59 protein-coding genes (1 of these 59 cut by a window edge) are annotated in these 57,046 nt (G+C 52.7%); 53 read left to right on the top strand and 6 right to left on the bottom strand.

Annotated features, from left to right (window positions below):
- The 3 genes from ACF8D4_RS11045 to flgA form a co-directional block, all read right to left on the bottom strand.
- Positions 1–263 carry the 5' portion of a flagella synthesis protein FlgN gene (locus ACF8D4_RS11045; RefSeq protein WP_037473786.1) on the bottom strand. It extends 169 nt beyond the left edge of the window, so the window shows 263 of its 432 coding nt (coding positions 1–263); it begins with the start codon at positions 261–263; its stop codon lies off the left edge, out of view.
- Positions 263–583, bottom strand: a complete 321-nt coding sequence (flgM, locus tag ACF8D4_RS11040; RefSeq protein WP_025011043.1) for a flagellar biosynthesis anti-sigma factor FlgM — start codon at positions 581–583, stop codon at positions 263–265. The genes ACF8D4_RS11045 and flgM overlap by 1 nt, the downstream gene beginning before the upstream one ends.
- Before the next feature lie 70 nt (positions 584–653).
- On the bottom strand, positions 654–1,361 hold the full coding sequence (flgA, locus tag ACF8D4_RS11035; RefSeq protein ID WP_025011044.1) for a flagellar basal body P-ring formation chaperone FlgA: 708 nt from the start codon (positions 1,359–1,361) through the stop codon (positions 654–656).
- A gap of 187 nt (positions 1,362–1,548) precedes the next feature.
- Here flgA and ACF8D4_RS11030 point away from each other — a divergent pair, with 187 nt between their 5' ends.
- The 50 genes from ACF8D4_RS11030 (at position 1,549) to ACF8D4_RS10785 (ending at position 49,348) form a co-directional block, all read left to right on the top strand.
- Positions 1,549–2,469, top strand: coding sequence for a chemotaxis protein CheV (locus ACF8D4_RS11030; RefSeq protein WP_025011045.1), 921 nt, complete (start codon positions 1,549–1,551; stop codon positions 2,467–2,469).
- A 144-nt stretch (positions 2,470–2,613) separates the two neighbouring features.
- The gene (locus ACF8D4_RS11025; RefSeq protein WP_025889999.1) at positions 2,614–3,447 is read left to right on the top strand and encodes a protein-glutamate O-methyltransferase CheR; all 834 of its coding nucleotides are present in this window, start codon (positions 2,614–2,616) and stop codon (positions 3,445–3,447) included.
- A 175-nt stretch (positions 3,448–3,622) separates the two neighbouring features.
- A complete protein-coding gene (gene flgB / locus ACF8D4_RS11020) occupies positions 3,623–4,021 on the top strand; it encodes a flagellar basal body rod protein FlgB (RefSeq protein WP_025011046.1) in 399 nt (132 codons plus the stop codon).
- Positions 4,022–4,023: 2 nt separating this feature from the next.
- Positions 4,024–4,440 carry a flagellar basal body rod protein FlgC gene (gene flgC, locus ACF8D4_RS11015; RefSeq protein ID WP_025011047.1) on the top strand — a complete coding sequence of 139 codons (417 nt, stop codon included), beginning with the start codon at positions 4,024–4,026 and terminating at the stop codon, positions 4,438–4,440.
- A gap of 15 nt (positions 4,441–4,455) precedes the next feature.
- Positions 4,456–5,139 (top strand): flagellar hook assembly protein FlgD, encoded by a 684-nt coding sequence (gene flgD / locus ACF8D4_RS11010; RefSeq protein WP_025011048.1) that lies wholly within the window; start codon positions 4,456–4,458, stop codon positions 5,137–5,139.
- 54 nt (positions 5,140–5,193) lie between these two features.
- A complete protein-coding gene (gene flgE / locus ACF8D4_RS11005; RefSeq protein ID WP_025890000.1) occupies positions 5,194–6,555 on the top strand; it encodes a flagellar hook protein FlgE in 1,362 nt (453 codons plus the stop codon).
- Between the two features lie 166 nt (positions 6,556–6,721).
- Positions 6,722–7,465: a flagellar basal-body rod protein FlgF gene (gene flgF, locus ACF8D4_RS11000; RefSeq protein WP_028779120.1), complete on the top strand. Its 744-nt coding sequence runs from the start codon at positions 6,722–6,724 to the stop codon at positions 7,463–7,465.
- A gap of 11 nt (positions 7,466–7,476) precedes the next feature.
- Positions 7,477–8,265, top strand: coding sequence for a flagellar basal-body rod protein FlgG (flgG, locus tag ACF8D4_RS10995; RefSeq protein ID WP_025011050.1), 789 nt, complete (start codon positions 7,477–7,479; stop codon positions 8,263–8,265).
- Between the two features lie 12 nt (positions 8,266–8,277).
- The gene (gene flgH, locus ACF8D4_RS10990; RefSeq protein WP_025011051.1) at positions 8,278–8,952 is read left to right on the top strand and encodes a flagellar basal body L-ring protein FlgH; all 675 of its coding nucleotides are present in this window, start codon (positions 8,278–8,280) and stop codon (positions 8,950–8,952) included.
- Positions 8,953–8,962: 10 nt separating this feature from the next.
- Entirely contained in the window at positions 8,963–10,054 is a 1,092-nt protein-coding gene (locus ACF8D4_RS10985; protein ID WP_025011052.1) for a flagellar basal body P-ring protein FlgI, read from the top strand.
- A gap of 25 nt (positions 10,055–10,079) precedes the next feature.
- The gene (flgJ, locus tag ACF8D4_RS10980; RefSeq protein WP_025011053.1) at positions 10,080–11,090 is read left to right on the top strand and encodes a flagellar assembly peptidoglycan hydrolase FlgJ; all 1,011 of its coding nucleotides are present in this window, start codon (positions 10,080–10,082) and stop codon (positions 11,088–11,090) included.
- A 20-nt stretch (positions 11,091–11,110) separates the two neighbouring features.
- A complete protein-coding gene (gene flgK / locus ACF8D4_RS10975) occupies positions 11,111–13,036 on the top strand; it encodes a flagellar hook-associated protein FlgK (RefSeq protein ID WP_044734076.1) in 1,926 nt (641 codons plus the stop codon).
- A gap of 11 nt (positions 13,037–13,047) precedes the next feature.
- Positions 13,048–14,253, top strand: coding sequence for a flagellar hook-associated protein FlgL (flgL, locus tag ACF8D4_RS10970; protein WP_392465066.1), 1,206 nt, complete (start codon positions 13,048–13,050; stop codon positions 14,251–14,253).
- 95 nt (positions 14,254–14,348) lie between these two features.
- Complete coding sequence (locus tag ACF8D4_RS10965; protein WP_025011054.1) at positions 14,349–15,170, top strand: flagellin; 822 nt, start codon at positions 14,349–14,351, stop codon at positions 15,168–15,170.
- 215 nt (positions 15,171–15,385) lie between these two features.
- On the top strand, positions 15,386–16,204 hold the full coding sequence (locus ACF8D4_RS10960; RefSeq protein ID WP_025011055.1) for a flagellin: 819 nt from the start codon (positions 15,386–15,388) through the stop codon (positions 16,202–16,204).
- Positions 16,205–16,366: 162 nt separating this feature from the next.
- Positions 16,367–16,699, top strand: coding sequence for a flagellar protein FlaG (locus tag ACF8D4_RS10955; protein WP_371872775.1), 333 nt, complete (start codon positions 16,367–16,369; stop codon positions 16,697–16,699).
- Between the two features lie 27 nt (positions 16,700–16,726).
- The gene (gene fliD, locus ACF8D4_RS10950; RefSeq protein WP_044734078.1) at positions 16,727–18,097 is read left to right on the top strand and encodes a flagellar filament capping protein FliD; all 1,371 of its coding nucleotides are present in this window, start codon (positions 16,727–16,729) and stop codon (positions 18,095–18,097) included.
- Positions 18,098–18,109: 12 nt separating this feature from the next.
- Positions 18,110–18,433 carry a hypothetical protein gene (locus ACF8D4_RS10945; RefSeq protein ID WP_025011057.1) on the top strand — a complete coding sequence of 108 codons (324 nt, stop codon included), beginning with the start codon at positions 18,110–18,112 and terminating at the stop codon, positions 18,431–18,433.
- Positions 18,434–18,439: 6 nt separating this feature from the next.
- Entirely contained in the window at positions 18,440–18,850 is a 411-nt protein-coding gene (fliS, locus tag ACF8D4_RS10940) for a flagellar export chaperone FliS (protein WP_025011058.1), read from the top strand.
- A gap of 278 nt (positions 18,851–19,128) precedes the next feature.
- The gene (locus ACF8D4_RS10935; RefSeq protein ID WP_028779126.1) at positions 19,129–20,559 is read left to right on the top strand and encodes a sigma-54-dependent Fis family transcriptional regulator; all 1,431 of its coding nucleotides are present in this window, start codon (positions 19,129–19,131) and stop codon (positions 20,557–20,559) included.
- A 79-nt stretch (positions 20,560–20,638) separates the two neighbouring features.
- Complete coding sequence (locus ACF8D4_RS10930; protein WP_144191345.1) at positions 20,639–21,703, top strand: PAS domain-containing sensor histidine kinase; 1,065 nt, start codon at positions 20,639–20,641, stop codon at positions 21,701–21,703.
- Positions 21,700–23,031, top strand: a complete 1,332-nt coding sequence (locus tag ACF8D4_RS10925) for a sigma-54 dependent transcriptional regulator (protein WP_054744071.1) — start codon at positions 21,700–21,702, stop codon at positions 23,029–23,031. Before ACF8D4_RS10930 ends, ACF8D4_RS10925 begins: the two co-directional genes overlap by 4 nt.
- Before the next feature lie 177 nt (positions 23,032–23,208).
- A complete protein-coding gene (fliE, locus tag ACF8D4_RS10920; protein WP_025011060.1) occupies positions 23,209–23,541 on the top strand; it encodes a flagellar hook-basal body complex protein FliE in 333 nt (110 codons plus the stop codon).
- A 41-nt stretch (positions 23,542–23,582) separates the two neighbouring features.
- Entirely contained in the window at positions 23,583–25,292 is a 1,710-nt protein-coding gene (gene fliF, locus ACF8D4_RS10915; RefSeq protein WP_025887432.1) for a flagellar basal-body MS-ring/collar protein FliF, read from the top strand.
- Positions 25,285–26,328: a flagellar motor switch protein FliG gene (gene fliG / locus ACF8D4_RS10910; RefSeq protein ID WP_025011061.1), complete on the top strand. Its 1,044-nt coding sequence runs from the start codon at positions 25,285–25,287 to the stop codon at positions 26,326–26,328. Before fliF ends, fliG begins: the two co-directional genes overlap by 8 nt.
- 13 nt (positions 26,329–26,341) lie before the next feature.
- Positions 26,342–27,316, top strand: coding sequence for a flagellar assembly protein FliH (gene fliH / locus ACF8D4_RS10905; protein WP_208124405.1), 975 nt, complete (start codon positions 26,342–26,344; stop codon positions 27,314–27,316).
- The gene (gene fliI, locus ACF8D4_RS10900; protein WP_028779131.1) at positions 27,285–28,625 is read left to right on the top strand and encodes a flagellar protein export ATPase FliI; all 1,341 of its coding nucleotides are present in this window, start codon (positions 27,285–27,287) and stop codon (positions 28,623–28,625) included. Before fliH ends, fliI begins: the two co-directional genes overlap by 32 nt.
- A 122-nt stretch (positions 28,626–28,747) precedes the next feature.
- Positions 28,748–29,197, top strand: a complete 450-nt coding sequence (gene fliJ, locus ACF8D4_RS10895; protein WP_107111786.1) for a flagellar export protein FliJ — start codon at positions 28,748–28,750, stop codon at positions 29,195–29,197.
- 147 nt (positions 29,198–29,344) lie between these two features.
- Entirely contained in the window at positions 29,345–30,868 is a 1,524-nt protein-coding gene (locus tag ACF8D4_RS10890; RefSeq protein WP_208221517.1) for a flagellar hook-length control protein FliK, read from the top strand.
- A 65-nt stretch (positions 30,869–30,933) separates the two neighbouring features.
- A complete protein-coding gene (gene fliL / locus ACF8D4_RS10885) occupies positions 30,934–31,458 on the top strand; it encodes a flagellar basal body-associated protein FliL (RefSeq protein ID WP_208221519.1) in 525 nt (174 codons plus the stop codon).
- Between the two features lie 26 nt (positions 31,459–31,484).
- Complete coding sequence (gene fliM, locus ACF8D4_RS10880) at positions 31,485–32,513, top strand: flagellar motor switch protein FliM (RefSeq protein ID WP_025011066.1); 1,029 nt, start codon at positions 31,485–31,487, stop codon at positions 32,511–32,513.
- An 11-nt stretch (positions 32,514–32,524) separates the two neighbouring features.
- Positions 32,525–32,905 (top strand): flagellar motor switch protein FliN, encoded by a 381-nt coding sequence (fliN, locus tag ACF8D4_RS10875; protein WP_025011067.1) that lies wholly within the window; start codon positions 32,525–32,527, stop codon positions 32,903–32,905.
- 10 nt (positions 32,906–32,915) lie between these two features.
- Positions 32,916–33,275 (top strand): flagellar biosynthetic protein FliO, encoded by a 360-nt coding sequence (fliO, locus tag ACF8D4_RS10870; protein WP_025011068.1) that lies wholly within the window; start codon positions 32,916–32,918, stop codon positions 33,273–33,275.
- 29 nt (positions 33,276–33,304) lie between these two features.
- Positions 33,305–34,015: a flagellar type III secretion system pore protein FliP gene (gene fliP / locus ACF8D4_RS10865; protein ID WP_243756868.1), complete on the top strand. Its 711-nt coding sequence runs from the start codon at positions 33,305–33,307 to the stop codon at positions 34,013–34,015.
- A 9-nt stretch (positions 34,016–34,024) separates the two neighbouring features.
- Complete coding sequence (fliQ, locus tag ACF8D4_RS10860) at positions 34,025–34,294, top strand: flagellar biosynthesis protein FliQ (protein ID WP_025887440.1); 270 nt, start codon at positions 34,025–34,027, stop codon at positions 34,292–34,294.
- 3 nt (positions 34,295–34,297) lie between these two features.
- The gene (gene fliR, locus ACF8D4_RS10855) at positions 34,298–35,095 is read left to right on the top strand and encodes a flagellar biosynthetic protein FliR (protein WP_025011070.1); all 798 of its coding nucleotides are present in this window, start codon (positions 34,298–34,300) and stop codon (positions 35,093–35,095) included.
- Positions 35,095–36,231: a flagellar biosynthesis protein FlhB gene (gene flhB / locus ACF8D4_RS10850; RefSeq protein WP_044734083.1), complete on the top strand. Its 1,137-nt coding sequence runs from the start codon at positions 35,095–35,097 to the stop codon at positions 36,229–36,231. Before fliR ends, flhB begins: the two co-directional genes overlap by 1 nt.
- 62 nt (positions 36,232–36,293) lie before the next feature.
- The gene (gene flhA, locus ACF8D4_RS10845) at positions 36,294–38,399 is read left to right on the top strand and encodes a flagellar biosynthesis protein FlhA (protein ID WP_028779136.1); all 2,106 of its coding nucleotides are present in this window, start codon (positions 36,294–36,296) and stop codon (positions 38,397–38,399) included.
- A gap of 6 nt (positions 38,400–38,405) precedes the next feature.
- A complete protein-coding gene (gene flhF, locus ACF8D4_RS10840; RefSeq protein WP_044734084.1) occupies positions 38,406–39,782 on the top strand; it encodes a flagellar biosynthesis protein FlhF in 1,377 nt (458 codons plus the stop codon).
- A gap of 4 nt (positions 39,783–39,786) precedes the next feature.
- Entirely contained in the window at positions 39,787–40,668 is an 882-nt protein-coding gene (locus ACF8D4_RS10835; protein WP_025011072.1) for a MinD/ParA family protein, read from the top strand.
- Positions 40,661–41,380: an RNA polymerase sigma factor FliA gene (locus tag ACF8D4_RS10830; RefSeq protein WP_025011073.1), complete on the top strand. Its 720-nt coding sequence runs from the start codon at positions 40,661–40,663 to the stop codon at positions 41,378–41,380. The genes ACF8D4_RS10835 and ACF8D4_RS10830 overlap by 8 nt, the downstream gene beginning before the upstream one ends.
- A gap of 47 nt (positions 41,381–41,427) precedes the next feature.
- Positions 41,428–41,811 carry a chemotaxis response regulator CheY gene (cheY, locus tag ACF8D4_RS10825; protein ID WP_025011074.1) on the top strand — a complete coding sequence of 128 codons (384 nt, stop codon included), beginning with the start codon at positions 41,428–41,430 and terminating at the stop codon, positions 41,809–41,811.
- Between the two features lie 13 nt (positions 41,812–41,824).
- The gene (locus tag ACF8D4_RS10820; RefSeq protein ID WP_025011075.1) at positions 41,825–42,562 is read left to right on the top strand and encodes a protein phosphatase CheZ; all 738 of its coding nucleotides are present in this window, start codon (positions 41,825–41,827) and stop codon (positions 42,560–42,562) included.
- 14 nt (positions 42,563–42,576) lie between these two features.
- Positions 42,577–44,904 carry a chemotaxis protein CheA gene (locus tag ACF8D4_RS10815; protein ID WP_219013036.1) on the top strand — a complete coding sequence of 776 codons (2,328 nt, stop codon included), beginning with the start codon at positions 42,577–42,579 and terminating at the stop codon, positions 44,902–44,904.
- A 20-nt stretch (positions 44,905–44,924) separates the two neighbouring features.
- The gene (locus tag ACF8D4_RS10810) at positions 44,925–46,073 is read left to right on the top strand and encodes a chemotaxis response regulator protein-glutamate methylesterase (RefSeq protein ID WP_028779141.1); all 1,149 of its coding nucleotides are present in this window, start codon (positions 44,925–44,927) and stop codon (positions 46,071–46,073) included.
- Positions 46,066–46,539: a membrane anchored protein in chemotaxis locus gene (locus ACF8D4_RS10805; RefSeq protein ID WP_392465057.1), complete on the top strand. Its 474-nt coding sequence runs from the start codon at positions 46,066–46,068 to the stop codon at positions 46,537–46,539. Before ACF8D4_RS10810 ends, ACF8D4_RS10805 begins: the two co-directional genes overlap by 8 nt.
- A gap of 76 nt (positions 46,540–46,615) precedes the next feature.
- Complete coding sequence (locus tag ACF8D4_RS10800; protein ID WP_044734086.1) at positions 46,616–47,407, top strand: ParA family protein; 792 nt, start codon at positions 46,616–46,618, stop codon at positions 47,405–47,407.
- Entirely contained in the window at positions 47,391–48,401 is a 1,011-nt protein-coding gene (locus ACF8D4_RS10795) for a chemotaxis protein CheW (RefSeq protein ID WP_144438664.1), read from the top strand. The genes ACF8D4_RS10800 and ACF8D4_RS10795 overlap by 17 nt, the downstream gene beginning before the upstream one ends.
- Positions 48,402–48,408: 7 nt before the next feature.
- On the top strand, positions 48,409–48,903 hold the full coding sequence (locus ACF8D4_RS10790) for a chemotaxis protein CheW (protein WP_025011081.1): 495 nt from the start codon (positions 48,409–48,411) through the stop codon (positions 48,901–48,903).
- Between the two features lie 34 nt (positions 48,904–48,937).
- A complete protein-coding gene (locus tag ACF8D4_RS10785) occupies positions 48,938–49,348 on the top strand; it encodes a DUF2802 domain-containing protein (RefSeq protein WP_392465073.1) in 411 nt (136 codons plus the stop codon).
- A gap of 517 nt (positions 49,349–49,865) precedes the next feature.
- Here ACF8D4_RS10785 and ACF8D4_RS10780 read toward each other — a convergent pair.
- Both ACF8D4_RS10780 and ACF8D4_RS10775 read right to left on the bottom strand, forming a co-directional pair.
- Entirely contained in the window at positions 49,866–50,183 is a 318-nt protein-coding gene (locus ACF8D4_RS10780) for an EscU/YscU/HrcU family type III secretion system export apparatus switch protein (RefSeq protein ID WP_096141626.1), read from the bottom strand.
- A gap of 15 nt (positions 50,184–50,198) precedes the next feature.
- Positions 50,199–52,001 carry a hypothetical protein gene (locus ACF8D4_RS10775; protein ID WP_144135151.1) on the bottom strand — a complete coding sequence of 601 codons (1,803 nt, stop codon included), beginning with the start codon at positions 51,999–52,001 and terminating at the stop codon, positions 50,199–50,201.
- 216 nt (positions 52,002–52,217) lie between these two features.
- On the opposite strand from ACF8D4_RS10775, the gene ACF8D4_RS10770 reads away from it, so the two are divergent.
- Positions 52,218–52,988: a VacJ family lipoprotein gene (locus tag ACF8D4_RS10770; protein ID WP_025011086.1), complete on the top strand. Its 771-nt coding sequence runs from the start codon at positions 52,218–52,220 to the stop codon at positions 52,986–52,988.
- Between the two features lie 79 nt (positions 52,989–53,067).
- The gene (locus ACF8D4_RS10765; protein WP_025887451.1) at positions 53,068–54,174 is read left to right on the top strand and encodes a response regulator; all 1,107 of its coding nucleotides are present in this window, start codon (positions 53,068–53,070) and stop codon (positions 54,172–54,174) included.
- 97 nt (positions 54,175–54,271) lie between these two features.
- Here the strand turns inward: ACF8D4_RS10765 and ACF8D4_RS10760 are convergent, their stop codons facing one another.
- Positions 54,272–55,780: a peptide MFS transporter gene (locus ACF8D4_RS10760; protein WP_025011088.1), complete on the bottom strand. Its 1,509-nt coding sequence runs from the start codon at positions 55,778–55,780 to the stop codon at positions 54,272–54,274.
- A gap of 432 nt (positions 55,781–56,212) precedes the next feature.
- Here ACF8D4_RS10760 and rfaH point away from each other — a divergent pair, with 432 nt between their 5' ends.
- Positions 56,213–56,710: a transcription/translation regulatory transformer protein RfaH gene (rfaH, locus tag ACF8D4_RS10755; protein ID WP_392465054.1), complete on the top strand. Its 498-nt coding sequence runs from the start codon at positions 56,213–56,215 to the stop codon at positions 56,708–56,710.
- The last annotated feature ends 336 nt before the right edge of the window (positions 56,711–57,046 follow it).

Raw genomic sequence — 57,046 nt, 5'->3', positions numbered from 1 at the left:
GCAGCCAATAGTTCGCGGGCTTCACTGACCTGTTCGGCCAATGGTGGCTGACTGAGTTTGGCTTGTTCAGGATGAGAAGAGAGCGCCTCATCTACCGCTTTGACCTCATTGAGCAGGTCGCCCTTGTCTTTGGCCAGTTGCAGCAGATTATCGGCATTGCGATCCAGCAGGGCGTTTTTTTCCTGCTCAATCAAGTTCAGCAGACGCTCGAGTTGAGTCGTCTGCTGTGCTATCAGGCTGGTGATATCCGGGGTATCAGGCATCAGGACCCTTTATTGAGTTCGTTCAGTTCTGATTCGAATTGAGATATGTTGGCTGCCAGTTTTTCCGGGTCAACCTTATATCTGCCTTCGGCGATCGCCAATTTAATTTCGGTGATCTTCTTTTGATCTATTTCCGGCAGGGAGGCCATTTTACTCTGTACTCCTTGCAGTTGCTGCGCCTGTTGTGACACCACAACAGAGTCAGCTTTCTGCGGAGCAGCACCTTGCTGAGCTGTTTGGCTGCTCTGAGCTGTGTTCTTGGGGACTGAACCTGTGTTCACCCTGGGTTGATTTTGCAGTTGTTTAATATCCATAGCCATCTCGGCTCCAGCCTTTTCTCTGATTACCTTGCTGTCTTATCGGCACCGCCAAGGGGAACTTTAGCATTTTTTACATTCGAACTTCCACTTCGCCCACATTGGTGACAGTAGCCTCCAACACTTTGTCTGAGCGAGTGTTTTTTACCCGAATCTGTTCCCCAAGGTTACCATCATGCAGGGCTTCACCAACAGTTTTTATTTGAAACTTCTCGTTACGGGCATAGATGGAGACTCTGTCACCTTTGCAGACAAAGCAGAGGTTGGCGGCAAATACCGGATAGTCTTTGGCTATGCGTCGCTTGAGGCGGGTACCTGTGACTGTGGCTATATCGTCAAATTGCGCGCCGCGCAAACTGGTTTCATCTATGTAACGCAGCGCCAGATTTTCCGGCCCAAGCACAGTGCCCGGGGCCAGTGTCTGGGTAGCCACTACCACTGGGTAACTGATATCCACCCGCACCGAGACATAGATTTGCCACGGGTAGCTGAGCTCCGGGCTGTTACAACCTATGCGTACCGTATTGTTGCGGCTTATCTCTCTGTCGCTGGCAAGTTCGGCCGTCAAAGGCGAATTGCATCTGGGGGGCGTGAGCCTGGAATCCAGCCGCTGCGGCGTGATGGTAATTTGAGCGTTCTCGGCCGCCAGCACTTTTTTGGCAACTGCCTCTTTAGCCAGGCTTTCTACGGCCGATATACTGGGAACAAAGCTATTCTCTGCCGCCACCGCTGGGATGGGCATTAAAATTGTAGCCAAAATGTACGCAAAATTTACTTTCATAATGAACGGGCTAGCTTGTCTCGCCAGATTACACCTATACTTTCAATGATTCGCGGATCCCAGTGCTGGCTTCACCACAGGTTTAGTCAGAAATTTGACTGAGACCCAGTGTCTTGGACAAAGCAAATAGTATGCCTGTCTGCGTGACAGCAGGTATTTATCAATACAAAGACAACAAGGCAGCCTTATGTCGAGCATTCTTGAATCAGTCAACAAGCGCACTCAACTGGTCGGACAAAACCGTCTCGAACTTCTGTTGTTCAAACTCAACGGCAGGCAAAGGTTCGGGATCAACGTGTTCAAGGTTAAAGAGGTTCTGCAGTGTCCACCGCTGACGGCACTGCCCAAGTTGAACTCCTTCGTTAAGGGCGTGGCCCATATTCGCGGCACCACAGTGTCGGTTATCGACCTCAGTGCGGCGACCGGCGGCAAACCCATAGATGATGTCAAGGATTGCTTCATCATTATTTCCGAGTACAACCGCAGCGTGCAGGGCTTCCTGGTGAAGTCTGTCGAGCGGATCATCAATATGAACTGGGAGTCCATCATGCCGCCACCGGAAGGGGCAGGGCGATACTCCTACCTGACCGCGGTGACCGAAATCGAAGGTGAGTTGGTTGAAATTCTCGATGTTGAGAAAATTCTCGATGAAATTTCGCCGGTTAAGACAGACATCAGTCAGGAAATCGATGAATCTCTCACAATCGACAGAGAGCAGCACTATCATATTATGGTGATTGACGACTCTTCAGTGGCCCGTAAGCAGATCATTCGGGCGCTGTCTTCGTTGAACCTGCAGATAGATACCGCCAAAGATGGCCGGGAAGCGCTGGATAAGTTGAAAAGCATCGCGTCGGAGATGGACAATGTCGCCGATGAGATCCCGCTGATTATTTCAGATATTGAGATGCCGGAAATGGATGGCTATACCCTGACCGCCGAGATCCGTGATGATCCCAAACTGAAACATATCAAGGTGGTGTTGCATACCTCGTTGAGTGGGGTGTTCAACCAGGCCATGGTGCAAAAAGTGGGCGCCAACGATTTTATTGCCAAGTTCAACCCCGATGAATTGGCATCGGCAGTTAACAAGCATCTGAGTTTATAGTCGCTGTCTGCTGTGGATTTTTATGACTATAGTGAGTTTGATGTCTTGTGTTGCAAATGGGGCTGGGGTATAACGCTGACCCAGTTTTTAAATGGCGCTGCATTGAGTTGCAGCGACGTTTTCACGGATAGTTAGGACACTAAGGTGCCAGATAAATCTCTCGCAGAAACTGAGTACAATCAATTCAGGCTGTTTCTTGAACAGCACAGTGGCATTGTATTGGGTGAGAACAAACAGTATTTGGTTCGCAGCCGTTTGGCGCCTTTGATGGGGAAATATGGCTTGCCATCCCTGTCGGACGTAGTTAAGCAGTCGATGCGGCCCACCGAGCGTCAGTTACGCGCTGAAGTCGTCGATGCCATGACCACCAACGAAACCCTCTGGTTTCGGGACAAGTATCCTTTTGACCTGCTGGGCAATACATTGTTGCCCGGTTATGCCAAGCTGGGGCGACCGTTGAAGATTTGGTCGGCAGCCTGTTCATCCGGCCAGGAACCCTATTCACTGGCGATGACAGTGCTTGAATATCAGCAGCGTAAGCCGGGGGCTTTGCCGGGTGGCGCCATGATTCAGGCCACAGATTTGTCGCCGTCCATGCTGGAGCGTTGTAAAAACGCCGAGTACGATAAGCTGGCGTTGGCCCGCGGCCTGTCTGAAGAGCGCAAGCGTCAGTTTTTTGAAGCCCTGCCCAACGGCAATATGCGGGTTAAAGACAATGTGCGCCGTTTGGTGAGTTTTCGGGCCCACAACCTGCTTGAAAGCTACACCTTACTCGGCAAGTTCGACATCATCTTTTGCCGCAACGTGCTTATCTATTTTGCGCCGGAGGCAAAGGCAAAAATACTGCGGCAATTTGCTGCCGCCCTTAACCCCAAGGGGATACTGTTTTTGGGCGCCAGTGAATCGATTGCCGGGTTGACCGATGAATTCGACATGGTGCGCTGTAACCCAGGCATCTATTATCAAAAGAAAAATTAACCACCTAATTATTTGATTTTTAATTAAATAGTTTGAAAGGCTCGTCAACTTGGACGGGCCTTTTCTGTTTTACCTTTCACCCTAACGGCCATCATCTTCTTATCTGTTATCCTCCACTCTATATCTGGCACAAAGCTTGCTTTGTTTTTGTCGAGTCATTGGAGGAGGCGGTTTTATGGCGATCAGTTTCGATAAGGCCCTTGGCATACATCAATACACTCTGGGCATTCGCGCCCAGCGTGCCGAAGTGCTTGCCAGCAATATAGCCAATGCCGATACCCCACATTATAAGGCTCGGGATGTTGATTTTTCCTCGGCGTTGCAGGCGGCAAAAGGGCGGCAACAGGGGATGAGCATGGCGGCAACTTCTGAAAAGCATTTCGACCTCAAGGCGCTGACAGCCCAGCATGTGCAGTATCGGGTACCGGATCAGCCGGACACGGGTGATGGCAATACTGTCGATATGCAAAAAGAGCAGCAGGCCTTTATGCAAAATGCGCTTGAATATCAGATGTCGCTTGGGTTCCTCGACGGTAAGTTCGCCGGGATGAAAAAGGCATTGAAAGGAGATTAATCATGAGCTTGTACAATATCTTCAATGTTGCGGGGTCGGGAATGTCGGCGCAATCTGTGCGCTTGAACACCACCGCCAGTAACATAGCCAACGCAGATTCCGTCTCTTCCAGTATCGATAAGACCTACAAGGCGCGGCATCCCATTTTTGAGGCCGAGCTGGCCAAGGCCAATGGTCAACAGCAGCAAGGCGCTGCGGTAAAGGTTAAGGGCATAGTGGAAAGCGATAAACCCTTGTTGAAAGAGTATTCGCCGGATCATCCCATGGCCGATGCCGATGGTTTTATCTACAAACCCAATGTCAATGTAGTGGAAGAGATGGCCGATATGATTTCCGCCTCCCGCTCCTATCAGATGAACGTCCAGGTGGCCGATGCAGCCAAGTCCATGCTGCAGCAGACCCTGAGAATGGGCAAATAAAGGGAGACATAGCCCATGAGTGTAAGTTCAGTTAACCCCTTCCTCGACAGCATAAGTGTCAAAGGGGATTCGGAGACCAAGAAGAGCAACAATCAGCAGCTGACCCAGGAAGATTTCTTCTCGCTGCTGAGTAGGCAGTTGTCGATGCAGGATCCTTTCAAGCCTGTGGACAACGACCAGATGATTGCCCAGATGGCGTCGTTTTCTACCGTGGATGGTATCTCCAAGCTCAACGAGGAGATAGTTAACCTCAACACGGTAATGACCTCGAGTCAGGCTTTGCAGGCATCTGGCCTGGTGGGGCAGAAAGTGTTGATCCCGGCGGGCACCGGCTATGTTTCCGAGGAAGACCCGACCCTCAAAGGGGTGATCACATCGCCAGAGAAAATGCCTTCCATCAAGGTGACTGTTGAGGATGAAGCCGGCCAGGTAATCAAGACCTTTGATGTGGATGGCAGTGCCGGCGGCAACATAGACGTGGAATGGGACGGCTTGGATAAGGACGGTAAACCCGTTGAGGCTGGTATCTACACCATGAAGGCCAGCGGGGTTGTCGATGGCAAGTCCCAGGATCTTATTGTCAGTGCTTATGCCCACGTGACCAGTGTATCGCTCAACTCGGCCAGTGGCGCCGTGTTGAACCTAAGAGGTATTGGCGGGATCAGACTGGCCGACGTGCTGGCTGTTTCCGAAGTTTAATTCTGTTTCTGCCCCGGCTGCGCCGGACAGTATCTGAAAATCATGAGGTGAATTATGTCTTTTAACATTGCTCTGAGTGGGATTGCTGCGGCGCAGAAAGATCTCAATACCACAGCCAACAATATTGCCAACGTCAATACCGTCGGCTTTAAAGAATCCCGGGCCGAGTTTGCCGATGTTTACGCCAGCTCGATTTTCTCCAACGGCAGAACTACAGTGGGCGGCGGTGTGACCACCACTCAGGTGGCGCAGCAGTTCCACCAGGGTAACCTGAACTCCACCAACAATGCGTTGGATTTGGCGATCAACGGTGGCGGTTTCTTCGTGACCTCTCCCAATGTGGGCAGTCAGGATTACTCTTTCACCCGCGCCGGTGCCTTCAAGCGTGATGAAAACGGTTTCCTGGTCGATGCCGCAGGTAACTTCCTGCAGAGCTTCCCCGTCGATAAAGACGGCAACTCCACCTCTGTGAGTTTGACCACTACCAAGCCGGTGCAGATCCCGGATACTGCCGGTAGCCCGCAGAAGACCAATAATGTCGGCATCAGCATGAACCTGGATTCCACCCAGGCCACCAAAGATCCGGCGCTGTTTGACCCATCCAAGTCAGACACTTTCAACAACTCAACCGCAGTGACCATTTATGACTCCCTGGGTAACTCCCACACCTTGACCACCTATTTTGTGCGTCCGGACAATGGTGCCTACACGGGCGAGAGTAACTGGGTGGCTTATTATGCTATCGACGACAAGCCGGTCAATCTGGGCGGCGGCGCTGGCAGCTACCAGACAGATACTGACGGTGACGGTAACCCGGATGGTACAGGCACAGCGCAAACTGCTGGTGGCTGGACTGGCGCCGTGCTCAAGTTCAACGATGTCGGCGGTTACATAGGTTCAGATCCTGCGGTGATCACCACAGAGCAGTTGGGTGTTGGCGGTGCCAATGTTCTCGGCCCCGCGGCGGACGGAACCCAGACAATAACCATAGACTTCAACAACCCGACCCAGTTCTCGGAAAAGTTCAACGCCACTGAATTGACGCAGGATGGGGTGACTGTGGGTCGTCTGACCAATGTGGAAGTGGGTACAGACGGTTTGATCTCAGCCAAGTACAGCAATGGCTCGACCGTGCCTTTGGCGCGGGTGGCACTGGCGCGATTCTCCAATGAACAGGGTCTGAGCCAGGTAGGTAACACCTCCTGGAAAGCGAGCCTGGACTCAGGTGCAGCGCTGGCCGGTGAGGCCAACAGTGGCGTGTTCGGCAGTATCCGTTCCTCAACGCTGGAACAGGCCAACGTCGACCTGACCACTGAACTGGTGGACCTGATTTCGGCTCAGCGTAACTTCCAGGCCAACTCCCGTACTCTGGAAGTAAACAACACACTGCAGCAGACAGTACTGCAGATCCGCTAATGCTTCCTGCGCAAGACATTGCCGCTACGGCAATGTCTTGCCGCTTCTCCCCGTACATACTCCCAAGTTACTGAAGTTCTTCTGTTGTCACTGCGCTCGATTGCTCATTTTATTGGCACGATGTTTGCTTTTACCTGGATAGGTAAAAAGATTGACGGAGCAGCAGGTGGACAAACTTCTCTATGTCGCCATGACTGGTGCCAAACAAAACATGAATGCGCTGGCGGTTCGGGGTAACAACCTAGCCAATGCCAACACAGATGGTTTCAAGTCAGACATGGCTCAGGCCCGTGCGATGCAAGCCTTCGGTGAAGGATTGCCGACCCGGGTGTTTGCCATGACAGAGTCGCCCTCGGCCAACTTTCAGTCCGGCCCTATCAAATCGACCGGGCGGGATCTGGACATAGCCATCAAAGATCAGGGCTGGATTGCGGTGCAGGCAGCCGATGGCAGCGAGGCCTACACCCGCTCCGGCAGTCTGAGTTTTGACACCACAGGTTTACTGCGTAACGACAGGGGCAACCCGGTAATGGGCGATAACGGCCCGATAGTGCTGCCGTTGCCGATAGACAAAATCCAGATTGCCACCGACGGCACCATCTCCATTCGTCCCCAGGGCGCAACCGCCGAGGTGATTGAAGAGGTGGGCCGCATCAAGCTGGTCAACCCGGGCAATCAGAACCTGATGCGCGGTGAAGATGGTTTGTTCCGCACTCTGGACGGCAATCCGGCCGCCGCCGATCCCTTTGTGAATGTGGAAAGCGGCGCTGTGGAAGGCAGCAATGTCAATGCCGTGGATGAAATGGTCAACCTGATTGAGCTGCAACGTCAGTTTGAGCTGCAGGTAAAAATGATGAAAACCGCAGAAGAGAACGACAAGTCGTCCGCTTCATTGATGCGCATTAGCTAGGAGTAATTGATATGCATCCCGCGTTATGGATAAGTAAGACTGGGCTAGATGCCCAGCAAACAGACATCTCGGTGATTTCAAATAACGTCGCTAATGCCAGCACCATAGGCTACAAAAAGGGCCGGGCGATATTTGAAGACTTGCTGTACCAGACGGTCAATCAGGCCGGTGGTATCAGTGCCTCCAACACCAAGCTGCCCAATGGTCTTAACTTGGGGGCAGGTACCAAGGTGGTAGCCACCCAGAAGATTTTCTCCCAGGGTAATCTGCAAACCACAGACAACGCGCTGGACATGATGATTGAAGGCCCGGGATTCTTTGAAATCCAACTGCCCGATGGCACCACAGCCTACACTCGTAACGGCCAGTTCACTCTGGATGATACCGGCCAGATAGTGACATCCGGCGCCGGCTATGTGCTGCAGCCTGCCATTACCATTCCGGACGATGCCACCAGTATTACCGTTTCCGCCGAAGGTGAAGTGTCGGTTAAAACCCCGGGCGCCGCCGAAAACCAGGTGGTGGGCCAGCTGACCATCTCTGATTTCATCAATCCGTCCGGCCTGGATCCCATAGGGCAAAACCTCTATCTGGAGACGGGCGCCAGCGGTACCCCAATTCAGGGCACGGCTTCGCTCGACGGTTTGGGCTCCATTCGTCAGGGCTCGCTGGAAACCTCCAACGTTAACGTGACCGAAGAGCTGGTTAACCTGATTGAGAGTCAGCGGATCTACGAAATGAACTCCAAAGTCATTTCGGCCGTAGACCAGATGCTGGCCTACGTGAACCAGAATCTGTGATGAGGTGATGTGATGAAACCCTTGTTCCTTATCATTCCGGCTTTGTTTCTGGGGGCCTGCACTGCTACCCAGAATAAACCCATAGCCGATGATCCCTATTATGCGCCTGTGTATCCCGAAGCACCGCCAACCCGGATAGCGCCGACCGGCTCTATTTATCAGGATAGCCAGGCGTCTTCGCTTTACTCGGATCTGCGGGCGCACAGGGTAGGGGACATCATCACTGTGGTGCTGGTGGAGTCAACCCAGGCGAAGAAAAGCGTCGGTAACAAGATCAAGAAAGGCTCGGACATGTCGGTGAACCCGCTCTATATGGGCGGCAGCAATGTCACCATCAAGGGCAATCCGCTGGATTTCCGTTACGGCGACAGCATGGATACCAATCGTGAGGCCGATGCCGATCAGAGCAACAGTCTCTCCGGGCAGATCTCGGCCAATGTGATGCAGGTGCTGGGCAATGGCAACCTGGTTATTCGCGGTGAAAAGTGGATCACCATCAACAATGGCGACGAGTTTATCCGGGTCACCGGCATTATTCGGCCGCAGGATATTACTCCCGAGAACACCATAGATTCGCCCAAAGTCGCCAATGCCCGTATTCAATACAGCGGAACCGGCACCTTTGCCGATTCGCAAAAGGTGGGCTGGCTGAGCCAGTTCTTCCTCTCTGACTGGTGGCCTTTCTGAGGATAAGCTCATGAAAATCAAATTAATCATGGCACTTGCCTGTTTGCTGGTTTCCCTGCCGGGACAGGCCGAGCGCATCAAGGATATCGCCGATATCCAAGGGGTCAGGGATAACCAGTTGATAGGCTACGGTCTGGTGGTCGGTTTGCCGGGCACCGGGGAGAAGACCCGTTACACGGAGCAGACCTTCAAGACCATGTTGAAGAATTTCGGCATCAATTTGCCGGATAACTTCAGGCCCAAGATCAAGAATATTGCCGTGGTGGCAGTGCATGCCGATATGCCACCCTTTATCAAGCCGGGACAAACCCTGGATGTGACGGTATCGAGCCTGGGTGAAGCCAAGAGCCTGCGCGGCGGCACTCTGCTGCAGACTTTCCTTAAAGGGGTGGATGGCAATGTTTACGCCATCGCCCAGGGGAGTTTGGTGGTTAGCGGTTTCAGTGCCGAGGGCCTTGATGGCTCCAAGGTTATCCAGAACACGCCAACCGTGGGCCGTATTCCCAACGGCGGCATAGTCGAGCGTGAAGTGGCCAGCCCTTTCGGTAATGGCGATCACCTGACTTTTAACCTGCACAGAGCCGATTTCTCCACCGCCAAGCGCACCGCCGATGCCATTAATGGCTTACTCGGCCCGGGTATGGCACGGGCGCTTGATGCTTCATCCATTCAGGTCAGTGCCCCCAGAGATGTGTCGCAGCGGGTATCGTTTCTGGCCACCCTGGAAAACATTCAGGTTGAGCCTGCCGATGAATCGGCCAAGGTGATAGTCAACTCTCGCACCGGCACCATAGTGGTCGGCAAGGACGTAAAACTCCTGCCGGCGGCAGTGACCCATGGCGGCCTTACCGTCACCATTGCCGAAGCGACTCAGGTTTCCCAACCCAATGCCCTGGCCGGTGGCCAGACTGCGGTGACCAGCAACAGCACCATAGATGTGGCTCAGGACAATAGACGTATGTTTATGTTCAACCCGGGCACTTCCCTCGATGAGTTGGTGCGGGCGGTGAATATGGTCGGCGCGGCACCATCGGATGTGTTGGCCATCCTCGAAGCCTTAAAGATGGCAGGGGCTTTGCATGGTGAACTCATCATCATCTGATTAATGGCACATTGGTTTATCGACTATGAACAAAATGGCTGATGCTTCGCAATTTCTGGATCTCGGTGGGCTGGACAAGCTCAGAGCCCAGGCGCAGCAGGATCAAAAGGCGGCGCTTAAAGAAGTCGCGCAGCAGTTTGAAGGCATCTTTGTGCAGATGTTGATGAAAAGCATGCGTGATGCCAATGCGATATTTGAATCAGACAGCCCGATGAACAGCCAGTACACCAAGTTCTACGAGCAGATGCACGATCAGCAGATGTCGGTGGAGCTGTCCTCCAAAGGCATGTTGGGGCTGGCGGATCTCATGGTGCAGCAGTTGTCACCTGAAAACTCCGACATTACCCCGGCCTCAGTGCTCCGCGGTGATGTCGATAACCGCAGTGTCGCGGCCTTAAACGGCGGCCAAACGGAGAAGATATCCGGTGTTGAAGCAGCAGCGGCCAAAGCATCCGCGCTGCCAAGCAATGACAGCCTGCAGCAGGTCTTGAGCGGCAAAGTATTGCCGTCATGGCGGCAGGCGAGGCCGGCAATCGGCAGCCAGGAAGAGTTTGTCAGACAGCTTTATCCCCATGCCAAGGCCGCTGCCGATGCTTTGGGGACTCAACCCGAAGTGCTGCTGGCGCAATCGGCTCTGGAAACCGGCTGGGGCCAGAAAATGGTCCGTGGCCATAAAGGCGAGTCCAGCAACAACCTGTTCAACATCAAGGCCGACAGGCGTTGGCAGGGCGAGAAAGCGGCAGTGTCGACCCTGGAATATGAGCAGGGCACAGCTGTGCGGCAAAAGGCGGACTTCCGGGTGTATGACAGTTTTGAGCAGAGCTTTAACGACTTTGTCAGCTTTATTTCCGACAACGATCGTTATAGCCAGGCGCGCAAGATGGCCGCCAATCCCGGCGAATTTATCAAGGCACTGGCCGAGGCGGGATACGCCACGGATCCTCAATATGCCAACAAGGTGATGAAAGTGCTGGATACCATCAAGGCCGATTTTGGCCAATTGTTGCAGGAGTTCGGCTCAAAGCCGGGCCAGTAAAGGTGCAGGAGCGATAACCCATGTCTATGGATCTGTTCAGTATAGCCCGCAGCGGGATCCTGGCCGCCCAATCACAATTGGGGGTGACCAGTAACAATATTGCCAACGTCAATACCGAAGGCTATCACCGTCAGGTGGCAATTCAGGGCACCTCCACCTCAATGCGTCTTGGCAATAACTTCTATGGCACAGGTACCTATGTGCAGGAAGTTAAGCGTATTTACAACGATTATGCCGCCAGAGAGCTGCGTATCGGCCAAACAGGGCTCAGTGCTGCCGAGGCCAGTTACACCAAGCTCAGCGAGCTGGATCAGCTGTTTTCCCAGATAGGTAAGGCGGTGCCTGCCTCATTGAATGACTTTTTCTCCGGCCTCAACAGCCTGGCTGACCTGCCATCGGATCTGGGGATCCGAGGCTCTGTGCTCAACTCGGCCTCGCAACTGGCGCAGAATCTCAATCAGATGCAGAGCCATCTGAGTGGTCAGGTGCAGCAAACCAATGATCAGATTGAAAGCATTACCACCAGGATCAATGAGATCAGTAAAGAGATGGCGCAGATCAATCTTGAACTGATGAAGACGCCGGGTAACGATGCGCAGCTGCTGGATAAGCAAGATGCCCTGATCCAGGAATTGAGCCAATATGCCGAAGTCAATGTGATCCCGCTGGAAAACGGTGCCCGCTCCATCATGCTAGGCAGCTCCTTTATGCTGGTGTCCGGTGAAGTTGCCATGACCATGGGCGTGACCACAGGTGACCCCTTCCCCAACGAGCCTGAGCTGACCTATAGCCTTGGTGGCAGTGAATTGAAGGCTGACCCCGCCAAGCTTGGTGGTCAACTGGGCGCCTTATTTGATTTTCGTGACAATACCCTGATGCCCGCCAGCCATGAGCTGGGGCAGTTGGCGCTGGGGATTGCCGATGCCTTTAACGAGATGCAGTCCCAGGGTTTCGATCTCAATGGCGAGCTGGGACAACCTATTTTTACCGATATCAATGACCCTGTGATTGCCGCCGGCCGTGTCGGCGCCTATTCGGGTAATCCGGGCACAGCTTCCTTGAGCGTTAATATCGATGATGTCGGCGCCCTGTCCGGCAGCAGTTATGAGTTGAACTATACCAGCGCCGGTACTTATGAACTCAAGGATATGAAGACGGGAGCCGTGACCAACTTGACGCTCAACGGCAACACTTTGGAAGGCGCCAACGGTTTCAGTATCAATATCGACGCCGGTGCCATGGCCGCCGGTGACAGGTTTGAAATACGGCCAACGGCCAATGCGGCAGCCAACATAGGTGTAGTGATGTCCGATCCCAAGGGGATTGCCGCTGCGGCGCCGAAAATCACCGCCGGGACAGGTAATTCAGGTAGCACTTCAGTGAAGTTGGTCAGCATAGATGACAGAAGCGCGGCTAACTTCCCCGTGACTGACAGTGAGCTGACCTTCACCCTGGATACCAGTGTCAATCCGCCTACCTATGAAGTCTTTGATGTCAACGGCGCTTCTTTGGCAACCGGGACGGCTGCAGGCACTCCGCCGCAGATCAGCGCCTTTGGCTTTACCTTCGAAGTCGATGGCAGCAGTGGCGGCAGTGAGAGTTTCACTTTTGATCTCAGCTTTGCGCCGGGTGACAACACCAATGCCGTGGCCATGGCCAAGCTCAGTGACAGCAAGATAATGAACAATGGCAAGTCGACCCTGGGAGATGTGTTTGAAAAGACCAAGCTGGATATTGGCAGCCAAACCAAATCCGCCCAGGTGAGGGCCGGTTCGGCGGAGGCCATTTACAACCAGGCCTATGCCAGGGTGCAGTCGGAATCCGGGGTTAACCTGGACGAAGAGGCGGCCAACTTGATGCAGTTCCAGCAGGCCTACCAGGCATCGGCACGGATCATGACCACGGCCAATACCCTGTTCGACACTTTGTTCAGTTCGGTTCGATAGGAGCTTGAGAGATGCGTATTTCAACTTCACAGATGTACCAGCAGAACTTAAACAGCATTCTACAGAAGCAAACGGATACCAACAGGATCCTCGAGCAGCTCTCCAGCGGTAAAAAGGTTAACACTGCCGGTGACGATCCTGTGGCGGCTATCGGTATAGACAATCTCTATCAGCAAAACGCGCTGGTGCAGCAGTATCTCAAGAATGTGGACTACAGCAAGAATCATTTGTCGATGGCGGAAAGCAAGCTCGGCAGTGCCGAAACTCTGGTTACCAGCATTCGAGAGCAAATGTTGCGTGCAGTAAATGGCACCCTGGCACCGTCAGAGCGGCAAATGATTGCCGACGAGCTGCGCGGCAGTCTGGATGAACTCTTGAGTATTGCCAATACCCAGGATGAGTCAGGCAACTATCTGTTCTCCGGATTCAGCACAGACAATCAGCCGTTTGCCTTCGATGCCAGCGGCAACATGGTTTACAGCGGTGACAGCGGCGTTCGTGACGCCTTGGTGGCTCAAGGGGTTGCCATGGGCACCAACATCCCGGGGGACTCGGCCTTTATGAAGGTGCCCAATGGTTTGGGTGACTATGGCGTCAATTATTTGGCCTCTCAAACCGGGGACTTCAGGGTACTCAGCGCCAAGATAGATAACCCCGCGGCTCATGTGGCCGATACCTACACCTTTAACTTTACCGACAATGGTGCCGGTGGGGTTGATTTGGAAGTGTTGGACTCGGGTGGCACTGCGGTGGCTAATGTGGCCAACTTCGATGCCAGTAATCCCGTGAGTTTCAATGGCATTGAGGTGAAGCTGGATGGCACGCCGGCTGGCGGGGATTCCTTCACCATGGAGCCCGATGCCGAGGTACCTATTTTCGATACCATTCAGCAGGCAATCGATCTGCTGGAGGATCCCAGCCGGGTCAATACCCCGGAAGGAAAAGCTGAGTTGGCACAGTTATTGAATAACGTTGATAGCGGCTTGAATCAGCTCAGTGTGGCCAGAGGGGTGGCCGGGAATAATCTCAAAAGCCTCGAAAGCTACAGCTCCAATCATACAGAGGAAGAGCTGGTGAATAAGTCGGCATTGTCACTGCTGGAAGATCTCGATTACGCCTCGGCGATAACCGAGTTTCAAAAACAGCAGCTGGCGTTGAACGCCGTTTCAAATGTGTTCAGCAGAGTGGGTTCTGTTTCCCTGTTTGACTTTATTTAACAGAAAGCAAAGACCTACCCGTCTGTCAGATAAATTGTTAACAAATTTAGCCAAGCTCCGAGTCTTGGCGCTAAAACTAGGAAGAGGAACTCAACATGGCTATTACCGTTAATACTAACGTGACCTCGATGAAGGCACAGAAGAACCTGAACATATCCAGTGGTAACCTGGCGACCTCTATGGAACGCCTGTCCAGTGGTCTTAGGATCAACAGCGCCAAGGATGATGCCGCGGGTCTGGCTATCTCCAACCGTTTGAACTCTCAGGTTCGCGGCTTGGAAGTGGGCATGCGTAACGCCAACGACGCGATTTCCATCGCCCAGATTGCCGAAGGCGCGATGCAAGAGCAAACCAATATGCTGCAACGTATGCGTGACCTGGCCATCCAGTCTGAAAACGGTGCCAACAGCACCGCCGATCTGCAGGCGCTGAAAGATGAAATGGATCAGCTGCGTGATGAGATCACTGCTATCGGTAACAGCACAGCCTTTGGTAACACCAAGCTGATGACTGGTGAGTTCTCCGGTGGCAAGCTGTTCCAGGTCGGTCACCAAGACGGTGAAGACGTGACAGTGACGGTCAAAACCAATAATGCCGCATCAATGTCGGTAAATGCGCTGACGGTACTGACTTCTGCCGGTCGTGACTCTGCCATTGGCAAGATTGACGCTGCCATCAAGAACATAGATACCCAGCGTGCTGAATTGGGTGCGGTGCAAAACCGTCTGGCCCACAATATCAGCAACAGTGCCAACACTCAGGCCAACGTTGCCGATGCCAAGAGCCGTATCGTGGATGTGGACTTTGCCAAGGAAACTTCGGCCATGACCAAGAACCAGGTACTGCAGCAAACGGGTTCTGCCATGCTGGCACAGGCCAACCAATTGCCTCAGGTCGCGCTTTCTCTGCTTGGCTAAGCGAGAGGAAAGGGCAATATCGTCAGTGGTTTTATCACCACTGGCGATATTATTTTTCTCAAACAATCATTGAGTTAAGAAGAATTGATGATTTTTTGAAAAAAATGACTAAAGATCAAAACAGGGGTGCCGTTAAAGATACTGTAACCAGTAAGACCCGCCTGGCTCAAACGAAGACAGGCTAGTTTTCCAAGCCAGGTAAAGAGGAAATCATTATGGCTATTACAGTAAACACCAACGTAACATCACTGAAAGCTCAGAAAAACCTGAACATCTCCAACGGTAGCCTGGCTACTTCAATGGAGCGTCTGTCAAGTGGTCTGCGTATCAACAGTGCTAAAGATGATGCTGCAGGTCTGGCGATTTCTAACCGCCTGAATAGCCAGGTGCAAGGTCTTGAAGTCGGCATGCGTAACGCCAACGACGCTATCTCCATCGCCCAGATCTCTGAAGGTGCGATGCAGGAGCAGACCAACATGCTGCAACGTATGCGTGACCTGGCCATCCAGTCTGAAAACGGTGCCAACAGTACTGCTGACTTGCAGGCGCTGAAAGACGAAATGGATGCGCTGGCAACTGAAATCACAGCTATCGGTAACACTACCGCCTTTGGTAACACCAAGCTGATGACAGGTAGCTTCTCTGCCGGTAAAAAGTTCCAGGTAGGTCACCAGGATGGCGAAGATGTAACAGTTAAAGTGAAGACCACCAACGCTGGTACTCTCTCTGTTAACTCTCTGACTGTACTGACTTCTGCTGGTCGTGACTCAGCTATCGGTAAGATCGATGCCGCTATCAAGAACATCGACTCACAACGCGCCGAGTTGGGTGCCATCCAGAACCGTCTGGCACACAACATCAGCAACAGCGCCAACACTCAGGCCAACGTTGCCGACGCCAAGAGCCGTATCGTGGACGTGGATTTCGCCAAAGAAACCTCTGCCATGACCAAGAGCCAGGTGCTGCAACAGACAGGTTCGGCCATGCTGGCCCAAGCTAACCAGCTGCCACAGATTGCACTGTCACTGTTGTAATCTTTCAGGTTAGCTATCGCGTCAGTAAAAGGGAGGTTCGGCAACGGATCTCCCTTTGCTGCATTCATGGAAGGAAGATATTGAAGGCAGTTAGGTCAACTGAGTGGAGAATAGGCGATGGAAGTTACTACCTTATCCAATGCTGTCCCAGTGAGGACAGAAGTGAAGCCGGGACAGTTGAAAGAAGCTGCCCCCAAGAACGCGGAAACCGAGGCGACAGCCTTGCTCAAGCCGGTCGATGAGGCTGAGCAGAACAAGGAGGCGCAGCAAGATCCCGAGCAGCTGCAGCAGGTGGCGGAAGAACTCTCCAATACCATGTCTATGATGCGCAAGGGACTGGCATTCAAAGTGGACGAAACATCCGGTACTCACGTTGTCAGCGTGATGGATGTAGACTCAGGGGATGTGATAAGACAGATCCCCAGCGAGGAAGCTTTGGAGCTGGCTGCTAAACTTTCAGAAGTAGCAGGACTGCTGATGAAGACGGAAGCCTAAAAGGCTTAACGTGAGATAGAGGTTGATATGGCATTAACAGCAACAGGTTTGGGGTCGGGGCTCAATATTACCGAGATCGTCAAGGTCTTGGTTGACGCCGAGAAAGTGCCTAAAGAGGCGATTTTCAATAAGACCGAAGATACGATAGATGCCAAGGTTTCTGCCATAGGAACCCTCAAGAGCCAGCTGTCCAAGTTCCAGGATGCGCTGAAAAAGCTCCAGGATGGCGGCGCCTTGAATCAACGTACTGTCACCTTGGGCAACGAAGATTTCTTTACTGCCACTGCAGGTAAAAACTCTTTGCCCGGCTCCTACAACATCAAGATTGAGGCCTTGGCACAGCAACACAAGGTTGCCGGTGCTGCCACCGCCGATGCCAGTGCCGCGGTCGGTGAAGGAAGCCTACAATTTGCGGTCAATGGCGAGAATTTCAGCGTCGATGTGGAAGCCACAGATTCGCTTGAAGATATTGCCAAAAAAGTGAATGCCAATGCCGATAATTCGGGGGTTACCGCCACTGTCATTACCAGTGATGCCGGCAGCCGTTTGGTATTCAGCTCCGACAAAGAAGGCACGGATAACCAGATAAGCGTAACCGCAACTGATACTTCAGGTACCGGGCTTTCAGATATGTTTGGTGCCGGTAATCTTGAAGAGATCCAGGCTGCCAGCAACGCCGTACTCTATATTGACGGCCAGAAGCTGACCTCCCAATCCAATGAAGTGAAAGACGCCATCCCCGGCGTGACGCTCAACCTCACTGATGCTGATGTCAACAAGACCACCAAGCTGACCATAGCTCAGGATACCGATGCGGTTAAAGAAAACGTCAAAGGTTTTGTTGATGCCTACAATAGCCTGATCACCTCGATAGAAAAGCTCTCGGCCTATGATGTAGACAAAAAAGAGGCTGCAGCGCTGCAGGGGGACTCCATGATCCGCTCACTGGAATCTCAGTTACGCTCCGGGATCAGTGACAGGGTGGCGACGGCCGACGGTACTATTGCACTCTATGATATTGGCATTAAAACCGACAGATATGGCAAACTCTCGATTGATGATGCCAAGCTTGATGAGGCCATCAAGACCAATATGGACGGGGTCGAAGCGCTGTTTTCCACCAAGGATACCGGCCTAGCCAACGCCATGGATGAATTGGCCACGACCTACGTCAAGGCCGGTGGTGTAATAGACACCCGCAATCAGGCCTATACCGGCGATAAGCAACGTCTTGCGGATCAGCGTGAGGCCTTTGCCCTTAAAATGGAGTTGCTGGAAGCCAGATTGACCAAGCAGTTCAACGCCATGGATCTGGTGGTTGGCCAGTTGTCAGCACAGGGACAGAACGTTATCGGTGCCCTGAACTCCTTGCCGGGTGTCGTCAAGAAGAGTAGCTGATTGGGATAAAAGATGCAGGTAACTGAAGAACTGAATCAGATCAACGAATTGTTGCGCCGGGCTCTGGATTGTTTACTGACAATTCCCGCCGAGGATGAAAAAACTGACGAGTTGGTCTCTAATTTGCAAGAGCTGGTAAGCAGGCGTCAAACTTTGCTCCAGACCCTGATAGAGGAAGTGCAGAGTCCTGAGTTGCTAGAGGAGCAATTGGAGCTGACTGCCACTTTTGAGCAGCATGCCAAAGCGATACGCCAACAAAGGCAGGAGCTATTGGCGCTCAGGAGTCAGAACAAACGTCAGGTCAATGTTTACAAGTCTATAGATGCAAATAGGTAGGTATTTATGAGAGGGTCGCTACAGTCTTATCGTAAGGTGTCATTGGAGAGTGAAATCTCAGTTGCATCACCGCACAGGATCATTCAGTTGATGTTCAACGGCGCATTGGAGCGTATTGCCCAGAGTCGTTACGCCATAGAGCAAGGCGACCAGTCGTCCAAGGGAATTTTCATCAACAAGGCGATTGGTATTATCACAGGTCTCAGCAACAGCCTGAATATGGAAGCCGGTGGTGAGATAGCCAAGAATCTCAGCAACCTTTACGACTTTATGCTGCGGCGTATCTCTGAGGCCAATCTGAATAATGATGTTCAGGCGCTGGATGATGTTGCGGCCGTGCTGCGGGACATCAAAGAAGCCTGGGATGCCATTCCCGCTGATAAACATCACCTTACGGCTCACGAAGAAAACCGTTGAGTTATTAACCATTCGAGATAAAGGCGCCTTTGGCGCCTTTTTGACTTGCGCCATTTAATTGACGATATTAGCTCTTAAGTGCTGAATTTGGACTAAAATCAGGAAGGGTTAGGCAGAAAAGCCATCCTAGGCTTGCTTATATCGTGCCGATAATACAATATTCAGCATTGCTACAAATTTAGCTGAGTATGTGAAGAAAGCATTGCCAGACTTTCCAGAGCAACTAACACTAATAATTAATGCGAATCCATAATTGCCAAAGCTTAGCGGCCCACTGAATGATGCATACAGATCAACGAATTTTACTTGTCGGAAACCCCTCTGAGCGCACCAGTCGCTTATCTTGTGTTTTAGAGTTTATTGGTGAGCAAGTGGAAGTTGTGGCTCCCGAGGCTATCGACGCGCAATCTCCGGAAACTCGATGTCGGGCCATGATATTGGTCAGTGACGGCATAGAGGACGAGGCGCTGCAGTCACTGATGCTTAAACTGCCATGGCAGCCTATGTTGCTGTTGGGGCACAGCAATGCCAATCCTTCCAATCTACTCGGCAAGATTGAAGAACCTCTCAGCTATTCCCAACTGACCGAACTGTTGCATTTTTGCCAGGTCTTTGGTCAGGTCAAGCGGCCACAGGTACCAACCAGTGCCAACCAGACCAAGCTGTTCCGCAGCCTGGTAGGGCGCAGCGACGGCATTGCCAATGTGCGCCATCTGATTAACCAGGTTTCGGGATCTGATGCCACTGTGCTGGTGCTCGGGCCCTCTGGTACCGGCAAGGAAGTGGTCGCCCGTAATATTCATTATCTTTCAGAGCGTCGCGATGGCCCTTTTATTCCGGTCAACTGCGGCGCCATTCCACCTGAGCTGTTGGAAAGTGAACTGTTTGGCCATGAGAAAGGCTCCTTTACCGGTGCTATCAGTGCCCGTAAGGGACGTTTTGAGCTGGCCGAAGGCGGCACCCTGTTCCTCGATGAGATAGGTGATATGCCGCTGCAGATGCAGGTCAAGCTGCTGCGGGTGTTGCAGGAAAGAGTATTTGAACGTGTGGGTGGCAATAAGGCGATTACCGCCGATGTGCGAGTGGTAGCTGCGACCCACAGAGATCTGGAAACCATGATTGAAGGCGGTGAATTCCGCGAAGATCTCTTCTATCGCCTCAATGTGTTCCCCATCGAAATGCCACCTCTGTGTGAGCGTCGGGATGATATTCCGCTGCTGCTGCAGGAGTTGGTCAGTCGGGTATTCAACGAAGGCAAGGGACGGGTGCGCTTTACCCAACGCGCCATCGACTCTCTCAAGGAACACGCCTGGTCGGGCAATGTCCGCGAGCTGTCCAATCTGGTAGAAAGGTTGACTATCCTCTATCCGGGCGGCCTGGTCGATGTTAACGACCTGCCGGTCAAGTATCGCCATATCGATGTGCCCGAGTATTCGGTCGAGGTCAGTGAAGAGCAACTGGAACGTGATGCCTTGGCATCCATCTTCAATGACGAAGAGCCGGTCGATCTGCCAGAGACCCGTTTCCCCAGTGAGTTGCCTCCGGAAGGGGTCAATCTCAAGGATCTCTTGGCCGAATTGGAAATCGACATGATACGTCAGGCGCTGGATCAGCAGGACAACGTCGTTGCCCGCGCCGCTGAAATGCTGGGTATTCGCCGCACCACCTTGGTGGAGAAAATGCGCAAATACGGCATGAGTAAAGACTAAGCTACTGATAATTTAGATTTTTAAATTGGCATAAACTCTGCATTAACCCTGTCAGCATCGTATTTTTGACGGGGTTAATATGTCTGCAAGCCCACTGGCTCAGCTCGAAACCATCTCTCATCATGGCCGCGAATGGATCCCGGTAAGGGAAGCCGCCAATATGTCCAATCGTATGGAGCATATTCTGCAGGCCATGCCTTCGGGCGTCGTTATCCTCAACGGTGACGGCTTGGTCAGTGAAGCCAACCCGGTTGCCGAATCTTTGTTGGGTGTTCCTCTGGTTGGTCAGCGCTGGCTGACTATCATCAATCGCGCCTTCGCGCCGCAAAAAGACGATGGTCATGAAGTTTCCCTGCGTAATGGCCGCCGGGTGAAGCTGGCTATTACGCCTCTGACCCCGGAGCAGGGGCAGCTGATTATGCTGACCGATCTCACCGAAACCCGACTGTTGCAGCAAAACCTTTCCCACCTTGAACGCTTGTCTGCACTCGGGAAAATGGTCGCCACTCTGGCGCATCAAATACGCACCCCTTTGTCTGCCGCTTTACTCTATGCCGCCAACTTGGGCAGTCCAAGGCTGGATGCAGGCTCCAGAGAGCGTTTTCAGGGCAAATTGCTCGACCGGCTTTCCGAGCTGGAGCAGCAGGTCAATGATATGTTGCTGATTGCCAAAGGTAAGCAAGAGGAAGCCTGCGACAGAGTGCCGTTCTCGACGGTGCTGGAAAAAGTCATGGCCAACTGTGAGCCCATCGCTGCCAGGCAAAATGTTGAATTGAGCCTGCAAATTGAAGGCGATAGCGAGATGCAGGTTAATCTTCATGGCTTGAGTTCTGCCATCAATAATCTGGTGATCAATAGCCTGGAAGCCGGCGCCACAAGAGTCATTTTGCGCCTGAGCTGCGATCAGGCACTCCGCCTTGATGTAATAGATAACGGCAAGGGCCTGGACAGCAAGATGCAAAAGCAGGTGCTGGAGCCTTTTTTCACCACCAAGCGTCAGGGCACAGGGCTTGGGCTGGCGGTGGTGCAGTCAGTGGTGCGCAGCCACGGCGGCAAATTGGACCTCAGCTGTAAGCTGGGTGCAGGTTGTACCGTCACGCTGACATTCCCGTTAACGACAGACTCTCAAGGAGGCGTGGCATGAGCGAAGCAAAAATTTTGTTGGTGGAAGACGATGCCGCGCTTCGGGAAGCACTGCTCGATACCTTGCTGCTCGCCAGTTATGAGTGCGTCGATGTCGCCAGCGCCGAAGAAGCGATAACCGCTTTGAAAGGTAATCGTTTTGATATGGTGATAAGCGATGTGCAGATGGAAGGTATCGGCGGTATGGGGCTGCTGGATTATCTGCGTCAGCAACATCCGCAGCTGCCGATCCTGTTGATGACAGCCTATGCCACCATCGACAATGCCGTCAGCGCAATCAAGCTGGGGGCCGTGGATTATCTCGCCAAGCCGTTTGCCCCTCAGGTATTGCTCAATCAGGTGAGTCGCTATTTACGCCCCAAGGTGGTTAGCGGCGGCCCAGTGGTGGCCGATGAAAAGAGCCTGGCCTTGCTGGCACTGGCGCAGCGGGTGGCCGCCTCAGAAGCCTCTGTGATGATAAGTGGCCCCAGCGGTTCGGGTAAAGAAGTGCTGGCTCGCTACATTCATCAGCACAGCCAAAGGCCTGACGGGCCTTTTGTGGCGATTAACTGTGCCGCCATCCCGGAAAATATGCTGGAAGCCACCTTGTTTGGCTACGAGAAAGGCGCCTTTACCGGGGCTTATCAGGCTTGCCCCGGTAAGTTTGAACAGGCTCATGGCGGCACCCTGTTGCTCGATGAAATTTCCGAGATGGAGCTGGCATTGCAGGCCAAGCTGCTGCGGGTACTGCAGGAGCGCGAGGTTGAACGTTTGGGGGGGCGCAAGACCATCAAGCTCGATGTCCGGGTGCTGGCAACCTCCAACCGGGATCTAAAAGATATGGTGGCCAAGGGCGAGTTTCGCGAAGACCTTTATTACAGGATCAATGTGTTTCCGCTTGCCTGGCCGGCACTGAACCAAAGACCGGCGGATATCATCCCATTGGCCAAACATCTGTTGGCACGTCACGCTGAAAACGCGGCGATTAACCCGGTTCCAGCTCTCAGCGATGCTGCAGTGCGGCGTTTGTTGGCCCACCGCTGGCCGGGGAATGTCCGTGAGCTGGATAATGTGATCCAGCGGGCGTTGATCTTGAGTCAAGGGCAGATAGAAGCGGGCGATATTATTATCGATTTGCAGGATGTTGCTCTGGGAGAGACCACGGCCCCGGAAACGCCTGAAGCGCTCGGTGATGAGCTCAAGGCTCAGGAGCATGTGATTATTCTCGAGACTCTGGCCCAGTGTCAGGGCAGTCGCAAACTGGTGGCAGAGAAATTGGGGATCAGCGCCCGCACTCTCAGATACAAGATGGCGCGCATGCGCGAGATGGGCATAGAGGTGCCCGCCTGAGTCATCTCCAAAGCGGCCGTTAGGCCGCTTTCCAATTCCATTGTTTTTCTTCAGGCCCTGGGTGAATTCAGGGCGTTTACTTAGCTTAACTTTGACTATTCCATTTTTGGCAAACTAATTGCATAGAGTCTGGTAACCCAGATTTTTCGTCAATTCGCTGACGACAGGAGTGAGAAGATGCAAATAGGTGCCAATTCTTTATTGCAAGAAATGCAATCACTTAAAGGTGAAATTGCCCCAACGGGATTTCAGTCTTCGCCTGTACGCCAGGTGGGCAATACCACAGGAACTGATTTCGGCCAATTACTGGCCCAGGCCGTAGGCAATGTCAGTGAGTTGCAAAGCACATCATCCAATCTGGCCACCCGGCTGGAGATGGGCGACACCACAGTGTCTCTGTCTGACACTGTCATTGCCCGCGAGAAAGCCAGCGTCGCATTCGAGGCCACAGTGCAGGTGCGCAACAAGCTGGTCGAAGCCTACAAAGAGATTATGAGCATGCCTGTTTAAGGCATGCTTGCATCACAGATCCCGGATAACAGGAACGCACCGTGAGCACAGAATTAGTAGCAGGATCCAATGTTTCCGCCGGTGGAACAACGCTGGAAGGGGTCCAACAGGAAAACAAGTCGGGTGTATTGGGCTCCCTCGGGGGAGTGGATATGCTGCGGCAGATCACCATGATCCTGGCATTGGCTATCTGTCTGGCTCTGGCGGTATTTGTGATGATCTGGGCCCAGGAGCCAGAATATCGGCCACTGGGCAAGATGGATACCCAGGAGATGGTGCAGGTACTCGATGTGCTGGATAAGAACCGGGTACCGTACAAGATTGAAGTCGATGTGATCACTGTGCCTGAAGACAAGTATCAGGACGTGAAGATGATGCTGAGCCGCGCCGGCATAGATTCCAGTGCCGAGGCCAAGGATTATCTGAGCCAGGATTCCGGCTTTGGTGTCAGTCAGCGGATGGAACAGGCCAGGCTGAAGCAGAGTCAGGAGATGAACCTGGCGCGGGCGATTGAAGAGCTCAATAGTGTCAGCCGTGCCAAGGTGATCCTGGCGCTGCCGAAGGAAAATGTGTTCGCCCGCAATCGCGCCAAACCCAGTGCCACAGTGGTGGTCAATACCCGTAGGGGCGGTTTGGGACAGGAAGAGGTTGATGCGATAGTCGATATCGTTGCCTCAGCGGTTCATGGCATGGAACCCAGCCGGGTTACAGTGACAGACTCCAACGGCCGCTTGCTGAACTCAGGCAGTCAGGATGGGGTATCTGCCCGCGCCAGACGCGAGCTTGAGCTGGTGCAGCAAAAAGAAAACGAATACCGCACCAAGATTGACTCGATTCTAATGCCGATCCTCGGTCCGGAAAACTTCACTTCTCAAGTGGATGTCAGCATGGACTTCACCGCAGTCGAGCAAACTGCCAAGCGTTTCAATCCGGATCTGCCATCACTTCGCAGTGAAATGACAGTGGAAAACAACAGCGTTGGTGGCAGCAGTGGCGGTATCCCCGGAGCCCTTTCCAATCAGCCGCCGATGGAGTCCAATATTCCTGAAAACGCTGCCGATGCCGCAGAAAGCAGCAGTGTTACTTCAGGCAACAGCCATAGGGAAGCGACCCGTAATTTTGAGCTGGATACCACCATCAGCCATACCCGTCAGCAGATAGGTGTGGTACGCCGGGTCAGTGTCTCAGTGGCGGTCGACTACAAGGCAGGTGCTGCCGGTGAAAATGGTCAGGTTGCCAGAGTGCCTCGCACAGGTGAAGAGATGGCCAATATCCGTCGCTTGTTGGAAGGCGCCGTTGGCTTCAACAGCCAAAGGGGCGACATGATAGAAGTGGTGACTGTGCCCTTTATGGATCAGCTGGTTGAAGACCTGCCTGAGCCGCCTCTGTGGGAGCAGCCCTGGTTCTGGCGGGCGATGAAACTCGGCATAGGTGCCTTGGTGATTTTGGTGCTTATCCTGTTCGTGGTGCGTCCCATGCTCAAGCGCCTCATCTACCCCGATGGCCAGAATATGCCGGATGAACCTGCGCTGGGGCATGAGCTGGCAGATATTGAAGATCAGTACGCTGCCGACACCCTGGGCATGCTCAACCGCCCTGAAAGTGAATACAGCTATGCCGATGACGGTTCGATTCTGATACCGGATCTGCACAAAGATGATGATATGATTAAGGCCATACGTGCTCTGGTGGCCAATGAACCTGAACTGTCCACCCAAGTGGTGAAGAACTGGTTGCAAGAAGATGCCTGAAAAAAAAGCGGATAAACCAGCCGAGAGCGGCTTCGACGTCAAGAATCTCAACGGGATTGAGAAGACCGCCATTTTGTTGCTGAGTCTCAGTGAAGCCGATGCGGCCTCTATTCTCAAACACTTGGAACCCAAACAGGTTCAAAAGGTGGGTATGGCCATGGCGGCCATGCAGGAGTTCGGCCAGGAGAAGGTGGTTGCGGTTCACAAGCTGTTTCTGGATGATATCCAGAAATACTCCTCCATAGGCTTTAACAGCGAAGAGTTTGTGCGTAAGGCACTGACTACCGCATTGGGTGAAGACAAGGCCGGTAATCTTATCGAGCAGATTGTCATGGGCAGTGGCGCCAAAGGCCTCGACTCGCTCAAGTGGATGGACGCCAGACAGGTGGCGACTATTATCCAGAACGAACACCCACAGATCCAAACCATTGTTTTGTCCTATCTTGAACCGGATCAGGCGGCGGAAATCTTTGCCCAGTTCCCGGAAAACACCCGTCTCGATTTGATGATGCGTATCGCCAACCTCGAAGAGGTGCAACCTGCAGCACTGCAGGAGCTGAACGACATCATGGAGAAACAGTTTGCCGGTCAGGGTGGCGCCCAGGCGGCCAAGATGGGTGGCTTGAAGGCTGCTGCCAACATTATGAACTACCTGGATACCGGGGTGGAGAGCCAACTGATGGAAACCCTGCGCGAGTCCGACGAAGAGATGGCGCAGCAGATCCAGGACTTGATGTTCGTGTTCGAAAACCTGATCGATGTCGACGACCGTGGCATTCAGACGCTGCTGCGGGAAGTGCAGCAGGATGTACTGATGAAGGCGCTCAAGGGCGCCGACGAGCCACTGAAGGAGAAGATCCTCGGCAATATGTCCAAACGTGCCGCCGAATTGCTGCGTGACGATCTCGAGGCCATGGGGCCAATTCGTATCAGCGAAGTGGAAGTGGCCCAGAAAGAGATATTGTCCATCGCCCGTCGCTTGTCCGATGCCGGAGAGATTATGCTCGGCGGCGGCGGCAGTGAAGAATTCCTCTGACAGGCGAGTTTGAATGACAGACAAAAAGGTGTCCCACAACATTTTGCCGCCGGATGAAGCGGACGAGTTTGTTAATTGGCAGTTGCCCGATGTGGGTGACGCCATGCCGCTTAAGCCGAGTAATCTGTTTGGCTATAAGCCTGGACGTATAGAGCCCAAGACCGCCGAAGAGGCTGTATCACCACCGACTTTGGCTGAAATCGAATCTATCCGCGAGCAAGCCGAGCAGGAAGGTTTTGCCGAAGGCAAGGAACAAGGGCTGGCCAAAGGCCTGGAGGAAGGCCGTCTTCAGGGCTTGGAGCAGGGCCACAGTGAAGGTTTTGCCCAGGGACTTGAGCAAGGCCGGGAAGAAGGCTTGCAACAGGCCGCCGTCATGATAGAGCGTTTCGACGCCTTGCTTGCTCAGTTCGAGGCGCCGCTGGCGCTGCTGGATACCCAGATAGAAGAATCTTTACTGACCTTGGTCGGCACTTTGGCGCGCAACCTCATAGCCCATGAGCTGAAGACCCACCCGGAACATATACTGGCGGCGCTCAGGCAAGGGATAGATGCCCTGCCACTCAAAGAGCAGAAAGTGAATCTGCGTTTGCACCCGGAAGATATGGCTTTGGTCAGCGAGCTCTACGGTGAAGAGCAACTGACACGTAACCGCTGGACACTGGAAGCCGATCCCGGTCTCAATCGTGGTGATTGTGTGGTGGATAGCCAACGCTCGCAAGTGGATATGCGCCTGGAAACCCGTTTGGAAGGGGTGTTTGCCAATCTTGAAGCCGAACAATCCATGTTGGCGAAAAAGGCCGCCCAGCAGCAGGCCGCAATAGACGATAGGCCAAGCCCGCCGCCACAGGACAGCGAGCAGGAGCAAACCCTTGCATATGAACAAACAGCCGCTGTGAGCGACAAGGCCGAGACCGCAAGCCAAGAGGGCGAACAGCCCATCGAAGGAGACACTCATGATGCAGCAGCGCCGAAGCCAACTGCTGAGTGAACTCAAACACTTGGCCGAAAAGCAGGCGCCGTTTCAAGCGGTTGCCAGTGGCCAGTTGGTGCGGGTGGTTGGCCTGACGCTGGAAGCCAGTGGTTGCCGGGCGCCGGTCGGCAGTCTCTGTGCCATAGATACCATGGCGGGTAAGCTTATTGCCGAGGTGATAGGTTTTGACGATGAGCTATTGTATCTGATGCCGGTGGAAGAACTCAGGGGTGTGCTGCCCGGCGCCAAAGTGATGCCGCTCGGTGAACAAACCGGGCTCAGTGTTGGTTTGAGTCTTCTTGGTCGGGTGCTGGACGGTAACGGCCAGCCGCTCGATGGTATGGGCGCCCTGCACACAGACGAACAAGCCTCGCGCCATAGCCCGGCAATCAATCCCTTGGCCAGACGGGCGATTACCGAACCGCTCGATGTAGGCGTCAGGGCCATCAACGCCATGCTTACCGTGGGCAAGGGCCAACGTATGGGGCTCTTTGCCGGCTCCGGCGTGGGTAAGAGTGTGCTCCTTGGCATGATGACCCGTGGCACCACGGCCGACATTATTGTGGTTGGCCTGGTGGGGGAGCGTGGCCGGGAGGTGAAAGAGTTTATCGAAGAGATCCTGGGCGCAGAGGGGCGGGCCCGCTCTGTGGTCATAGCCGCCCCGGCCGATACCTCCCCTTTGATGCGCCTTCGTGCCTGCGAAACCTCGACTCGGATAGCCGAGTATTTTCGCGATCTCGGCTATGACGTCCTGCTGTTGATGGATAGCCTGACCCGTTACGCCCAGGCGCAGCGGGAAATCGCCCTGGCGGTCGGTGAGCCGCCGGCAACCAAAGGGTATCCGCCTTCAGTATTTGCCAAGTTGCCCCGTTTGGTGGAGCGCGCCGGTAATGGCGGTGAAGGGCAGGGCTCGATCACTGCCTTTTATACTGTGCTTACCGAAGGGGACGATCAGCAAGATCCCATTGCCGATGCCTCGCGGGCCATTTTGGACGGTCACATAGTGTTGTCACGGGCCTTGGCCGACTCAGGGCATTATCCGGCGATAGACATTGAAGCTTCCATCAGTCGGGTGGCACCTATGGTGATAAGCGAGGCGCACCTGGAAGCGATGCGGCGCGTCAAGCAGGTTTATTCGCTCTATCAGCAAAACCGGGATCTGATCTCCATTGGTGCCTATTCCCAAGGCTCGGATCCGCGTATCGACAACGCCATACGCCTGCAACCCGCCATGAACGCCTTTTTGCGGCAGGGGATGCGCGATGCCATTAGTTTCAGCGATTGCCAGCAAATGTTGGGGCAGCTTGCTGCCCAATGTAAGGTGTAATGCCATTCAGTGCGGGAGTTTGCGTGCTCGACAAAAATGCAGTGACAATAGGGGAGCCTGATCTCAATAGAGAGCCGGGTTAAGGCCCGTAAGGCAGGCAATTTTAAGGAATAATACTACAGATGGCTAAATCCGATCCTTTGCACACAGTGTTGAAACTGGCGGTCGAAGCCGAAGAGCAGGCGGCGCTGCAGCTTAAAGCCGCGCAAATGGAATGCCAGAGGCGTAAATCTCAGCTGCAGGCGCTGCAGGAATACCGTCTCGACTATATGAAGCAACTCGATGCCCAGCAGGGGCAGAGCATTGGCGCCTCCTATTACCAGCAGTTTCATCGATTTGTGCGTCAGGTAGATGATGCCATAGGGCAACAACTTGCCGTGGTCGCCGAGGCCGATAAGCAGCGGGGCTATAGACAGCAACATTGGCTGGAGAAGCAGCAAAAGCGTAAGGCGGTGGAGATGTTGTTGGAGAAAAAAGCCCTGCAGGCCGAAGCCAAAGCCGCCAAACAAGAGCAGAAACTCATCGATGAGTTTGCTTCCCAGCAGTTTTTCCGTCGCAAGCTCAACCATTGAGCCCATTCCGACATCCATTCCCGGACAATTCCTTAATATTCATTCTATATTTTTTGTTGGCGTGAATTTTGCTTTGTTTGAGACAGAGACATTAATTCTGACTCGGCCTATCTTTATCTATTGAGGGCCTAGGTGCTGGAGGAAGGCATGCAGCAGTTATCCAATATCCTGATCGGCAATGCGGGCGGCAAGGGAGTTTCCGCCACAGATGCACTACAATCTACTGATAACGAAGCTTTTTTCGCCGCTTATCAAGAGGCGCAGGCTAAGTTTTCGTTCGACTCGCAAGGCGCCAAGCCGGGATTTACCGCTGGCAGTCTTAACAGAGAAGGTGCCCAAGCTGAGCAGGCCGTCGATGTCTCGCTTATTCTGGGGCAGATAGCCATGGGCAAGAAATTGCCGTCTGAAGACGGCACCATAGTCACCGAAGTGGATGAGGTGAGCCTGCTGAAACAGATTGCCGCTCTCACCGGGCTCAAAGAAGATGAGATCAAGGCCATGTCTCCCGAAGAGCAGATGAAGCTCTTGGAAAACCTCAAGCAGGGGAGTGCCGAGCTTGGCATGGTAGTGACAGATAGTCTGGACGGCGCAGAGATGATTGCCGCTGACGAAGGCGACGAGAGTGAAGAAGACAGTGCCAAACTGGACGATACAGATGAGAAAGCGGCAAGCAAAGGCGATAGCAAAGCAGAGGATGAAACTATAGATGCTCCTTTGCTGGCTCTCGACAAGGCGGCTGCAACAGCGGAAAAGGCCAAGTCTCAGGAAGGCGAGCAACAAATGGGTTGGCCGGATGCTGATAAGTCAACGCGTAAGGCGGCGACTCAGGATGGTATGGCTGCAGTGGTTCGTGAAGCTGTGCTCAATGCCGCTGAGGAAAGGAGTGACAAGATCTTGGCGCAAAGCGCAATTGCCGATAAGGCCAAGACAGATACTGCCGGCAACTTGGGTGCTGCGGTGGCCGCGGCGGCAATGTCTGTTGGCGCTGACGGCAAGAGTGACAAAGCTGCAGCCAAGGATGTTCTCGCCAGCTTACTCAAGGCTGAGGTGAAAGGTACTCAGACTGCTGCCGAGGTACGAAGCCCTGTGAGTGACGCCATACATCAGGCGCTCAAGGGCGATGCGGCATCAACCCAGACAGATATCAGCCCATTCCAGCAACAGCTGCATCAACAAGGATTGCAGCCTCCCCAAAGGGGAGAGATGGCCCAATATCAACTGTCATTGAGGCAGGGGATGGAGCAATCACTGCAAACCGCCGATATGGTGCAGCGTTTTGCCCCCGTGATGCGGCAGCAGTTGATTACCATGGTCAGTAATGGTGTGCAGCAGGCTGAAATTCGTCTCGACCCACCAGAGCTTGGAGCCATGATGGTCAGGGTTCAGGTGCATGGTGATCAGACTCAGGTGCAGTTCCATGTCACCCAACCACAAACCCGGGATATGCTGGAACAGGCCATGCCCAGATTGAGAGAAATGCTGCAGGAGCAGGGAATGAACCTGGCCGATAGCCACATCTCTCAAGGTGGTCGGGAGCAAGGCGAGCAGCAAGGTGGCAATGGCGGTGGGTTTGCCCAAGAGGGCACCAATGGTGAAATTTCCGCCGAAGAAACGGCACAAAGCACAAATCACACAACAAGTTATGGCTCGGGTATAGATTATTACGCCTGAGCAGGTAACCTATAGGGATGGTATTTTCCGCGGGCATTGCGGTTGATTAAGGGAAAGGGTAGAGAATGGCAGAGCAAGAAGAGCTTGAGCTGCAAGAGGCGCCGGCGCCCAAAAGCAAAAAGAAACTCTTTATCTTCGGCGGCATTGGTTTGGTGGTGTTGCTGCTGGTCGGTGCTGGCTTGTGGTTTTTCCTGGGCGGTTCAGATGACGCTGCGGTCGATGCGGCCGAAGGTGAGCAGGTAACCGAAGAAGCTCAGGCCAATAACAGCAGGGAAGCCTTCTATGTGGCCATGCCCAGACCATTTCTGTTCAATCTGCCGGGGGCTAACCGTTCCAGGCTGGTGGAGATAAAGGTACAGCTCATGGTGCGTGGCAGTGATGACGATGTCACTCTCAAGAAGCATATTCCCTTGATTGAAGATGCACTGCTGACCACTTTCAGCGGTGCCGATGTTGAAAAGCTCAGCAGCCAGGCGGGCAAGGATGAGCTCAGACAGTTGGCGCTGCTCAATGTACAAAACACACTGCAACCGGTTACCGGCCGTAAAGTCGTTGAGAAAGTGCTGTTCACCGGCTTTGTGATGCAGTAACAGGGACAAGAGGCGAAGGCAATATCGTGAGTGATTTATTAAGCCAAGACGAAATTGATGCGCTGCTTCATGGCGTGGACGACGTCGAAGAAGAGGATGCCCAGGAGTCGGGACACGACGCCCAATCCTATGACTTTTCTTCACAGGATCGTATCGTCCGTGGCCGGATGCCGACCCTGGAAATTGTCAACGAGCGCTTTGCCCGTCACCTGCGGATCAGCATGTTCAACATGATGCGCCGGGCAGCCGAAGTCTCCATTAACGGCGTGCAAATGCTCAAGTTTGGTGAGTATGTGCACACTCTGTTTGTGCCCACCAGTTTGAATATGGTGCGCTTCAGTCCACTCAAGGGGACGGCGCTGATTACCATGGAAGCCAGATTGGTGTTTATTCTGGTGGATAACTTCTTTGGTGGCGATGGCCGCTTTCATGCCAAGATCGAAGGGCGGGAATTTACCCCGACAGAGCGGCGCATAGTACAGCTGTTGCTGAAGATTATCTTTGAAGATTACAAAGATGCCTGGGCGCCTGTGATGGATGTCGAATTCGACTATCTGGATTCAGAAGTTAACCCGGCGATGGCCAACATTGTCAGCCCGACCGAAGTGGTGGTGGTCAATTCTTTCCATATTGAAGTGGACGGCGGCGGTGGCGATTTTCACATTACCATGCCCTATTCTATGATCGAACCCATTCGGGAACTGCTGGACGCCGGGGTTCAAAGCGACAAGCAAGATACCGATATGCGCTGGTCTCAGGCGCTGAAAGACGAGATCATGGATGTCGAAGTGGGGCTGGATGCACGTCTGCTTGAAAAAGAGATGACTCTCAGGGAAGTAATGGAGTTCAAGGCCGGTGATGTGATCCCGGTTGAGTTGCCTGAGCATATAGTGATGAAGATTGAGGACTTGCCTACCTACAGATGTAAGCTGGGGCGGGTAAGGGAAAACCTGGCGCTGAAGATCTGCGACAAGATCCCGCGTCCGGAAACGGTCAAGACCGAACTGCAGCTGGTAACCCGCAAGGGTAAATCCAAGGATATCTCGGATATATAAGGTGATAGAGAATGAGTACTGAAGAGATGGACGATTGGGCTGCCGCCATGGCCGAGCAGGCTGAAGAGGAGGCCAAGGCGGTTGATTTGGATGAGCTCAAGAGCGATGCCAAACCCTTGTCTGAAGAGGAAGCCGCCAAACTGGATACCATTTTGGATATCCCCGTGACTATCTCCATGGAGGTGGGGCGCAGTTTTATCAGTATCCGCAATTTGTTGCAGCTCAACCAGGGCTCGGTAGTGGAGCTGGATAGAGTCGCCGGTGAACCTCTGGATGTGATGGTCAATGGCACCTTGATTGCCCACGGCGAAGTGGTAGTGGTCAACGACAAGTTCGGTATTCGTCTGACGGATGTGATAAGCCAGACAGAACGTATCAAGAAACTCAAATAAGCCGGTGGCTATGACTCAAACGACGACCCAGGCGGCAACCGCCTTGACTCACGACGGTGGCAGCAGCCTGGCGACCATGGCCAGCATGATGGGCGGGCTTATCCTAGTGCTGGCGTTGATTTTTGTGCTGGCCTATCTGGTGAAACGCCTCAATCTGGTGCCGGGCAGTCAATCGGCTATCAAGACGCTGGCAGTTACCCCACTTGGGCAGAAAGAGAAGCTGGTATTGGTGGAACTGGATGGGCAGCAATACCTGCTGGGAGTCACTGCGGCGCAAGTCTCTTTGGTAGATAAGCTGGAGCGGCCGGTGACCATAGACAATGAGAGCTTCGCCGCCAAGCTCAGGCAGGCCAGGGTGAAACCATCATGAAATATTGGCCACTGCTGCTATTACCTCTGATGCTGCTGCCGGGCTTTGCCCAGGCTCAGGATTCGCTGTTTCCGGCGGTAACCGTGACTACTGGGCCGGATGGCTCGACTCAGTATTCGGTGACCATGCAGATCCTGCTGCTGATGACCGCCATGAGTTTCCTGCCGGCCATGGTGATCATGCTGACCTCTTTCACCCGTATCATAGTGGTCTTGTCTATCCTGCGGCAGGCTATAGGCCTGCAACAAACCCCTTCCAATCAGGTTCTTATCGGTATGAGCCTGTTTATGACCTTCTTTATCATGGCGCCTGTGTTTGACCGCATCTATGATGACGCGGTGCAGCCGTACATGAATGACAGCATGACCTTGCAGCAAGCATTCGATGCCGGACAATCGCCGCTGAAAAAGTTTATGTTGTCACAAACCCGCACCACAGATCTCAACTCCTTTATTGAGATCTCCGGCTACCAGAACATCAACAACCCTGAAGATGCTCCTATGACAGTGGTGATCCCGGCCTTTATCACCAGTGAGCTCAAGACCGCATTCCAGATAGGTTTTATGCTGTTTGTGCCTTTTCTGGTGCTGGATTTGGTGGTGGCCAGTATTCTGATGGCCATGGGTATGATGATGTTATCCCCCATGATTGTTTCCTTGCCGTTCAAGATCATGCTGTTTGTACTGGTTGATGGCTGGACCCTGGTGATGGGCACTCTCGCCGGCAGCTTCGGTTTATAGGAGGCGCAGATGACTCCCGAGTCACTGATCGACATTTTCCGCGAAGCCCTGGCGGTGATCGTGATGATGGTTTCGGCCATAGTGGTGCCCGGGTTGATTATAGGCTTGATTGTGGCAGTGTTTCAGGCGGCTACCTCCATTAACGAACAGACTCTGAGTTTTCTGCCCAGGCTCTTGATGACCCTGTTTGCACTGATGTTTATCGGTCACTGGCTGGTGCGCACCATGATGGATTTCTTTATCGAGATGGTTCACAGGATCCCGCAAGTGGTGGGCTGAGCCATGGAGATACTGTTCGACAGCATCCAACAAACTCTGGCCGCCTACCTCTGGCCATTGTTTCGGGTGGCCAGCATGTTGATGGTGATGGCGGTTTTTGGCGCCAATACCACACCTGCCAGAGTCCGTTTGTTGCTGGCGCTGGCCCTGACTGTGGCAATAGCGCCTGTCTTGCCGCCCATGCCCGGAGTGGATCTTTTCTCTCTCGCAGCAGTATTTATTACTACTCAACAGATTCTTATCGGTACCGCCATGGGGTTTGTTACCTTGCTCATTATGCAAACCTTTGTGCTGACCGGGCAGATAATCGGCATGCAAACCAGTTTGGGCTTTGCTTCCATGGTGGATCCCAGCTCAGGGCAGCAAACGCCTGTGATAGGTAACTTCTTTTTGCTGCTGACCACCATGATCTTCCTGGCGGTCGATGGCCACCTGGTGATGATACGTATGCTGGTGGCAAGCTTTGAAACCTTGCCGGTATCCAGCGAAGGGATCAAAATTGCCAACTATCGCACCCTGGCTGAGTGGGGCAGTTATATGTTCGGCGCCGCGTTGACCATGTCTATCTCTGCCATTATTGCACTGCTTACCGTTAACCTCTCTTTCGGGGTGATGACCCGGGCAGCACCCCAGCTGAACATTTTTGCCATAGGTTTTCCCGTTACCATGATAGGTGGCCTGATTATTCTTTGGCTGACACTGGGGCCTGTGATGGCTCACTTCGATGAGGTTTGGCATGCGGCGCAGCTGTTGCTGTGTGACATGCTGGAGCTGACCTGTAATCTGGATGGAGTCCCCTGATGGCAGAGAACGAAGACGGGCAGGAAAAAAGCGAGGAGGCAACCTCCAGGCGCTTGCAACAGGCCAGAGAGAAGGGGCAGGTTGCAAGGTCAAAAGAGTTGGGTACCTCGGCGGTATTGTTGGCCGCAGCCGTGGGTTTTGCCATGCTGGGGCCAAGTCTGGCCGCCAGTCTGGCCTCTGTCATGAGCCGTATCTTCTCCATGGAACGGGATCAGATATTCGATACCAACAGCATGTTCAATGTCTGGGGTATAGTTGCCGCCGAGCTGGGTTGGCCTATGGCCGGTTTTATTCTGTTTCTCGGTTTCGTGGCCTTTGTCGGTAATATTGTTCTAGGCGGTATCAGTTTTTCGACCCAGGCATTTATGCCCAAGGGCAGTAAGATGAACCCTATGACCGGCTTTAAAAGGATGTTCGGGGTACAGGCGTTGGTGGAGCTGGCCAAGGGGATCGCCAAGTTTTCCGTGGTGGCACTGTCAGCCTATCTGCTGCTGAGCTTCTACTTTGAAGATATTCTCAGGTTGTCGCAGGATCACCTGCCGGGCAATATACGCCATGCATTGGATCTCTTGGTATGGATGTTTATTCTACTGAGTGCGTCCACCCTGGTGATAGTGGTTATTGACGTGCCGTTTCAAATTTGGAACCACGCCAAGCAATTGCGGATGACCAAGCAGGAAGTCAAAGACGAGTACAAGGACACCGAAGGAAAACCCGAGGTCAAAGGCCGTATTCGTCAGTTGCAAAGGGAGATGGCCCAGCGGCGGATGATGAGTGAAGTGCCCAAGGCCGATGTGATAGTGGTTAACCCCGAGCACTTCGCAGTAGCGATAAAGTACGATGTAGACAAGTCACCTGCGCCCTTTGTGCTTGCCAAGGGCGTCGACGATGTGGCCTTTAAAATTCGTGAAATTGCCAGAGAGCACCAGGTTGCCATAGTGTCGGCGCCGCCTCTGGCGCGGGCGATTTACCATACTACCAAGCTCAATCAGCAGATCCCCGAAGGCCTGTTCACCGCTGTAGCCCAAGTGCTCGCCTATGTGTTCCAGCTCAGGCAATACCAAAAAGGCAAGGGCACTCGGCCCAAACCTATCCCTCTCAATCAACCCATCCCGGATGAATACAAGCAGTATTGAAACTAACTTGGCGCGAAACTTGCTGAACTTGGCCTAAGTGTCAAACTTCAGGCTGATAGTGAATGGATGTTAAAGCGACGCTCGGGCAACTGAGGCAAGTAAAACCGGCAAACTTCAAGGGCGTAGGCACGCCGCTTCTGGTCCTGGCGACGCTGGCCATGATAGTTTTGCCTATGCCGGCCTTTCTGCTGGATATCCTGTTTTCCTTCAATATTGCCTTGGCGCTGGTGGTGCTGCTGGTGGCTGTTTACACCCAAAGGCCACTGGATTTTGCTGCTTTCCCGACCGTTTTGCTGGTAGCCACTCTGCTCAGACTGGCACTTAACGTCGCTTCTACCCGGGTGGTATTGCTCGAAGGTCACAACGGCGGTGATGCTGCCGGTAAAGTGATTGAGGCCTTCGGCTCTGTGGTGATCGGCGGTAACTATGCCGTAGGTCTGGTGGTGTTCCTCATTCTGATTATCATCAACTTTGCCGTGGTAACCAAAGGTGCCGGGCGTATTTCGGAAGTGAGTGCCCGCTTTACCTTGGACGCCATGCCGGGCAAACAGATGGCGATTGATGCCGACCTCAATGCCGGTATCCTCAATCAGGAGCAGGCCAGGGTACGCCGGGAAGAAGTCACCCGTGAGGCCGACTTCTACGGCTCTATGGACGGTGCCTCCAAGTTTGTGAAAGGGGATGCGATTGCCGGTATTTTGATCTTGGTGATCAACATCTTGGGTGGTTTCATCATAGGAATAGTTCAGCACGGACTGAGCTTTTCCCAAGCGGTAGAGATTTACACCCTGCTGACCATAGGTGACGGTCTGGTAGCGCAGATACCCGGGCTGTTGTTGTCTATCGCTGCCGCGCTGATGGTGACCCGTCAGAATGAGTCTGGCGATATGGGACAGCAGGTCGTGCAGCAGATGTTCGACAACCCCAAATCATTGCTCATCGCTTCTGCGGTACTCTTTGTGATGGGGATAGTGCCCGGCATGCCTCATCTGGCGTTTTTAACCTTTGCCTTGCTGGCCTCAGTGGGCGCCTTCTTTATCTACAAACGTAATGAAAAGAACAAACAGCAAGCGCTGGAGCTCGCCAAGAAAGGGCCCACCGAGAAGAGCCTCAACGAACCCAAAGAACTCAGTTGGGATGATGTACGTCATGTGGACACCATTGGCTTGGAGGTGGGTTATCGCCTTATTCCTTTGGTGGATAAAGGTCAGGGCGGCGAGCTTCTCGGCCGTATCAAAGGGGTGCGCAAGAAGCTGTCTCAGGAACTGGGTTTCCTGGTGCCGGCGGTACATATCCGCGACAACCTCGACCTTTCTCCCAATGCCTATCGCATCTCTTTGATGGGGGTGGCAAGTGGTGAAGCCGAAGTACGTCACGATTGCGAACTGGCGATTAACCCGGGACAGGTATTCGGTAAGCTGGATGGCATAGAAACCAAAGATCCCGCCTTTGGTCTGGATGCGGTATGGATTGCCCCCGAGCTCAGAGAGCACGCCCAGACTCTGGGCTACACGGTTGTGGATGCCGCCACAGTGGTGGCCACTCATCTCAGTCAACTTCTGACCAACAACGCCTCCAAACTGCTGGGCTACGAAGAAGTGCAACAGTTGCTGGATATGCTGGCCAAGCATTCGCCCAAGTTGGTCGATGGCTTTATTCCCGATGTGATGACCCTGGGTAATGTGGTTAAGGTGATGCAGAACCTGCTCAACGAAGGGGTATCGATCCGCGATCTGCGCACCATAGTCCAAACCCTGCTGGAGTACGGTCCCAAGAGCAATGATACCGAGGTGTTGACCGCCGCGGTACGTATTGCCCTTAAACGCATGATAGTGCAGGAGATAGCCGGTCCTGAACCGGAAATCCCCGTCATAACTTTGGCGCCAGAGTTGGAACAGATGTTGCATCAGTCAATGCAGGCGACAGGGGGCGAAGGTCCGAATATCGAGCCGGGACTGGCAGAGCGTATGCAGCAGTCACTGGCCGGAGCGGCCCAGAAGCAGGAAATGGTAGGTCAGCCCGCCATATTGCTGACATCCGGCATGCTGCGTTCTACTCTGTCACGTTTTGTTAAGCACACTATTCCCAATCTGCGGGTGATCTCCTATCAGGAGGTGCCCGATGAGAAACAGATACGCATAGTGTCAGCCGTTGGCCAACAGGGGTAACCGAAAGTGAAGATTAAACGTTTTTTTGCCAAAGATATGCGTGCTGCGCTGGCTCAGGTGAAAGAGACTCTGGGGGCAGATGCCGTAATCATGTCCAACAAGAAGGTTACCGGCGGCATAGAGATAGTGGCGGCGGTTGATTACGACTCTCCCAAGCCTGCTGCGGCGCCAACCGCATCGCCTTTTATGGAGCTGGGTGAGGACAAAGTCTCCCTCGGCAGTGGTCATGTGCGCAGCAATAGTAAGACCAATCCGGAACCTGTTGCCGATTCTCTGCAAGCTTTGCTTGAGCGGCAGCAGAGCCGTTTGAATGAACAACTGGGGCAGCAAAACAGTGCCAAAGATTTGGATATGCCTGCTTGGGCCAAAGGGCTTGCTGAAGAGCACAAGCCAGCGCCACAGCTGCGTGAAAAAACGCCTGAGCGGGCAAGCAAGGGCAACAGCGCCAAGCAACAGCAAGAGATGGAAGCCATGCGTGAAGAGCTGGCTTCCTTGCGTGGTTTGTTGACCCATCAGCTTTCCAGTTTGATGTCGGATCAGCGTAGCCGTACAGATCCTGTCGGTGCCATGTTGAAGCGTAAATTACTGGAAGCCGAGTTCTCCCCTGATGTTGCCGAGCGCCTGGCATCTTTAAGCCAGCACTATCAAAGCGCTGAACTTGGCCGCGCCTTGCCGCAAAGTCTGGCAAACCTGCTTGATAATCAAGGTGATGATTTAATGCGCCAGGGCGGCATTGTCGCGTTGGTCGGTCCTACCGGTGTTGGTAAAACCACAACATTGGCCAAACTTGCGGCCCGTTTCATTGCCCATCATGGCCCGGATTCTGTATTGTTGGTCACCATGGACCATTATCGCATCGGAGCCTTTGAGCAATTGGCAACTTATGGCAAAATAATGGGATGTCCGGTGAAGCAAGCTCATGATCTCAATGAGTTGGAGCAGATACTGTATCAGTTCCGTAGCCGGAAACTGGTTTTGATAGATACCGCAGGTATGGGACAAAGGGATATGCGCCTGTACCAACAACTGGATAACCTTGCCGCCAATACCCGTTTGCCTATTCGTAGCTATCTGGTGCTCTCGGCAACCGGTCAACGCCGGGTGCTTGAAGAGGCGGTAAGTCATTTCCAGCGAATTGATCTCGCAGGGGCGGTTTTAACTAAACTTGATGAGTCCGTCTCTTTGGGCGCCGCGCTGAGCGTGTTGATCCAAAGTGGGTTATCATTAAGTTATATTACTGACGGTCAAAGGGTTCCTGAGGATATGCAGGTAGCCGATACCCTGACCTTGGCCAAGCAGGCATTGGCCGTATTGAACAAGACAGAAGCAAGCCATTTTAATAATAAAGCCAGGTCAGAAGAGATGACCTATGCATTTGAGTAAAGCTATGACCCGGGACCAAGCGAGCGGTTTACGAATGATGAATCAACCAAATAACGAAAAAGTAAAAGTGATTGCCGTGACCGGAGGCAAGGGTGGGGTGGGTAAAACCAGCGTCTCCATCAATACTGCGGTTGCTCTGGCAGAGAAAGGCAAACGCGTCCTGGTATTGGATGCTGACCTTGGGTTGGCCAACGTGGATGTGATGCTCGGGCTGCGCGCCGAACGTAACTTATCCCATGTGCTCTCGGGTGAGTCTGAACTCGATGATATTATTGTTCGTGGCCCAAAAGGAATTGGCATTATTCCCGCCACCTCGGGCACCCAGGCCATGGTCGAGTTGACTGCGGCCCAACACGCCGGTCTTATCCGCGCCTTCAGCGAAATGAAAACCCAGTTTGATATTTTGGTAGTCGATACGGCTGCCGGGATCTCAGATATGGTACTCAGCTTCTCTCGTGCATCACAGGATGTACTCGTGGTTGTCTGTGATGAACCTACCTCAATTACCGATGCTTATGCACTGATTAAGATACTCAGTCGTGAGCATGGTGTGTTCCGCTTCAAAATTGTCGCAAATATGGTACGTAGTTTGCGGGAAGGTATGGAGTTATTTGCTAAGCTCAGTAAAGTAACCGACAGATTTTTGGATGTGGCACTGGAACTTGTAGCAACTATTCCGTTCGATGAGAACCTGCGCAAGTCGGTGCGAAAGCAGAAACTGATAGTGGAAGCTTATCCCAAATCTCCGGCCAGCATCGCCTACCATGGGCTGGCCAACAAGATTATGAGCTGGCCTATACCTCAGCAACCGGGAGGCCACCTCGAGTTCTTTGTCGAACGTTTGGTACAAAGAACTGAATACCAGGAGGAAGGTGCGAGTGAATAAAGCGGCTGCATACTCAGGTTTAAACGATAAGACACAGATCGTTGAGCAATATGCACCGTTGGTAAAACGAATAGCCCATCACCTGCTCGCGCGTCTGCCTGCATCGGTTCAGCTCGATGACCTGTTGCAGGCCGGCATGATGGGACTGCTGGAAGCTTCATCCAAATTTGACGGCAGCAAAGGTGCCAAGTTTGAAACCTTTGCCGGGATCCGCATACGTGGCGCCATGATAGATGAAATACGCCGTGGCGACTGGGTGCCACGCTCGGTTCATCGCAACAACCGGCGTGTAGCTCAGGTGATGGATGAGCTCGAACAGGAGCTGGGCCGGGATGCCCGTGATAGTGAAATTGCCGAACGACTGGATATGTCGCTGGATGAATACCATCATATTCTCAATGATGTTTCTACCGGCAAAATCATAGGAATAGAAGACCTGGGGGTAGCGCCCGATGTACTGGTGTCGGAAGATATGCCGGCCGACGACACTTTTGAGGATCTGGCCCAAAGCCAATTCCAATCAGCCTTGACCGATGCAATTAAGCGCTTGCCAGAGCGCGATGCCTTGGTTTTGTCGCTATATTATGATGAAGCACTGAATTTAAAAGAGATTGGTGCCATTCTTGAGGTAAGTGAGTCCCGGGTGAGCCAGATCCATAGTCAGGCCATGCTGAGGCTGAAAGCCAAACTCAAGCACTGGACACAAGCGTAATTAATGATTGAGCAACTTTTAAGTATGTCAGCTCACCGGAGGAAACCTTGGACAAGAATATGAAGATTCTTATCGTTGATGACTTTTCAACGATGAGACGGATCATTAAGAACTTGTTGCGAGACCTGGGGTTCAACAACACCCAGGAAGCAGACGACGGTTCAACAGCCCTGCCTATGCTGCAAAAGGGCGATTTTGATTTCGTCGTAACCGACTGGAACATGCCAGGTATGCAGGGGATTGACCTGCTCAAGGCGATTCGCGCCGATGAGCACCTCAAGCATATCCCTGTATTGATGGTGACAGCCGAAGCAAAACGCGAACAGATCATCGCGGCTGCTCAGGCCGGTGTGAATGGTTATGTCGTTAAACCTTTTACTGCCGCTACGCTGAAAGAGAAGTTGGATAAGATCTTCGAACGGCTCGGTTGAGTGGGGTGATGCGATGAAAGCAGAGACATCCGGGCTGGTGACACTAGAGCAGGCGCAGGAATTAGTGGCCTTGCTCAGTCAGGGCGAGCAGGAAAAGGCCGATGAATTACTTCGGGAACTGGCGGCTCCCCTGCAACGGGATCTGTTTGATGAAGTTGGCAAGTTGACCCGCCAGTTGCATAGCGCCTTGGTGGATTTTCAAGTGGATAGCCGGCTTATTGAGCTTGCCAATACTGATATTCCCGATGCCAAAGAACGACTGACTTATGTCATAGATATGACAGAGCAAGCCGCCAACAAGACCATGGACGCGGTTGAGGAATGTCTGCCGCTGTCGGATGCTCTGAGTACCAACCTGCAAAATGTTAAGCCCGCCTGGGACAAGTTGATGCGCCGCGATCTGGCCTTGCATGAATTCAAGAGCTTGTGTCATGACGTACAGCACTTTATGCAGCAGAGCGAAGCCGATGCCTGTCGCCTGCGGGAATTGCTGAATCAGATTCTGATGGCCCAGGATTTTCAGGACTTGACCGGACAGATGATCCGCAGGGTCATAGAACTGGTTCGGGAAGTCGAAAACAGCTTGGTTTCTATGCTGACAGTATTCGGTGAGCAGCCGCTGGATGAAATTCGCGGTAAGGAAGAGAAGAGCATAGAGGCAGAAGGGCCTATCCTGAACGCAGAGCAACGCGAAGACGTGGTGAACGGTCAGGATGAAGTAGATGATCTGCTTTCGAGTCTGGGTTTCTAATAGGAGTCAATTTAATGGCCTTTGATGTTGATGAAGAGATACTCCAGGATTTTTTAATTGAAGCAGGCGAGATCCTAGAGCTGTTGCAGGAACAGTTGGTGTCTCTGGAAAACAATCCGGAAGATACGGATCTGCTCAACGCCATCTTCAGGGGATTTCACACGGTCAAAGGCGGTGCCGGATTCCTGGGATTGGCCCCCATGGTGGATGTATGCCATGAGGCAGAAAACACCTTCGACTTGTTGCGTACCGGTAAGCGCAGTGTCAGCTCTGAATTGATGGACATCATTCTGCAGGCGCTCGACAGTATAAATACCATGTTCGGCCAAACTCAGTCCGGTCAGGAGCAAGAGCCCGCGGATGAAGTCTTGCTGGACAAACTCAAGTTGCTCAGTTCAGGGGCGCCTTTGCCCTCCGAGCAGGCTCAGGAGGAAACTCCTGTTGCAGCAGAAACCAGCGATGAGAGTGTTGATGAGCTGTTTGACGGTATGCTCGACAGCGCCGGTGTGGAACTGTTTGATGAGCCGGCCGCGCCAACTCCTGAAGCACCCAAGGCTCCGGCCCAAGGGGCTGAAGGCAGCATAGATGAAATCGATGAAGCCGAGTTTGAAGCCCTGCTGGATGCCCTGCATGGTTCAGGCAAAGGGCCTTCTGCCAATAGTACACCGGCCCCGAGTGGTGATGCTCCCAAGCCCAGCGATAGTGCACCTGCCAACACCTCTTCCGATGACATCACAGACGATGAGTTTGAAAAGCTGCTCGATGAGCTGCACGGCAAAGGCCAGTTTGCTGCCGCACCTGCTGCCAACAGTGCCGTAGAGGAAGCGCCTGCTGCCAGTGTCGATGCCGATGAAATTTCCGATGATGAGTTTGAAAAGCTGCTTGATGAGTTGCACGGCAAAGGCGCCAGTCCTGGCGCTAACACCAGTGGTTCAGAGCCTGCTGCGGGTGACGCAAGTGCCAAAGCGCCTGCTGCATCTCAAGCATCTGCATCTCAAGTAGCCGCACCCAAAGCACCGGCAGCGAATGCCGCTGCTACGCCAAAGGCGGCTCCAGCTGCTGCCAAAGTCGAGGCACCTAAAGCAGCCGCCAAACCTCAGGCCAAGGCTCCTGCTGTTGCTAAAGACACTGCTCCGGCCAAGGCTGCGACCAGTGTGCCTCAGGGGGAAACCACGGTTCGGGTAGATACGGCTCGCCTGGATGAGATCATGAATATGGTCGGTGAGCTGGTATTGGTACGTAACCGCTTGGTCAGCCTCGGGATATCCCGCGAAGATGAAGAGATGTCCAAGGCGCTGGCCAACCTGGATCTGGTGACCTCCGATCTGCAGGGTGCCGTGATGAAGACCCGGATGCAGCCGATTAAGAAAGTATTCGGTCGTTTCCCCCGAGTGGTTCGCGACTTGGCCCGCAGTCTCAATAAAGAGATAGATCTGCGGATGATAGGTGAAGACACGGATCTGGATAAGAACCTGGTCGAAGCCCTTGCCGACCCCCTGGTGCACCTGGTGCGTAACTCAGTGGATCACGGTATTGAAATGCCTGATGTGCGCGAGGCCAATGGTAAGCCCAGAACCGGGGTTATTACTTTGGCGGCCAGTCAGGAAGGTGACCATATCCTGCTTAAAATTGAGGATGACGGCGCCGGTATGGACGCTGCCAAACTCAAAGAGATTGCCATAAGTCGTGGTGTGCTGGATGAAGACAGCGCCGCCCGAATGTCCGATCAGGAAGCCTATAACCTGATCTTCGCTCCCGGCTTCTCAACCAAGGTGGAGATTTCTGATATCTCCGGCCGAGGTGTTGGGATGGATGTGGTCAAGACCCGTATTACTCAGCTTAACGGCTCTGTGCATATCGATTCGGTCAAGGGTAAAGGCACCCGTCTGGAGATCAAGGTACCTTTGACCTTGGCGATTATGCCCACTCTGATGGTGGAAGTTGCCAAGCAGGTGTTTGCCTTGCCGCTCTCCAGCGTGAATGAGATTTTCCATCTGGATCTGACCAAGACCAATATTGTAGATGGGCAATTGACAGTGATCGTTCGGGACAAAGCGGTGCCACTCTTCTATCTCGAGCGTTGGCTCAGCCGTAAACCGATGAGTTTCCAGCATGGTGACAAGAAACATGGCCATGTGGTCATAGTTCAGCTTGGCACCATGCAGATAGGCTTTGTGGTAGATGCCCTGATAGGCCAGGAAGAGGTGGTAATTAAACCTCTGGGCTCCATGTTGCATGGCACACCGGGTATGGCCGGGGCCACAATTACGTCGGACGGCGGAATCGCGCTGATCCTCGATGTACCAGGATTATTGAAGCACTACGCCAAATCCAAGCGTTGAAGTGCCGTATAAGGATTTAAATGACCATTAAAGTTTTGGTTGTCGATGATTCGAGCTTCTTTCGACGACGTGTCAGCGAGATAGTCAATCAGGATCCTGAGCTTGAGGTGATAGGTATGGCCAATAACGGTGCCGAAGCCGTTAAACTGGCCGCCGAGCTCAAGCCTCAGGTGATTACCATGGATATTGAAATGCCTGTCATGGACGGGATTACCGCCGTGCGGCAGATAATGGCCTCTCATCCGACACCTATCCTGATGTTTTCCTCCTTGACCCATGATGGAGCCAAGGCGACCTTGGATGCGCTGGACGCCGGGGCTCTCGATTTTCTGCCCAAACGCTTTGAGGACATTGCTACCAACAAGGACGAAGCGATTCGACTGCTTCAGCAAAGAGTCAAGGCGTTGGGACGCAGGCGTATATTCCGCCCTATAGTCCGTCCGAGTGTGGCGCCTACGCCGGCAACCACCCCAAGCCGACCCACGGCGCCAAGCAGTCTGCAGCGTCAAGCTGCTACAGCTGAAAGTGCTGCCGCCAGTCGCCAGCCGGTGAGGCGCAGCGGCGGAGCGGCCCCTGCCAGAGCCAGTGGTAAACAATACAAGCTGTTGGCTATAGGCACATCCACTGGTGGCCCTGTGGCATTGCAGCGAATTTTGACCCAGTTTCCGGCGGATTATCCGCATCCTATCTTATTGGTACAGCACATGCCTGCAGCCTTTACTCCGGCCTTTGCCAGCAGGCTCAATGGCTTGTGCAAGATAGAAGTCAAAGAAGCGGTCAATGGCGATATGCTCAGACCAGGCTGTGCCTATCTCGCGCCCGGTGGTATGCAGATGATGCTCGAGCGCTCCGGCGCCGGAGGCAGGATTAAAATTCTCGCCGGCAATGAAGAGATGAACTACAAGCCCTGTGTCGATATCACTTTTGCTTCAGCCTCCAAAGCCTTTGGCGGAGATGTACTGGCGGTCATTTTGACGGGGATGGGTGCCGATGGCCGAGAAGGTGCGCGCATGCTCAAAGGTGTTGGCGCCACCATCTGGGCTCAAGATGAAGCCTCTTGCGTTGTTTATGGCATGCCACAGGCAGTGACGGCGGCCGGTATCTCCAGCCAGTCCATCTCACTGGATAATATGGCAGAGGCGATATTGAGAGAATCGGCTCGTGGCTAACAAAGAGACGCGCCTGCTGGGATACCGGTTGGCGCTGTTTTTGTTTGTGGTCGCCTTGGTGGTAGTGGCGGCGCTTTACTGGGACTTGCGACAAAAAAATCGGCAACTGAGTGAGAAAGTCGCCCAGCTTGAATCGTCCCAGGTCCTCTTGATGGTGCCGGATGAACAGGCCGCGATTATTGCCGATTGGATGAGTCGTCACCCACAACAGACCGCATCCTTATTGGATGTGATTCGACCTAAGGTGACATCCGGGACGGGGCCAGAGGCTCCGACTTCAGCCAAATTGTCAGTCCCGCCGGGTGATATTTCACCGGAAAGAACCCCGGGCGAGGCTGGGGCCGCAGTGCCGCTGCCTGCTCAGACTGAAGATGCCAGGGTGACAGAGCTGGAAAATGGCGTAAAAGTAATACGTTTACCTCACGGTGGGATCCGTGTCACTACCCGTGAAGAGGGTAATGAGTAGCCGTACAAGACAAGAACGACAATAATAGTGGCTCGTTACACTAGTTGGCCGATAAGGCGAGAATAAGGGGCGGAAAGTGAAAGTCTGGACCATTGCAAACCAAAAAGGCGGAGTGGGCAAAACCACAACAGTTGCCAGTTTGGCGGGCACACTGGCCAAGCGTGGTCAGCGGGTTCTGATGATAGACACAGATCCCCATGCTTCGCTGGGTTATTACCTGGGCATAGATTCGGAAGAGGTGCCCGGCTCATTGTATGATCTCTTTCTGGCTCATAAGAATCTTGATACCTCTTTGGTAAAGCAACACGCGGTTCCCACATCTGTTGAGGGAGTCGATCTTTTGGCGGCAACCATGGCATTGGCCACTTTGGATCGTGCCCTTGGTCATCAAGAGGGGATGGGGCTGGTGCTGCGTAATATTCTCAAGTCGGTTGAGGATGACTACGATGTTGCCTTGGTCGACTGTCCCCCGGTGCTGGGGGTATTGATGGTCAATGCTCTGGCGGCCAGCCAGCACATAGTGATCCCGGTTCAGACCGAATTTTTGGCGATTAAAGGCCTGGATAGAATGATTAAAACCATGGAACTGATGGGGCGCTCGAAAAAGACCCGCTACAGTTATTCCATAGTGCCAACCATGTATGACAGACGTACCAAGGCTTCACCTGCGGCGCTGCAACATCTTGGTGAGGTTTACGGCGACACGCTTTGGCCGGATGTGATCCCTGTGGATACCAAGTTTCGCGATGCCAGTTTGGCTCATCTGCCGGCGTCCCACTATGCCCCAAGCTCGCGCGGAGTGAAGGCCTACGAGCGTTTGCTGGATTATCTGCTGGCGGGGGAGTTTGACCATGTCAAAATCGGTTGATGAAACTGTTTTTGATTATTTCAGTATTCTGCTGACTGAGCCGGCACCCGAGGTTAAATCCGAGGCGCAATCTGCGATTAAGCCTGAACAAAAAGCGCAAGCTGGAGTTGAGGCAAGAACTGAGCAGACTCCGCCGGCAACGTCTAGGTTACGGGACGATGTCGCTGTACCTGTTGATGCGGCACCCAAGAAAGCGCCGCTTTCTCGAGCGGACGGTACTGCCAAGCAATACCCGGCAGAGCCAGATAAGCCGAGACTTGACCGTAATGCGCTGGAACAGCTACTGGCGCCGGTGTTTAAAGAGCAGGTTGCCGAGGTAACGCAGACAGAGGTGCCGACAGAAACTCAGTCGGAAACCATCACAGCTGCCTCGCTGCAAAGCGAGCCCATAACCGGACAGGTGAATACTCAGACCGATGCGGCTCAGCGCGAGCAGACTCAAGTCCAAGAGGTGACTGAGCCTGAGGTTCTGGAACAGGTTCAGCTCGAGACACAAGTCGGCGCGCCGGCGGCGCCTATAGAACCGCTCAAGGAACAACTGGAAGATGAATTTCAAGTATTGTTCTTCAAGGTGGCGGGACTCACGCTGGCCGTGCCTCTGATAAGCCTGGGCGGCATAGTCAGAATAGAGCGCATCAATCATATCTTTGGGCGGCCAGGATGGTTTATGGGGGTTCAGGGTTATCGGGACTCCCAGCTGAATATCGTTGATACCTGCGCCTGGGTTATGCCGGAAAAATATGATGATAAACTGGCGCAATCCGTAAATTATCAATATCTTGTAGTATTAGAGAACAGTAATTGGGGTTTGGCTTGTGAATCTTTGGTCAATGCGGTCAAGATTGACAAGTCACAGGTCAACTGGCGTGGCAGTGAAGGTAAGCGCCCCTGGTTGGCCGGAGTAGTGAAAGAACAAATGTGTGGCATTTTGCACGTGCAGGCATTGATTGAAATGCTCAATGCCGGGTTAGGTTGTCAGGATCCGATAGACTGAGGTAAATATGACTGATTCAAGAAATGTAGCAGCGGTATCCGGAGGCAAGGACGATGCCGTTCTCCAGTGGGTAACCTTCAGGCTGGATAACGAGACCTATGGCATCAATGTGATGCAGGTTCAGGAAGTATTACGTTATACCGAAATAGCCCCGGTTCCGGGAGCTCCTCATTATGTGTTGGGGATCATCAATCTGCGCGGTAATGTGGTTACCGTTATTGATACTCGCTCACGTTTTGGTTTGCCCTCCTCCGAAGTGGACGATTCTACCCGAATCGTGATTATTGAAGCGGAAAAGCAGGTGATAGGTATTCTGGTCGACAGTGTGGCCGAAGTGGTTTATCTACGCCGCTCTGAAATCGATAACGCCCCGAATGTGGGAACCGAAGAGAGTGCCAAGTTTATTCAGGGTGTCAGCAACCGTGGCGACGAACTGCTGATCCTGGTGGACTTGGATAAGCTGCTGTCAGATGATGAATGGGCCGAGTTGGCGCAAATCTGATAGGCTTTTGCGGGAAAAGGAGTTTTAACCGATGATGGGCGATGTTTTTTTTATCGCTGCGCTGGTATATGTCATTGCCTGTCTCGGACTGGTGCTGTACCTGCAAAAACAAAGCAACAAGCTTAGAAGCAAGGTTGAGGCGTTAACTGTTCTGGTCAAGGAAAGCGACAGGCAAAGAGATGCGTTCAAGCGGGAGTTGCAAGAACTGCGTAGTGGCACCATAGGCGTTGGCCGGCGGGTGTTGGAGCTTGAGAAGTGCCTCGCGCAGCAAAATGCCCGTCTCGATGAATCGATGCAGCAGGACCCTCAGGCCAAGCTTTACAGCAGGGCCATGAAGATGGTGCAGTTGGGAGCCGGTGTCGATGAACTGATCCGCGAGTGCGAGTTGCCCAAGGCGGAAGCTGAACTCTTGATCCGTCTGCACGGTAAAACGGCCCGGGCTTGATATTTTGCCTGAGTAAAGAAAGAGCGCATTGAGATGCGCTCTTTCTGTTTCTATTTGAAAGGAATGCGAGAAACCTCAAGCCGTTTTGGCTCTCAGGGTAACGGCTTGTCTGTGTTATCCGTTACTTAAGGAAGGTGCAAAGCAAATAAGTTCTAGTGGCGTTCTCTTGTTTAGAAAGTTGCTTGCACAACAATTGGCGCTCAAGGCATCTGACTGAAGGCATGCCGGGGCCTGTCGAAGTCGGATTCCCTAAGGAAGATGCGAATAAGTCCTCGTGGCACTCTGGCTTGCACAGCAATTGGCGTTCAAGGCATCTGACTGAAGGCATGCCGGGGCCTGTCAAAGTCGGATAACGCAGAGAGCCTGTTGCTGTGAAAGCCCCGAAGGGCGTGGCTTATAGGCCTGCCTGCTGTGTTGTGCTTCTTGCAAAGGACTAGGGCCATTTGCTGCGAACCACGCCTTGCATCCAAGCCTGTAAGCCGACGCAGAGCACGCATGGGACTTGTTCGCACCTTCCCTAAGCCTTGTCGACAATTCTCTGATGCAGGTTATTCCACTGCTCGGGAAATTTCCCGTCCAACATATAGACAAAGGCTATCAGTTCGGCGATTAGTTGATAGAGCTCCTTGGGGATCTCTTCCCCCAGTTCCAACATCTGCAGAAAGTCACTCAGGTAAGGGTCTTGATGTATATGAACCCCGGCCTCCTGTGCTAACGCAATGATCTCTTCTGCAAGCAGATCCTGGCCCTTGGCCGTTATCTTGGGCGCAGTTTTGCCATCATAACTCAGGGCCACTGCCTGACGAGGTTTGGCTTGCTTGTCGTTTGAATCCATGGACATAGTCTTTCCTCAGGCTTTCAGTTGCACCAGATAGTGATCGCCTGGCAACAGGGTGGCCGGCACAGGGGCAACGTGGGCGTTCAATTCATTGGGAGTGAGTCCTAACTGAACCAGCTTTTGTGACAAGGGGGGCAGGAAGTTGCTGACCCTGCTGATCAGCGCCTGGGTGCTGCCGATAAACTGCAGGTCGACCTTGGTATCCTTCACCTGCGCCTTGACGAGCAAGGAGCCCATGCCCAGATTAAACTTGAGTTGCAACTGCCAGGCCTTGTCTTTGTCTGCGTCCTTATCCTGATTGTTGTGTTCGAATTTGCCTTCCAACTGTTCGTTTCTTTGGTTGAGATAGTAGGGCAGCATGAAATACCAGCATTGGCCACTATTGTCTGTATTGGCTTGCTGGTATAGGGCGACAGCCTGGGACATCTGCTGCAGCGCGTCCAGAGTGCCGCTCTTCTCCAGTGAAGCTAACTGATGAGTTTGCAGGCCGGATCGGCTCTGAAGTCCTTCCAGGTATTGCTTCAGGCGTTGCGGAACACTCAGGTTTTGGTTACCGGCCCTAACGCCAAGCAACAGCTGAAACAAGGTGGTAATGGCATTGGCTTGAGTTGAAGGCTGGGATTGCGTTTGCTGACTGGTCAGTTGCAACCCTGTGAGCCCAAGCAGTTCACTTCGAAGTTGGGACGGCTCTGTCAGCTCGCTCAGGGGCACAGGCGACAGTGCCGGCAATTGCTTGAGCAGTTCAGCGGCCAGGTTATGTTTGACCTCCAGTGTCATAGCCTCGGCCCTTGGCATGGCGCCGGCCTTATTGAAGGCGCGCTGGAGGAAGTTCAGCTCGGGCGCTTTGGCCGTTTCGCCGGCAACTTTATTGGATGCACTTGTGCCAACAGGCTTATCTGCATTGGCTTGGGTCGCTTGCTGAAGTGCTTGGTTACTGAATTTCTCTGTCCCCGGCAGCGGGGTATTTTTCGGCTGCAGCAACTGGGCATTATCAACTGTTTGTGTTGACTGAGATAAGACAGAAGCGGGCAACTTGCTGCCGCTGGCAACTGTTTGAGACAAGCCTGCTTTGAGATCAATCGCCGTTTCCCTCAATGGTGCTGATTCCCCTTTACTTTGAGTTTGCTGCGCTTGGGATTGGGGTTGCTGCTCAAGGAGTTTTATCAATCTGGCGTAGGTTTGGGCGACTTCCGGCTTGGTTATCAGTTGCTCACTTTCCTGTGTTGGGGCAGCGGGTTGCAGATTTGCCACAGGTGTCAGTTTTACTTCCAATCTGGCATTGATGGGGCTTAATTGCAGCTGTAGCCCCTGACTGTTGCTGACAACTTTGGCAACGTATTCTCCGGCAGGTAGTTGTAACTGCGGCGGGAAGGCTATGCTTGTACCATTGGCAAAACGCATTTCACCCTGGGAGACAGTCAACATGGGTAAGGGATAACCTTGCGGCCTGGCTGCCAACTGCTGCAGTGCTGTTTGACTGATGCCATTTTTGGCCGCCAGCTGCATCAAAGCGTCCGGCAGTTTTATCTGGACTTCACCGGCCAGCAACAGCAATTGGGCTGTTTTGCCCTGAACGATTTCCGGTAAGGGGCGAGTCAGCTCCAGCAGTGTAGTATTGGCCTGATGCAACAGGGCCTTGGCTTGAGCGTTGGACTCTTGATTAGCAAGCTGCAATTGATACTGTGCATTTTGCAGTTGTAGTCTGAGCTCGCTACCCACATCGACTGTGGTTACCGGAAGCAGAGGGATGGATGCATTTGCTTGAGGAGTTGGGCTTGACCCTGAGGGGGGGATTGTACCATTCACTGGATCCATTGTTGCAAACCCCACTCCTCAAGTTGCTTTATCTGTAGGCAATCGTAAATTTAAATTTGATCTATTTCCACAGCGAAGTATCCTTATCCGTCCAAATCGACATTAGACAGAAATTTGACTGTCGCCATAGGTATACTCAGGTTATCGGCCTATGGTAATCAAAGCTTTAACTGTTTTTCGGTTGGATTACAGCGGTACTTTTACAAAGAGAGCAATATGAAGTTTAAATGGATTCTGATGGTTGTGGCTGCCCTGAGTGCGCATTCGGCAGTGGCTGCAGGGAGTGGCGAAAGCAACAATACACAGGATGTGCGCATCAGTTATAACGACCCGCGGGATCCGATAGAAGGGTTCAACCGTGTCATGTGGGACTTCAACTATCTGTATCTGGATAGATTTCTCTATCGTCCGGTTGCTCATGGTTACAACGACTATGTGCCTATGCCGGTCAAGTCAGGTCTCAACAATTTTGTTCTCAACCTGGAAGAGCCCCACAGCTTGGTCAACAACACATTGCAGGGCAAGTGGGGTTGGGCGTTGAATGCCGGTGGCCGTTTTACCGTTAACTCGACCGTGGGTTTGCTTGGTTTGATTGACGTCGCCGATATGATGGGGATGCCCCGTAAACAGGATGACTTCAACGAAGTGCTCGGTTACTACGGAGTGCCCAATGGTCCTTACTTTATGGCGCCATTCTTCGGCCCCTACGTCACCCGTGAACTCGCTTCAGATTGGGTGGATGGTCTATACTTTCCATTGTCAGAATTAACAATGTGGCAGTCAGTTATCAAGTGGGGCCTGAAGAATCTCCACGCCCGTTCTGTTGCCATAGATCAAGAAAGATTAGTAGACAACGCGCTCGATCCATACACTTTTGTTAAAGACGCTTATATACAGCACATGGACTATAAGGTGTACGATGGCAATGTGCCTTCGAATGAGGACGAAGACGAGTTGCTTGATGAATATATGCAGGAACTGGAGTAACCCACCATCTGTTTGCTTACCCGCAGGTGGTTGATACGGTCACTCGTTACCGGCGATTGAAACCTGCGGGGAATTGACCATGGCGCTGAACAGTCTCAATGTACTGCTGGTTGAGGATGATCCCGTCTTTCGCAATATCGTTGCTGCCTTTCTTACCGGGAGAGGCGCTAATGTTGTTGAAGCCGAGGATGGTGAACAAGGACTGCAAAGCTTTAAAAGCCAAAAGTATGATGTGGTTGTAGCCGATCTCTCCATGCCCAGAATGGGGGGATTGGAAATGCTTAAAGCCATGTCGCGTATCAATCCTGCCATTCCTTCCATTGTGATTTCCGGAAACCAGGTTATGGCCGATGTTGTCGAGGCGCTGCGAATTGGCGCCAGTGACTATCTGGTTAAACCCGTATCGGATCTCTATAGCATAGAGCACGCCATTAATCAGTGTCTTACGGCTCCTGAGCAGGAACAAAATACTCTTAATCGAGATGTGGAAGAGCTCTCCTTTATGGAGTTGAACGAAAACCTGGCACTGCTGGAGCAAAACGCTGAAGCGGCCAGGTGTGTACAGCAACAGCTATTCCCCGCAAGCCGTATTGAATATCCCAAGGCCAGGTTGGACTATAGCTTGTTCAAACATGAGCAGGTAAGCCCTTACTTCATCGACTCGGCTATGGTTGGGAATAACCACCTCATCATGTACATGGCCCACTTTCACCCGGAAGACAACAGGGCCGCCTTTGCCAGCGTGTTGATGCGTAGTTTCGTCAATCAAAAGCTGAAACTGAATCGCAACGGTGTCAGTTCTGTGGTGATAGAACCTTTCAATATGCTCAGCTATTTGAATGATCGTTTGGTCAAGTCGGGGCTGGATCTCTATTGCGACATGATTTACATCGCGATTGAGCTTGATAGTTATCGCGCGGCTATTGCCCAGGCGGGCAGGGGGCTGAGATGCTACATTCGTAACCAGGATGGTCTTACACCTCTGGCGTTGGCAGATTCACTGCAGTTGGGGTTATTGGAGTGGGGCAAGCCGGCGACTCAGTTCCGGAGTTTAATGCCAGGTGAAAGGCTCTGCATTGTTACCAGTGAGGCAGAACACAGACAACTGCTTCAGCAAGATAAATTCCTGGGGCTTACTTTTAACCCTAAAATACCTCAAGGTGGATTCCTGCAACTGGCCTTTTAATGGCCTTAATGCCGACTAATTGGCTTGAACTTAAAACTGTGAAAAGTTCTAATAAAAAAGGCTGCAGATTTTGCAGCCTTCTTTGTATATATCAGAATTAGCGTTTAATGGCTTCGTGCTCGCCGGTTACAGCCATTTCCTGCTCCAGAGCTTCTTCTTCAGAATGATCATGGATTTTGCTTTCAGCGCCGTGCATCCAGTCAACCAGCTTGTCAGCCATGAAATAAAGGATAACGCCGGAAATAGCAGCGGTGATGGCAATGCCGGAGAAGATAGACATGGCGTTGGCCAGCTGTTCTTCTTTCTCGCCGCCGTGGCCGATAAAGGAACCGACTACACCGGCTATCTTGTTGGCCATGGCGATAAACAGGAACCATGCTCCCATCATCAGAGATACAATTCGCAGGGGAGCGAGTTTGGTTACCATAGACAGGCCTATAGGGGATAGGCAAAGCTCACCCATGGTGTGGAAGAAGTAGGCACCAACCAGCCACCACATGCTGGACTTGGCTGAGGCGTCGCCACCCATTTCCAGTACGGCACCAATCATAAACAGGAAGCCGATAGCCAACAGAACCAGACCAAGGGCAAATTTCACCGGTGAGTTAGGCTCTTTATCACCCAGGCGGATCCAGATAGAAGCAACAACCGGGGCAAAAACCACGATGAAAATGGCGTTCAGCGACTGGAAGTAGGTTGTCGGCACTTCCCAGGCACCGATAAAGCGGTCGGTAAACTCATTGGTGAATAGGTTCATCAAGCCACCGGCCTGTTCAAAACCCGCCCAGAAGATGATGGTAAACAGACCCATCACCATGATCACTTTAATGCGGTCACGTTCTACCTTGGTCAGTGGTTCTTTACGTACCTGGCCGCGGGCCAAGTCTTTTTCACGCTCAAGCTTGGCAGAAGGTACTGTACCTATGTCGCCCAATAACTTTTGGGCAAACAGGAATTGAATAATCAGCGACAATACCATACCGATACCGGCACACATGAAACCTGCTTGCCAGTTGTTAATGGTAGTTTCAACACCATCGATGACTTCTTTATGGCCAAAGTTGGTATAGGCCCAGGCAACGACAAAACCAGAAAGCGCCGCACCTAAGTTGATACCCATGTAGAAGATAGTAAAGGCGCCATCGCGACGATGATCACCTTCTTCATACAGATCGCCCACCATAGTTGAAATGTTAGGCTTAAACAGACCGTTACCTATGATGAGAGTGCCAAGACCTATGTAAAACACCATGGTTTCAAGGCCGGGAGTCATGCTGTGAGGCGTTGCCAGGGTAAACTGGCCTATAGCCATCAGCGCACCACCAATATAAATCGCTTTACGTTGTCCGAGGTAGTTGTCCGCGAGCCAGCCGCCGATGAGAGGCGTAAGGTAAACCAACGCGGTAAAGGTACCATAGAGTGAGAGTGCATCGGCCTGAGTCCAACCCAGTCCACCGCCTTGAGAGTTGGCCTGATCAACCAGATACAGAACCAGAATGGCTCGCATCGCATAATAACTGAATCGTTCCCAAAGCTCTGTTGTAAACAGCAGGAACAATCCCTTGGGATGCCCGAGCATCGTCCCCTTGGGTTTTGCTAAGCTCATGAAGTCTTCCACCTTAAATTGTTAATTGGCCGTGTGACAAAAGTCGACACAGAAAGCGATTGTTTTTATCCCAGCTGTATTGCCGTTAACATCACACTGTTTTGTAAAGTGTTATGGGCATATCTTTTAATGCGCTGTGATTGAGGCTTTGGTTTTCTGTATTGTAATTTGTTCATCAAAAGCAACAAAGCCCACCCTATATACTCTGGATTCAGCAACAAAGTCAATTTTAGGCCCCCGAGGCGGCTGCTTTGTGAACAATTGTTAGACTGGTAGTGGTCGGAGCTGTCCTGGAATAGTTTGCAATTTCAATTAGAATAAAGTGGGGTGAAGGCGCGGTCTAAAATTCGCTTTCAATCGCAAACTCATGTCTGATATGATTGCCCGCTGTGATAGGACGTCACCCGACAGAAACCAAGTAGTGAGAACACCATGAAGGCCTGGTACCTTTTGTACTGTAAACCTCGCAGCGAAGTGAGGGCACAACAGAATCTAACGCTCCAAGAGCTTGAGACCTATTTGCCGATGGTGCGGAGCGAAAAAAAAGAGAAAAACAAGACTGTCGTTCAAAAGCAACCTCTGTTTCCCAACTACCTATTCATCAAGTTTGATCCTGAGCAGACCAGTGTTCGTCAGCTCAGATCTACTCGCGGTGTTGCCAATTTGGTTAACTGCCGTGAGAAACTGCTGCCAATTGATGAGCAACTGATCAATCAGCTCAAACAACGTGAATTAGCTACGCCCTTGATCACAGAAAAGCCCCTGCAGTCTGGTGATAAAATACAGTTCACCGAAGGGCCATTCGCAGACTTTGACGGAATTTTCGCAGAGAAGTGTGGTGATACCCGCTGCAAGGTATTGTTCACCTTCCTTGGCCAGCATAAGAGCATCACAGTTGAACAAAGTGCAATCAGAGCCGTATGTGCGTAATCAGCCATCTGATATGTGAGATATTTGCCATTGTTACACAAATCCAACGTTTGTTAATCTTGAAACCGTATTTCGTTTTGTATGGAAATTAATTTGTTATGGATTCTGGTTGGACAAGCCATCCCTGTTTTAGAATGCAAATTGAATAATTACTCAGCGCTCTGAGAGTTGAGCGTTTTTCGATCTGTGTCACACCTTGGTGTGGGGTATAATCCCCGGTTAAAGTAAGAACCGGTACAGGGTAGGAATGTTATTTTATTTGAATGACATTCTTAACTTACTAAAAAATATAAATTTTTGCATTGCAAAGGGCAGTTTGGAGGCCGAAATCCATGG

Source organism: Shewanella sp. YQ_9 (assembly GCF_043103185.1).
GTDB classification, from domain to species: Bacteria; Pseudomonadota; Gammaproteobacteria; order Enterobacterales; family Shewanellaceae; genus Shewanella; species Shewanella algae.
Note: the sequence above shows the minus strand (reverse complement) of the source record. Positions and strands in the feature narration are given on the sequence as shown.

Bases quoted from the DNA above. Each gene is read 5' to 3' on its own strand.
- flgM (WP_025011043.1), bottom strand. From the start codon at position 583: ATGGCTATGGATATTAAACAACTGCAAAATCAACCCAGGGTGAACACA.
- flgA (WP_025011044.1), bottom strand. From the start codon at position 1,361: ATGAAAGTAAATTTTGCGTACATTTTGGCTACAATTTTAATGCCCATC.
- ACF8D4_RS11030 (WP_025011045.1), top strand. From the start codon at position 1,549: ATGTCGAGCATTCTTGAATCAGTCAACAAGCGCACTCAACTGGTCGGA.
- flgB (WP_025011046.1), top strand. From the start codon at position 3,623: ATGGCGATCAGTTTCGATAAGGCCCTTGGCATACATCAATACACTCTG.
- flgC (WP_025011047.1), top strand. From the start codon at position 4,024: ATGAGCTTGTACAATATCTTCAATGTTGCGGGGTCGGGAATGTCGGCG.
- flgD (WP_025011048.1), top strand. From the start codon at position 4,456: ATGAGTGTAAGTTCAGTTAACCCCTTCCTCGACAGCATAAGTGTCAAA.
- flgE (WP_025890000.1), top strand. From the start codon at position 5,194: ATGTCTTTTAACATTGCTCTGAGTGGGATTGCTGCGGCGCAGAAAGAT.
- flgG (WP_025011050.1), top strand. From the start codon at position 7,477: ATGCATCCCGCGTTATGGATAAGTAAGACTGGGCTAGATGCCCAGCAA.
- flgH (WP_025011051.1), top strand. From the start codon at position 8,278: ATGAAACCCTTGTTCCTTATCATTCCGGCTTTGTTTCTGGGGGCCTGC.
- ACF8D4_RS10985 (WP_025011052.1), top strand. From the start codon at position 8,963: ATGAAAATCAAATTAATCATGGCACTTGCCTGTTTGCTGGTTTCCCTG.
- flgJ (WP_025011053.1), top strand. From the start codon at position 10,080: ATGAACAAAATGGCTGATGCTTCGCAATTTCTGGATCTCGGTGGGCTG.
- flgK (WP_044734076.1), top strand. From the start codon at position 11,111: ATGTCTATGGATCTGTTCAGTATAGCCCGCAGCGGGATCCTGGCCGCC.
- flgL (WP_392465066.1), top strand. From the start codon at position 13,048: ATGCGTATTTCAACTTCACAGATGTACCAGCAGAACTTAAACAGCATT.
- ACF8D4_RS10965 (WP_025011054.1), top strand. From the start codon at position 14,349: ATGGCTATTACCGTTAATACTAACGTGACCTCGATGAAGGCACAGAAG.
- ACF8D4_RS10960 (WP_025011055.1), top strand. From the start codon at position 15,386: ATGGCTATTACAGTAAACACCAACGTAACATCACTGAAAGCTCAGAAA.
- fliD (WP_044734078.1), top strand. From the start codon at position 16,727: ATGGCATTAACAGCAACAGGTTTGGGGTCGGGGCTCAATATTACCGAG.
- ACF8D4_RS10945 (WP_025011057.1), top strand. From the start codon at position 18,110: ATGCAGGTAACTGAAGAACTGAATCAGATCAACGAATTGTTGCGCCGG.
- fliS (WP_025011058.1), top strand. From the start codon at position 18,440: ATGAGAGGGTCGCTACAGTCTTATCGTAAGGTGTCATTGGAGAGTGAA.
- ACF8D4_RS10935 (WP_028779126.1), top strand. From the start codon at position 19,129: ATGATGCATACAGATCAACGAATTTTACTTGTCGGAAACCCCTCTGAG.
- ACF8D4_RS10930 (WP_144191345.1), top strand. From the start codon at position 20,639: ATGTCTGCAAGCCCACTGGCTCAGCTCGAAACCATCTCTCATCATGGC.
- ACF8D4_RS10925 (WP_054744071.1), top strand. From the start codon at position 21,700: ATGAGCGAAGCAAAAATTTTGTTGGTGGAAGACGATGCCGCGCTTCGG.
- fliE (WP_025011060.1), top strand. From the start codon at position 23,209: ATGCAAATAGGTGCCAATTCTTTATTGCAAGAAATGCAATCACTTAAA.
- fliG (WP_025011061.1), top strand. From the start codon at position 25,285: ATGCCTGAAAAAAAAGCGGATAAACCAGCCGAGAGCGGCTTCGACGTC.
- fliH (WP_208124405.1), top strand. From the start codon at position 26,342: ATGACAGACAAAAAGGTGTCCCACAACATTTTGCCGCCGGATGAAGCG.
- fliI (WP_028779131.1), top strand. From the start codon at position 27,285: ATGCAGCAGCGCCGAAGCCAACTGCTGAGTGAACTCAAACACTTGGCC.
- fliJ (WP_107111786.1), top strand. From the start codon at position 28,748: ATGGCTAAATCCGATCCTTTGCACACAGTGTTGAAACTGGCGGTCGAA.
- ACF8D4_RS10890 (WP_208221517.1), top strand. From the start codon at position 29,345: ATGCAGCAGTTATCCAATATCCTGATCGGCAATGCGGGCGGCAAGGGA.
- fliL (WP_208221519.1), top strand. From the start codon at position 30,934: ATGGCAGAGCAAGAAGAGCTTGAGCTGCAAGAGGCGCCGGCGCCCAAA.
- fliN (WP_025011067.1), top strand. From the start codon at position 32,525: ATGAGTACTGAAGAGATGGACGATTGGGCTGCCGCCATGGCCGAGCAG.
- fliO (WP_025011068.1), top strand. From the start codon at position 32,916: ATGACTCAAACGACGACCCAGGCGGCAACCGCCTTGACTCACGACGGT.
- fliP (WP_243756868.1), top strand. From the start codon at position 33,305: ATGCTGCTGCCGGGCTTTGCCCAGGCTCAGGATTCGCTGTTTCCGGCG.
- fliQ (WP_025887440.1), top strand. From the start codon at position 34,025: ATGACTCCCGAGTCACTGATCGACATTTTCCGCGAAGCCCTGGCGGTG.
- fliR (WP_025011070.1), top strand. From the start codon at position 34,298: ATGGAGATACTGTTCGACAGCATCCAACAAACTCTGGCCGCCTACCTC.
- flhB (WP_044734083.1), top strand. From the start codon at position 35,095: ATGGCAGAGAACGAAGACGGGCAGGAAAAAAGCGAGGAGGCAACCTCC.
- flhA (WP_028779136.1), top strand. From the start codon at position 36,294: ATGGATGTTAAAGCGACGCTCGGGCAACTGAGGCAAGTAAAACCGGCA.
- ACF8D4_RS10835 (WP_025011072.1), top strand. From the start codon at position 39,787: ATGACCCGGGACCAAGCGAGCGGTTTACGAATGATGAATCAACCAAAT.
- ACF8D4_RS10820 (WP_025011075.1), top strand. From the start codon at position 41,825: ATGAAAGCAGAGACATCCGGGCTGGTGACACTAGAGCAGGCGCAGGAA.
- ACF8D4_RS10815 (WP_219013036.1), top strand. From the start codon at position 42,577: ATGGCCTTTGATGTTGATGAAGAGATACTCCAGGATTTTTTAATTGAA.
- ACF8D4_RS10810 (WP_028779141.1), top strand. From the start codon at position 44,925: ATGACCATTAAAGTTTTGGTTGTCGATGATTCGAGCTTCTTTCGACGA.
- ACF8D4_RS10795 (WP_144438664.1), top strand. From the start codon at position 47,391: ATGTCAAAATCGGTTGATGAAACTGTTTTTGATTATTTCAGTATTCTG.
- ACF8D4_RS10790 (WP_025011081.1), top strand. From the start codon at position 48,409: ATGACTGATTCAAGAAATGTAGCAGCGGTATCCGGAGGCAAGGACGAT.
- ACF8D4_RS10785 (WP_392465073.1), top strand. From the start codon at position 48,938: ATGGGCGATGTTTTTTTTATCGCTGCGCTGGTATATGTCATTGCCTGT.
- ACF8D4_RS10780 (WP_096141626.1), bottom strand. From the start codon at position 50,183: ATGGATTCAAACGACAAGCAAGCCAAACCTCGTCAGGCAGTGGCCCTG.
- ACF8D4_RS10775 (WP_144135151.1), bottom strand. From the start codon at position 52,001: ATGGATCCAGTGAATGGTACAATCCCCCCCTCAGGGTCAAGCCCAACT.
- ACF8D4_RS10770 (WP_025011086.1), top strand. From the start codon at position 52,218: ATGAAGTTTAAATGGATTCTGATGGTTGTGGCTGCCCTGAGTGCGCAT.
- ACF8D4_RS10765 (WP_025887451.1), top strand. From the start codon at position 53,068: ATGGCGCTGAACAGTCTCAATGTACTGCTGGTTGAGGATGATCCCGTC.
- ACF8D4_RS10760 (WP_025011088.1), bottom strand. From the start codon at position 55,780: ATGAGCTTAGCAAAACCCAAGGGGACGATGCTCGGGCATCCCAAGGGA.
- rfaH (WP_392465054.1), top strand. From the start codon at position 56,213: ATGAAGGCCTGGTACCTTTTGTACTGTAAACCTCGCAGCGAAGTGAGG.